This is a genomic window from Salipiger sp. PrR007, from assembly GCF_010499845.1.
Taxonomy (GTDB): domain Bacteria; phylum Pseudomonadota; class Alphaproteobacteria; order Rhodobacterales; family Rhodobacteraceae; genus Salipiger; species Salipiger pacificus_A.
This window is the reverse complement of the sequence record NZ_JAAGOZ010000018.1, coordinates 56,825-110,985: the sequence shown is the minus strand read 5'-3', so window position 1 is coordinate 110,985 and position 54,161 is coordinate 56,825. Positions and strand designations below refer to the sequence as shown.

General features: G+C 63.6%; 58 protein-coding genes and 1 pseudogene (2 of these 59 running past the window's edge). 37 read left to right on the top strand and 22 right to left on the bottom strand.

Going from position 1 to position 54,161, the window contains the following annotated elements:
* From dctP to G0Q01_RS09030, 4 genes are all read left to right on the top strand, one after another.
* Window positions 1-868 carry the 3' portion of a TRAP transporter substrate-binding protein DctP gene (gene dctP / locus G0Q01_RS09045; RefSeq protein WP_018065881.1) on the top strand. It extends 134 nt beyond the left edge of the window, so the window shows 868 of its 1,002 coding nt (coding positions 135-1,002); the start codon falls outside the window, past its left edge; the stop codon is at window positions 866-868.
* A 114-nt stretch (window positions 869-982) separates the two neighbouring features.
* Window positions 983-1,492 (top strand): TRAP transporter small permease, encoded by a 510-nt coding sequence (locus G0Q01_RS09040; RefSeq protein WP_018065880.1) that lies wholly within the window; start codon window positions 983-985, stop codon window positions 1,490-1,492.
* Window positions 1,485-2,795, top strand: coding sequence for a TRAP transporter large permease subunit (locus G0Q01_RS09035; RefSeq protein ID WP_089849677.1), 1,311 nt, complete (start codon window positions 1,485-1,487; stop codon window positions 2,793-2,795). The genes G0Q01_RS09040 and G0Q01_RS09035 overlap by 8 nt, the downstream gene beginning before the upstream one ends.
* Before the next feature lie 56 nt (window positions 2,796-2,851).
* Window positions 2,852-4,312 carry an aldehyde dehydrogenase family protein gene (locus G0Q01_RS09030; RefSeq protein WP_089849679.1) on the top strand — a complete coding sequence of 487 codons (1,461 nt, stop codon included), beginning with the start codon at window positions 2,852-2,854 and terminating at the stop codon, window positions 4,310-4,312.
* A 61-nt stretch (window positions 4,313-4,373) separates the two neighbouring features.
* Here the strand turns inward: G0Q01_RS09030 and G0Q01_RS09025 are convergent, their stop codons facing one another.
* Window positions 4,374-5,360: a 3-hydroxyacyl-CoA dehydrogenase family protein gene (locus G0Q01_RS09025; RefSeq protein WP_089849681.1), complete on the bottom strand. Its 987-nt coding sequence runs from the start codon at window positions 5,358-5,360 to the stop codon at window positions 4,374-4,376.
* Window positions 5,361-5,699: 339 nt separating this feature from the next.
* On the opposite strand from G0Q01_RS09025, the gene G0Q01_RS09020 reads away from it, so the two are divergent.
* Window positions 5,700-6,491 carry a helix-turn-helix domain-containing protein gene (locus tag G0Q01_RS09020; RefSeq protein ID WP_089849683.1) on the top strand — a complete coding sequence of 264 codons (792 nt, stop codon included), beginning with the start codon at window positions 5,700-5,702 and terminating at the stop codon, window positions 6,489-6,491.
* Window positions 6,492-6,591: 100 nt separating this feature from the next.
* Here the strand turns inward: G0Q01_RS09020 and G0Q01_RS09015 are convergent, their stop codons facing one another.
* Window positions 6,592-7,869: a Rieske 2Fe-2S domain-containing protein gene (locus G0Q01_RS09015; protein WP_018065875.1), complete on the bottom strand. Its 1,278-nt coding sequence runs from the start codon at window positions 7,867-7,869 to the stop codon at window positions 6,592-6,594.
* Window positions 7,870-7,981: 112 nt separating this feature from the next.
* Here G0Q01_RS09015 and G0Q01_RS09010 point away from each other — a divergent pair, with 112 nt between their 5' ends.
* The 7 genes from G0Q01_RS09010 to G0Q01_RS08980 all read left to right on the top strand — a co-directional run bounded on the left by G0Q01_RS09010 (window position 7,982) and on the right by G0Q01_RS08980 (window position 14,999).
* Window positions 7,982-8,923 (top strand): PDR/VanB family oxidoreductase, encoded by a 942-nt coding sequence (locus G0Q01_RS09010; RefSeq protein WP_018065874.1) that lies wholly within the window; start codon window positions 7,982-7,984, stop codon window positions 8,921-8,923.
* 10 nt (window positions 8,924-8,933) lie between these two features.
* Window positions 8,934-10,097, top strand: coding sequence for a Gfo/Idh/MocA family protein (locus G0Q01_RS09005; RefSeq protein ID WP_018065873.1), 1,164 nt, complete (start codon window positions 8,934-8,936; stop codon window positions 10,095-10,097).
* A gap of 11 nt (window positions 10,098-10,108) precedes the next feature.
* Entirely contained in the window at window positions 10,109-11,101 is a 993-nt protein-coding gene (locus G0Q01_RS09000; RefSeq protein WP_018065872.1) for an ABC transporter substrate-binding protein, read from the top strand.
* 13 nt (window positions 11,102-11,114) lie between these two features.
* The gene (locus G0Q01_RS08995; protein WP_018065871.1) at window positions 11,115-11,558 is read left to right on the top strand and encodes a hypothetical protein; all 444 of its coding nucleotides are present in this window, start codon (window positions 11,115-11,117) and stop codon (window positions 11,556-11,558) included.
* Window positions 11,559-11,580: 22 nt separating this feature from the next.
* Window positions 11,581-12,510, top strand: a complete 930-nt coding sequence (locus tag G0Q01_RS08990; RefSeq protein WP_018065870.1) for a DMT family transporter — start codon at window positions 11,581-11,583, stop codon at window positions 12,508-12,510.
* 35 nt (window positions 12,511-12,545) lie between these two features.
* Window positions 12,546-14,306 (top strand): thiamine pyrophosphate-binding protein, encoded by a 1,761-nt coding sequence (locus G0Q01_RS08985; protein WP_018065869.1) that lies wholly within the window; start codon window positions 12,546-12,548, stop codon window positions 14,304-14,306.
* Window positions 14,307-14,477: 171 nt separating this feature from the next.
* The gene (locus G0Q01_RS08980; protein WP_089849685.1) at window positions 14,478-14,999 is read left to right on the top strand and encodes a MarR family winged helix-turn-helix transcriptional regulator; all 522 of its coding nucleotides are present in this window, start codon (window positions 14,478-14,480) and stop codon (window positions 14,997-14,999) included.
* A 36-nt stretch (window positions 15,000-15,035) separates the two neighbouring features.
* Here the strand turns inward: G0Q01_RS08980 and G0Q01_RS08975 are convergent, their stop codons facing one another.
* The gene (locus tag G0Q01_RS08975) at window positions 15,036-15,659 is read right to left on the bottom strand and encodes an isochorismatase family protein (protein WP_018065867.1); all 624 of its coding nucleotides are present in this window, start codon (window positions 15,657-15,659) and stop codon (window positions 15,036-15,038) included.
* Window positions 15,660-15,669: 10 nt separating this feature from the next.
* Window positions 15,670-16,497 (bottom strand): IclR family transcriptional regulator, encoded by an 828-nt coding sequence (locus G0Q01_RS08970; protein WP_089849687.1) that lies wholly within the window; start codon window positions 16,495-16,497, stop codon window positions 15,670-15,672.
* 91 nt (window positions 16,498-16,588) lie between these two features.
* Here G0Q01_RS08970 and G0Q01_RS08965 point away from each other — a divergent pair, with 91 nt between their 5' ends.
* Window positions 16,589-17,086 (top strand): hypothetical protein, encoded by a 498-nt coding sequence (locus G0Q01_RS08965; RefSeq protein ID WP_089849690.1) that lies wholly within the window; start codon window positions 16,589-16,591, stop codon window positions 17,084-17,086.
* Window positions 17,087-17,125: 39 nt separating this feature from the next.
* Here the strand turns inward: G0Q01_RS08965 and G0Q01_RS08960 are convergent.
* From G0Q01_RS08960 to G0Q01_RS08940, 5 genes and pseudogenes are all read right to left on the bottom strand, one after another.
* Window positions 17,126-17,581, bottom strand: a pseudogene (locus G0Q01_RS08960) (IS5 family transposase); the annotation flags it as partial.
* Window positions 17,475-17,690 carry a hypothetical protein gene (locus tag G0Q01_RS27310; RefSeq protein WP_199672162.1) on the bottom strand — a complete coding sequence of 72 codons (216 nt, stop codon included), beginning with the start codon at window positions 17,688-17,690 and terminating at the stop codon, window positions 17,475-17,477. The pseudogene G0Q01_RS08960 and the gene G0Q01_RS27310, both read right to left, overlap by 107 nt.
* Window positions 17,691-18,049: 359 nt before the next feature.
* Entirely contained in the window at window positions 18,050-18,361 is a 312-nt protein-coding gene (locus G0Q01_RS08950; protein WP_089849693.1) for a type II toxin-antitoxin system RelE/ParE family toxin, read from the bottom strand.
* Between the two features lie 4 nt (window positions 18,362-18,365).
* Complete coding sequence (locus G0Q01_RS08945; RefSeq protein WP_089849696.1) at window positions 18,366-18,620, bottom strand: addiction module antitoxin; 255 nt, start codon at window positions 18,618-18,620, stop codon at window positions 18,366-18,368.
* A gap of 112 nt (window positions 18,621-18,732) precedes the next feature.
* A complete protein-coding gene (locus tag G0Q01_RS08940; RefSeq protein ID WP_089849698.1) occupies window positions 18,733-19,035 on the bottom strand; it encodes a helix-turn-helix transcriptional regulator in 303 nt (100 codons plus the stop codon).
* Window positions 19,036-19,138: 103 nt separating this feature from the next.
* Here G0Q01_RS08940 and G0Q01_RS08935 point away from each other — a divergent pair, with 103 nt between their 5' ends.
* The 3 genes from G0Q01_RS08935 to G0Q01_RS08925 are packed head-to-tail and all read left to right on the top strand — an operon-like array spanning window position 19,139 to window position 22,556.
* Entirely contained in the window at window positions 19,139-20,737 is a 1,599-nt protein-coding gene (locus tag G0Q01_RS08935; protein WP_226562356.1) for a recombinase family protein, read from the top strand.
* Window positions 20,731-21,624 carry a ParB/RepB/Spo0J family partition protein gene (locus G0Q01_RS08930; RefSeq protein ID WP_089849702.1) on the top strand — a complete coding sequence of 298 codons (894 nt, stop codon included), beginning with the start codon at window positions 20,731-20,733 and terminating at the stop codon, window positions 21,622-21,624. The genes G0Q01_RS08935 and G0Q01_RS08930 overlap by 7 nt, the downstream gene beginning before the upstream one ends.
* On the top strand, window positions 21,621-22,556 hold the full coding sequence (locus tag G0Q01_RS08925; RefSeq protein WP_089849704.1) for a plasmid partitioning protein RepB C-terminal domain-containing protein: 936 nt from the start codon (window positions 21,621-21,623) through the stop codon (window positions 22,554-22,556). Before G0Q01_RS08930 ends, G0Q01_RS08925 begins: the two co-directional genes overlap by 4 nt.
* 341 nt (window positions 22,557-22,897) lie before the next feature.
* Here G0Q01_RS08925 and G0Q01_RS08920 read toward each other — a convergent pair whose 3' ends face one another.
* Window positions 22,898-23,740: a hypothetical protein gene (locus G0Q01_RS08920; RefSeq protein ID WP_089849706.1), complete on the bottom strand. Its 843-nt coding sequence runs from the start codon at window positions 23,738-23,740 to the stop codon at window positions 22,898-22,900.
* 232 nt (window positions 23,741-23,972) lie between these two features.
* Complete coding sequence (locus tag G0Q01_RS08915) at window positions 23,973-24,626, bottom strand: hypothetical protein (protein WP_226562355.1); 654 nt, start codon at window positions 24,624-24,626, stop codon at window positions 23,973-23,975.
* Between the two features lie 461 nt (window positions 24,627-25,087).
* Between G0Q01_RS08915 and G0Q01_RS08910 the strand changes: the two genes are divergently transcribed.
* Both G0Q01_RS08910 and G0Q01_RS08905 read left to right on the top strand, forming a co-directional pair.
* A complete protein-coding gene (locus G0Q01_RS08910) occupies window positions 25,088-25,330 on the top strand; it encodes a type II toxin-antitoxin system ParD family antitoxin (RefSeq protein ID WP_089849711.1) in 243 nt (80 codons plus the stop codon).
* 5 nt (window positions 25,331-25,335) lie between these two features.
* On the top strand, window positions 25,336-25,656 hold the full coding sequence (locus G0Q01_RS08905; protein ID WP_089849714.1) for a type II toxin-antitoxin system RelE/ParE family toxin: 321 nt from the start codon (window positions 25,336-25,338) through the stop codon (window positions 25,654-25,656).
* A gap of 14 nt (window positions 25,657-25,670) precedes the next feature.
* Here G0Q01_RS08905 and G0Q01_RS08900 read toward each other — a convergent pair whose 3' ends face one another.
* Entirely contained in the window at window positions 25,671-25,898 is a 228-nt protein-coding gene (locus G0Q01_RS08900) for a hypothetical protein (protein WP_057796709.1), read from the bottom strand.
* 245 nt (window positions 25,899-26,143) lie between these two features.
* Here G0Q01_RS08900 and G0Q01_RS08895 point away from each other — a divergent pair, with 245 nt between their 5' ends.
* The 14 genes from G0Q01_RS08895 to G0Q01_RS08830 are packed head-to-tail and all read left to right on the top strand — an operon-like array spanning window position 26,144 to window position 37,414.
* Entirely contained in the window at window positions 26,144-26,470 is a 327-nt protein-coding gene (locus G0Q01_RS08895; protein ID WP_010138156.1) for a hypothetical protein, read from the top strand.
* On the top strand, window positions 26,427-27,110 hold the full coding sequence (locus G0Q01_RS08890) for a lytic transglycosylase domain-containing protein (protein ID WP_089849717.1): 684 nt from the start codon (window positions 26,427-26,429) through the stop codon (window positions 27,108-27,110). The genes G0Q01_RS08895 and G0Q01_RS08890 overlap by 44 nt, the downstream gene beginning before the upstream one ends.
* Window positions 27,107-27,397, top strand: coding sequence for a TrbC/VirB2 family protein (locus tag G0Q01_RS08885; RefSeq protein ID WP_054540759.1), 291 nt, complete (start codon window positions 27,107-27,109; stop codon window positions 27,395-27,397). The genes G0Q01_RS08890 and G0Q01_RS08885 overlap by 4 nt, the downstream gene beginning before the upstream one ends.
* Before the next feature lie 9 nt (window positions 27,398-27,406).
* Window positions 27,407-27,685 carry a type IV secretion system protein VirB3 gene (locus tag G0Q01_RS08880; RefSeq protein ID WP_009574151.1) on the top strand — a complete coding sequence of 93 codons (279 nt, stop codon included), beginning with the start codon at window positions 27,407-27,409 and terminating at the stop codon, window positions 27,683-27,685.
* Window positions 27,675-30,059, top strand: coding sequence for a type IV secretion system protein B4 (locus tag G0Q01_RS08875; RefSeq protein ID WP_089849720.1), 2,385 nt, complete (start codon window positions 27,675-27,677; stop codon window positions 30,057-30,059). Before G0Q01_RS08880 ends, G0Q01_RS08875 begins: the two co-directional genes overlap by 11 nt.
* Window positions 30,056-30,271 carry a hypothetical protein gene (locus G0Q01_RS08870; protein WP_089849723.1) on the top strand — a complete coding sequence of 72 codons (216 nt, stop codon included), beginning with the start codon at window positions 30,056-30,058 and terminating at the stop codon, window positions 30,269-30,271. The genes G0Q01_RS08875 and G0Q01_RS08870 overlap by 4 nt, the downstream gene beginning before the upstream one ends.
* A gap of 4 nt (window positions 30,272-30,275) precedes the next feature.
* Window positions 30,276-31,442, top strand: a complete 1,167-nt coding sequence (locus tag G0Q01_RS08865; RefSeq protein WP_089849725.1) for a lytic transglycosylase domain-containing protein — start codon at window positions 30,276-30,278, stop codon at window positions 31,440-31,442.
* On the top strand, window positions 31,439-32,236 hold the full coding sequence (locus G0Q01_RS08860) for a type IV secretion system protein (protein ID WP_028095516.1): 798 nt from the start codon (window positions 31,439-31,441) through the stop codon (window positions 32,234-32,236). Before G0Q01_RS08865 ends, G0Q01_RS08860 begins: the two co-directional genes overlap by 4 nt.
* A gap of 14 nt (window positions 32,237-32,250) precedes the next feature.
* Window positions 32,251-32,898, top strand: a complete 648-nt coding sequence (locus tag G0Q01_RS08855; RefSeq protein WP_089849825.1) for a virB8 family protein — start codon at window positions 32,251-32,253, stop codon at window positions 32,896-32,898.
* On the top strand, window positions 32,895-33,596 hold the full coding sequence (locus G0Q01_RS08850) for a TrbG/VirB9 family P-type conjugative transfer protein (protein ID WP_164213297.1): 702 nt from the start codon (window positions 32,895-32,897) through the stop codon (window positions 33,594-33,596). Before G0Q01_RS08855 ends, G0Q01_RS08850 begins: the two co-directional genes overlap by 4 nt.
* Window positions 33,593-34,918 (top strand): TrbI/VirB10 family protein, encoded by a 1,326-nt coding sequence (locus tag G0Q01_RS08845; RefSeq protein WP_089849727.1) that lies wholly within the window; start codon window positions 33,593-33,595, stop codon window positions 34,916-34,918. The genes G0Q01_RS08850 and G0Q01_RS08845 overlap by 4 nt, the downstream gene beginning before the upstream one ends.
* Window position 34,919: 1 nt before the next feature.
* Complete coding sequence (locus G0Q01_RS08840; RefSeq protein WP_089849730.1) at window positions 34,920-35,954, top strand: ATPase, T2SS/T4P/T4SS family; 1,035 nt, start codon at window positions 34,920-34,922, stop codon at window positions 35,952-35,954.
* 15 nt (window positions 35,955-35,969) lie between these two features.
* Window positions 35,970-36,389, top strand: coding sequence for a hypothetical protein (locus tag G0Q01_RS08835; protein WP_089849732.1), 420 nt, complete (start codon window positions 35,970-35,972; stop codon window positions 36,387-36,389).
* Complete coding sequence (locus tag G0Q01_RS08830; RefSeq protein WP_089849735.1) at window positions 36,389-37,414, top strand: type IV secretion system protein; 1,026 nt, start codon at window positions 36,389-36,391, stop codon at window positions 37,412-37,414. Before G0Q01_RS08835 ends, G0Q01_RS08830 begins: the two co-directional genes overlap by 1 nt.
* Before the next feature lie 35 nt (window positions 37,415-37,449).
* Here G0Q01_RS08830 and G0Q01_RS08825 read toward each other — a convergent pair whose 3' ends face one another.
* The 6 genes from G0Q01_RS08825 to G0Q01_RS08805 all read right to left on the bottom strand — a co-directional run bounded on the left by G0Q01_RS08825 (window position 37,450) and on the right by G0Q01_RS08805 (window position 43,975).
* Window positions 37,450-37,935, bottom strand: a complete 486-nt coding sequence (locus G0Q01_RS08825) for a DUF411 domain-containing protein (RefSeq protein WP_036745186.1) — start codon at window positions 37,933-37,935, stop codon at window positions 37,450-37,452.
* 31 nt (window positions 37,936-37,966) lie between these two features.
* Window positions 37,967-40,300, bottom strand: a complete 2,334-nt coding sequence (locus tag G0Q01_RS08820) for a heavy metal translocating P-type ATPase (protein WP_066707454.1) — start codon at window positions 40,298-40,300, stop codon at window positions 37,967-37,969.
* 49 nt (window positions 40,301-40,349) lie between these two features.
* Complete coding sequence (locus G0Q01_RS08815; protein WP_010139851.1) at window positions 40,350-41,702, bottom strand: APC family permease; 1,353 nt, start codon at window positions 41,700-41,702, stop codon at window positions 40,350-40,352.
* A complete protein-coding gene (locus tag G0Q01_RS26570) occupies window positions 41,702-41,839 on the bottom strand; it encodes a hypothetical protein (RefSeq protein WP_165616879.1) in 138 nt (45 codons plus the stop codon). Before G0Q01_RS26570 ends, G0Q01_RS08815 begins: the two co-directional genes overlap by 1 nt.
* Window positions 41,840-41,960: 121 nt before the next feature.
* Window positions 41,961-43,505, bottom strand: coding sequence for a multicopper oxidase family protein (locus G0Q01_RS08810; protein ID WP_089849739.1), 1,545 nt, complete (start codon window positions 43,503-43,505; stop codon window positions 41,961-41,963).
* A gap of 74 nt (window positions 43,506-43,579) precedes the next feature.
* Window positions 43,580-43,975, bottom strand: coding sequence for a hypothetical protein (locus tag G0Q01_RS08805; protein ID WP_010141886.1), 396 nt, complete (start codon window positions 43,973-43,975; stop codon window positions 43,580-43,582).
* Between the two features lie 172 nt (window positions 43,976-44,147).
* Between G0Q01_RS08805 and G0Q01_RS08800 the strand changes: the two genes are divergently transcribed.
* Window positions 44,148-44,504, top strand: a complete 357-nt coding sequence (locus tag G0Q01_RS08800) for a cytochrome c (protein WP_224953406.1) — start codon at window positions 44,148-44,150, stop codon at window positions 44,502-44,504.
* Window positions 44,505-44,780: 276 nt separating this feature from the next.
* Here the strand turns inward: G0Q01_RS08800 and G0Q01_RS08795 are convergent, their stop codons facing one another.
* Genes G0Q01_RS08795 through mobC form a run of 3 tightly spaced genes read right to left on the bottom strand, consistent with a single transcriptional unit; the run spans window position 44,781 to window position 49,615 of the window.
* A complete protein-coding gene (locus G0Q01_RS08795; RefSeq protein WP_089849742.1) occupies window positions 44,781-46,736 on the bottom strand; it encodes a type IV secretory system conjugative DNA transfer family protein in 1,956 nt (651 codons plus the stop codon).
* Complete coding sequence (locus G0Q01_RS08790) at window positions 46,729-49,077, bottom strand: relaxase/mobilization nuclease domain-containing protein (RefSeq protein ID WP_089849745.1); 2,349 nt, start codon at window positions 49,075-49,077, stop codon at window positions 46,729-46,731. The genes G0Q01_RS08795 and G0Q01_RS08790 overlap by 8 nt, the downstream gene beginning before the upstream one ends.
* On the bottom strand, window positions 49,064-49,615 hold the full coding sequence (gene mobC / locus G0Q01_RS08785; protein ID WP_235939880.1) for a plasmid mobilization relaxosome protein MobC: 552 nt from the start codon (window positions 49,613-49,615) through the stop codon (window positions 49,064-49,066). Before mobC ends, G0Q01_RS08790 begins: the two co-directional genes overlap by 14 nt.
* Window positions 49,616-50,203: 588 nt before the next feature.
* Between mobC and G0Q01_RS08780 the strand changes: the two genes are divergently transcribed.
* The 4 genes from G0Q01_RS08780 (at window position 50,204) to G0Q01_RS08765 (ending at window position 53,236) form a co-directional block, all read left to right on the top strand.
* On the top strand, window positions 50,204-50,923 hold the full coding sequence (locus G0Q01_RS08780) for a ParA family protein (RefSeq protein ID WP_089849752.1): 720 nt from the start codon (window positions 50,204-50,206) through the stop codon (window positions 50,921-50,923).
* Window positions 50,924-50,933: 10 nt separating this feature from the next.
* Complete coding sequence (locus tag G0Q01_RS08775; protein WP_089849754.1) at window positions 50,934-51,575, top strand: hypothetical protein; 642 nt, start codon at window positions 50,934-50,936, stop codon at window positions 51,573-51,575.
* 161 nt (window positions 51,576-51,736) lie between these two features.
* On the top strand, window positions 51,737-51,976 hold the full coding sequence (locus tag G0Q01_RS08770; RefSeq protein WP_089849756.1) for a hypothetical protein: 240 nt from the start codon (window positions 51,737-51,739) through the stop codon (window positions 51,974-51,976).
* Between the two features lie 120 nt (window positions 51,977-52,096).
* Window positions 52,097-53,236, top strand: a complete 1,140-nt coding sequence (locus tag G0Q01_RS08765) for a Fic family protein (RefSeq protein ID WP_089849758.1) — start codon at window positions 52,097-52,099, stop codon at window positions 53,234-53,236.
* Here the strand turns inward: G0Q01_RS08765 and G0Q01_RS08760 are convergent.
* On the bottom strand, window positions 53,208-54,161 hold the end of the coding sequence (locus G0Q01_RS08760; protein ID WP_089849760.1) for a type III restriction-modification system endonuclease. 2,181 nt of this gene lie beyond the right edge of the window; only the last 954 of its 3,135 coding nucleotides appear in the window; its start codon lies off the right edge, out of view; the stop codon is at window positions 53,208-53,210. The two genes, G0Q01_RS08765 and G0Q01_RS08760, sit on opposite strands and share 29 nt — an antisense overlap.

Here is a 54,161-nt window from a genome sequence, read left to right as displayed (position 1 = left end):
CTATGTTGCGGTCGACGTGCTGACGTCGTTCATCGAGACGCTCGACGAAGCCGTAACCGAGGGCTTCGGCGTCAACGTCATGGGCCCCGAGACCGTGCCCCCGTTCGAGCAGTTCGACCCGGTGTCGCGCGGCCTGTTCGACCTGCTGTTCACCAATGGTGCCTATCACTTCAACCAGACTTCGGTGGGAATGGCGCTGGACGGCCTGTCGGGCGATACCGAGGCCTTGCGCGAAGCCGGAATTTGGGACGCGGTGGATGCCGATTACCAGGAGCAGGGGTTGAAGCTGATCGCTGTGCTTTACGACCTGAATGGCTACCACATCATGCTGAACGAGCCGGTCGGCGAGAACGGCCTCGAAGGACGTCGCGTGCGCGGCACGCCGATCTACCACCCGGCGATCAACGTGCTGGGTGGCTCGCCCGTGGTGCTGCCGGGCGGCGAGATCTACCCGGCGCTGGAACGCGGTGTGATCGACGGTGCGGCCTGGCCGACCATCGGCGCTCTGTCCTACCGCTGGTTCGAGGTCGCCGACTACATGATGCGCCCGACCTTCGGCCAGGTCGGCCATCTGGTGTTGATGAACCTTGACACCTGGAACGACCTGTCCGAGGAAACCCGGGCCGAGATCGAGACCGCCGCGCGCGAGTTCGAGATCGAGGCCAATGGCCTGTTCGACACGCTAGTCGCCGAAGAGAGCGCCGCCCTGGAAGCAGAGGGCATGAGCGTGACCGAGCTGTCCGAGGAACTGGCGGGCACGCTCAGCTCGGCCTGGTTCTCGGGCGTGATGGACCTCGCGGCCACGCAATCGGGCGAGGCGATCGAGGAAATTCGCCGTCTGGCAACCGAAGCCGATCTCGACGGCTGATCGGGGCCCGGCCCCTTCCGACGCGCGGCCGCTTGGTGCCGCGCGTCTTTCCGTCCCCCGGTCGTCCTTCTCGGCCCATTCTCTTCGGCCTTTCCGTTCCAGGAGCTTCCCTCCATGCGACCGATCCTGACGCTTCAGGACGTGCTGACCCGGCTGATGTTCTTCATCGGCGTCGGTGCGCTGGCAGCCATCGTGCTCATCTACGCCTTCGAGGTCGTCTCGCGCTATGCCTTCGGCGCGCCGACCCTCTGGGCGAGCGATTTCGTTTCCTTCCTGCTGCTGATCACGGTGTTCAGCACCGCGCCCTGGCTGACCCGCGAAGGCGGGCACGTGGCCGTGACTATCCTGCCCGACCTGGTCGGCCGGCTGCGCCAGGTGATCCTGCGCGCGGGCTTCCTGGTGGCGGCGGCGACCTGTCTCTGGGCTGCCTGGCTTTGCATCGGCGAGGTGCAGCACCTGGCCTCGCGCGGGACGGCGACCCTGACCACCGTGCGCATTCCGAAATGGATCCTGGTGGCCTTCATCACCTATGGCGTGGCCAATTCCGGCCTGTATTTTCTGCGCCTCGCCTTCGGCCAGGCGCTTTCCGAGACCGACTCCCAACCCGAGGTGACCCATGGTTGAAGGTATCGCCGCCGTCGCGACCGGCGTGGGGCTGCTTCTGGGCTTCATGGCCGTAGGCCTGCCCGTCTTCGCGGCCTTCCTGCTGGTCAACCTGCTGGCCGTCGCGGTCATCATGGGACCGATGGGCTACGGCATGTTCGTCAACTCGCTCTACGAGACGACGACCACGCAATCGCTGGTCACCATCCCGCTGTTCATCCTGATGGGCGAGATCCTGTTCCGCTCGAACTCGGTCGAGGTGCTGTTCCGGTCCATCGACACGCTGGTCGGTCGGGTGAAGGGGCGCCAGTACGTGCTGTCGATCCTGCTGGCCACGGTGTTCAGCACCCTGTCGGGTGCTGCGATGGGCGTGGCGGCCATGCTGGGCCGCTCGCTGCTGCCGGGTATGATCGCGCGCGGGTACGACGCGCGGCTGTCGGCCGGCACGATCCTGGCCGGCGCCAGCCTGGCGCCGCTGATCCCGCCTAGCGTCCTGGTCATCATCATTGGCACGCTGGCCGGCGTGTCGATCGCCGGGCTGCTGATCGCGGGGATCATCCCGGGGCTGATGTTCGCGGGCATCTTCCTGGGCTATTGCTTCATCCGGGTCTGGCTCAACCCCTCGCTGGCGCCCGACGAGCCCGACGACGGCACCCGTGCCACGCTGGCCGACAAGGGCTGGGCGCTGCTGCGGGTGGTGCCGTTCTCGATCATCATCCTGATGGTGATGGGTCTGATCCTGGCCGGGATCGCCACGCCGACCGAGGCGGGCGCGATGGGGGTCATCGGCTCGCTCATCACCGCCGCGATCTATCGCAACCTGTCCCTGAAGATGATCGGCGAGTCGCTGGTCTCCTCGGCCAAGGTGGCGGCGATGATCCTGTTCATCATGGCCAGCTCGAAGCTGTTCAGCCAGCTGCTGGCCTTTACCGGCGGCGCCTCGGCGATGACCGAATGGGTCGTGGGGCTGGAACAGTCACGCTGGGTGATGCTGATCCTGCTGATGCTGCTGCCCTTCGTGCTGTGCATGTTCATCGACCAGATCGCGCTGATGCTGATCGTCATCCCGATCTACCTGCCGATCATCGAGGAGCTGCAATTCGATCCGATCTGGTTCTGGCTGCTGTTCTTGGTGAACATCACCGTGGGGGGCATGACCCCGCCCTTCGGCTACACGCTGTTCGCGCTGAAAAGCGCGTGGGAGGATGCCAGCCTCGGCAAGGTCTTCTCCTCGGCCTGGCCCTTCGTGCTGCTGTACCTGCTGGGCATGATCGTGCTGGCGCTGGTTCCCGGGCTGACGACGCTGCTGCCGTCGATGCTGTGACAACCCTCGGCGCGGCGGCCCCGGTCGCCCGCCCCCTGCAAGACAAGGAGGGCTCCATGCTCGAACCGATCCTGCCCGACAACCTGGGCCTCTACTACGGCAATGCTTGGCACGCGCCGCAATCCGGGCGCACCGATCCGACCTTCGACCCGGCAACCGGCAAGGTGCTGGCCCAGGTGGCCACGGCGGGCGAGGCGGATGTCGACGCGGCCGTGGCAAGCGCCCGCGCGGGGTTCCGCGAATGGCGCGACGTGGCGCCCCTGGAGCGCGCGCGCGTGCTCAAGGAGATCGCCGCCATCATCCGCAAGCACGGCGACGAGCTGGCGCTGCTGGATTCCGCCAATTGCGGCAACCCCTATACCGAAATGCGCGGCGACGCGGGCGTCGCCGCGGCGCAGATGGAATTCTTTGCCGGCCTCGTCACCGAGATGAAGGGCGACACCATCCCGATGGGCCCCGAGCGCATCAACATGACCCTGCGCGAGCCGTTGGGCGTGGTGGCGCGGATCCTGGCGTTCAACCACCCGCTGATGTTCTGCGGCGGCAAGATGGGCGCACCGCTGGCTGCGGGCAACGCGGTCATCATCAAGCCTCCGGTGCAGGCGCCGCTCTCGGCGCTGAGGCTGGCCGAGCTGATCGACGGCCTGCTGCCCAAGGGTGTCTTCACCGTGCTCCCCGGCGGGACGGAGGCGGGCGCGGCGCTGGCCTCGCACAAGGGTATCGACAAGGTCACGCTGATCGGTTCGGTGGGGGCCGGGCGCGCGGTGATGCGCGCGGCCAGCGACACGCTGAAGCCGGTGCTGCTGGAACTGGGCGGCAAGAACGCCCTGATCGCCTATCCGGACAGCGACCCCGACAAGGTGGCCAACGCCATCGTCGCGGGCATGAACTTCAGCTGGTGCGGGCAGAGCTGCGGCTCGACCAGCCGCGCCTTCCTGCATGACGACCTGCACGACGCGGTCGTCGAGCGGCTGGAGGCGGATGTGTCGCGCTTCAAGCCGGGCATGCCGACCGATCCCGCGACGACGATGGGCGCGCTGGTCGGGCGCGAGCATTTCGACCGGGTGATGGGCTACATCGCCTCGGGCAAGGCAGAGGGCGCGCGCGTCGTCACCGGCGGCAACGCGGTGACCGAGGGCGCGATGGCGGACGGCTGCTTCGTCGAACCGACGATCTTTGCCGATGTCACGCCCGACATGCGCGTCGCCCGGGAAGAGATCTTCGGCCCGGTTCTGGTGCTGCGCCGCTGGTCGGAAGAGGGGGCGATGATGGACGAGGTGAACGGCCTCGACGTGGGCCTGACCTGCTCGATCTGGTCGAAGGACCTGGCCACGGCGCATCGCGCGGCGGCCCGCGCGGAGGCCGGCTTCGTCTGGATCAACGAGGTCGGGCGGCACTTCCTGGGTGCGCCCTTCGGCGGCTACAAGCAGTCGGGCTTGGGGCGCGAGGAGGGGATCGGCGAGCTGATCTCGTTCACGCAGGAGAAGAACATCCACATCAACCTGGGCGGCCAGTAAGCCTTTATCCGGACTGTGGGAAAAGGAAAGGGGGCGGATCATCCGCCCCCTTTTTCGTGTCTCAGCGGGGCGCCAGCCGGCCCACCGGGTCGCGCTCCCGCAGCCAGTCCAGGAGGTCTGTCAGCTGGCGGTCGCGCTCCTCGACGATCTCGGCATAGGGCGCGTCGTACTCGTACCAGCCGCGTCCGGTGATCGCGCCCATGTGCCCGGCCTCGGCCAGGTCGCGCAGCGCCTTGCGGCCCTTGTAGTTCTCGTCCCCGGTCTGGTGGTACAGCGAGTCCGTGACCGCCAGCGCCGTCGCCTTCGACACGATCAGATCTTCGGTCAGCAGCGGCCCCCACAGCGCGAGGCGCGGCCCGATGCTCAGCCGCACGGCCGCGTCGATATCGTCGCGGCTGGCGATGCCCTCGTCCATCAGGCGATAGATCTCGGTCAGCATGGCGAACTGGATCTTGTTGATCAGGAAGCCCGGCCGCTCACCGCAGGCGACGCCCACGTGATCGATGGATTCGACGAAGGCCCGGCCCCATTCCACCAGCGACGCCGGGGTGAAATCGGCGTGGATCACCTCGATCGAGCGGATGATGTGCCCGGGCGTGATATAGTGCAGGCCCAGTATCCGCTCCTTGCCGTTCACCCTGGCGCCGATGTCCGACAGCAACAGCGACGAGGTGTTGGTGGCCAGAACCACCTCCGACGGGCAGAGCGCGTCCAACTCGGCGAACAGCGCCTGCTTGGTCTCGAGCTTCTCCTGCACCGCCTCATGCACCATGAAGGCGCCCTTCACGGCCTCGGCCAGCGAGGGCTCGGTGCGCACGCGTGCCAGCATCGCGTCGACGGCGGCCGAGTCGTCTGCGAAGGTCGCGGCGATCGGGCGCGCGCGCTCGGCAAAGCTGGCCAGCAACTCGGTATTCATGTCGCACAGCGCGACATCATGGCCGTGGTGGGCATAGAGCGTGGCGATCACGCAGCCCATGAAGCCCGCGCCGACGACGCAGATCGTGCCGGACGACGGCGGGAGGGGGATGGAGGGGGCGGTGTCGGGCATGGAACCTCGTCTGGTGTCAGGGCGCGGTCGGGGCGTGCCCGCCGCCTGCCGAAAGGGATGAACGGGGAGGGCCGTGCCACTGCGCAATCGCGCGCGCATCCTGCCGTCTCCCTTGCCGACAGCCTTGCGAAATCGGGCCCCCGGTCAACGCGAACCGCCCCGCATGGCGGATATTTCGAGGATGTGAATTCTGCCCGAAGGCCCGCGCGCCGGCTGCGGGACATCCGCCGGGGCCGCGTCGCGAACCCTTTCCGCAGCGCCCCGATTCGCCTAGATTGTGACAGGGCGGAGCGGGCCGGTACGGGTCGCCGAGCCGTGTGAATCGGAAGGGCAGGGGAGATGACCGCAGACAAGGTGAAATCCGCTGCGCGGGTGTTTGAGATCCTCGAGTTCTTCGCCAGTCACCGACAGCCTGCCCGGCTGCACGAACTGGGCGCCGCGCTCGGCTATCCGGTTTCCAGCCTGACCGCGCTTTTGCGTACCATGCTGGACATGGGTTACATGACGCTCGATCCCGCGACCCATGCCTATCTCCCCGCGCCCCGGCTGCAGACGTTGACGGGCTGGATGCAGGTCGACGATTATGAGCAGACCGTGCTGTTCGATGCCCTGTGCCGTCTGCGCGAGGCTGCGGGCGAGCCGGTGGTGCTGGCCGCGCCCGCCGACCTGCATGTCGATTACGTCACCTCGCTGCACCGGCAGGAGGGGCGCAACACCCATATCCGCGCGGGCGACCGGCGGCTGATGGTGCAGAACGGCACCGGCTGGCTGATGCTGGCGCGCGCGCCGCGGCCGGTGGCGCTGCAGATCTACCGTCGCACCGTGGCCGAGGGGCTGATCTCGCCGCGCGACTACCCCCAGGCGGCCTTCGAGGCGGTGCTCGACGCCAATCGTGATACCGACGTGTCGATCCTGCACGCGCGCGACCTGCTGGACATTCCGACGCACCGCACGGTGCATTGGGATGCGTCTATGATGTCGACGCTGATCCCGGTGCCGCCGGGGCACGCACGCCCGCTGGGCATCGGGATTCATGGGCCGACGGAGCGCATATCACGCCGCGCGGATGAACTCTCCGAGCTGCTGCGCCGGACGTCGGCGGAGCTGGCGGCGCGCCTCGAAACCGTCTGAAGAGGCGCGCGCAACTCTGAACAAGACCATGAAAAAAGGCCCGCACGATTGCTCGTGCGGGCCTTCCCTGCGTGCGCCTTGGGAGGAAAGCGCCAGCGCGTCACTCGGCCGCTTCGGCCGGGTCATGGGCGACCAGCGTGCGCCAGTCGACATCCTTGGGATAGACCCCCTCGTGCGAGGCGATGCGCGACTGCAGCGCGAAGCTCGCGGTGCCGATCGCCGGGCCGCCCTCGGCCACCTTCTGCGCGGCGTCGGTCATCAGTCGGCGGAACTCGACGATGGCGAGGTCCGAGGCGCCCAGCACGTCGGTATGGCGCTGCACGCGGCTGCCCATCGACACCCACATGATGATGTCCTCGTTCGGGATGCCCGGAACGCCGGTGAAGTGGCCTTCCTTCATCAGCTCGCGGTCCTGCTTGAAGTCGTTGTCCAGCGTCCGAAGCGTGCGCCACTTCTCATCCAGGTCCTTGCCCGGAACAGCGTGGTTGAAGGCGCGCCATTCCTCGGTCGAGGGCACTTTCGGGCCGCCGAAGGCGAGGAAGTGGAACGCAGTCTCGTCGTCGTTGATCGGCACGATGACGCTGGCGACCTTGTAGGCGTTGTTGGGCGGGATCAGCGAGTAGTATGGCGCCACGAACTCGGTGATGCGCAGGTAATGATGCGTTGCTGCGTTCTTGATCGGCTTGCGGATCGCTGCGTAGTGGAAGCCGTAGCTGGTGGTCTCGGTCTGCATGCGCGGCGATTTGTCGGTCGACGGGCGGTACCACGATTTGTCATCGGCTGCGGCACTTTCCACGCGGGCCGGTTTCATCGTTGATGAATGCAGCGACGAGGAATGCGCGCTGTCGATCTGTCCTTCGTGGATCTGCGCCCAGTTGGCGGGGACACGGATCTTCAGGATGGCGACCGGGGTGTCTTCGGTTGGGGCGAAGGCGGGGGGCTGGAACTCCGGCATGTCGGTCTTGTCGCCGAGCCACGCCCAGACGAAACCGCCCCATTCGCGCACCGGGTAGGAACGGGCCTTGACCTTGTCCATCAGCGGGCTTCCCTCGGGCTCGGACGACATGGCGACGACGTTGCCGTCCACATCCATCTTCCATCCGTGGTACAGGCAGCGCAGGCCGCAATCCTCGTTGCGACCGTAGACCAGCGAGGCTTTGCGGTGCGGGCAGAGCTCGTCGAGCATGCCGAGACGGCCCTTGGTATCACGGAACGCGACGTAGGATTCGCCAAGCACTTCGACGCGCAGCGGCTTGCCGTCGTTCTCCGCCACTTCTTCCATCAGGCAGACCGGCGTCCAGTGCTGACGCATCAGTTTCGCCATCGGCGCGTCACCCGTCACGCGGGTCAGGACTTCGTTCTCTTCGGGGGTCAGCATCTCGTACTCCTCCTGCGGCCCGGGCCCGTGAAGGCCAATCTCGAATGCTTGACAACATATACTTAGCTATCTAAACGAGCAAGGGCAGATACACGTTTTTTGGGAGGGGCGAATGGAGCTCATCAGGATGCGCGTCGGTGCAAGACGCGCGCTGACCCCGCAGATCACCGAATTCACGCTGGTTCCGATGGAAGAGGGCGCGCTGCCCGGATTCACGCCCGGCGCGCATGTCACGGTCGAGACGCCCTCGGGGGCAATGCGGCGCTATTCGCTGGTCAACGACGGCACCGCGCCGGACCATTACAAGATCGCCGTGAAGCGCGAGCCGGCCAGCCGGGGCGGCTCGGCCTCGATGCATGACGAGGCGGTCGAGGGGTTCGAGCTGAACGTCGAGGCGCCGGAAAACGACTTCCCCATGGCCGACGCGCCGCGCTACCTGCTTATCGCGGGCGGCATCGGGGTCACGCCGATCTCGGCCATGGCCGCGCATCTTGAGCGCGAAGGCAAGGATTTCAACATCATCTACCTCAGCCGCAGCGCGGAAGAGGCGGCCTACCTGGAAGACCTGACCACCGCTTACGGCGACCGTGTCCTGGCCCATCACGACGAGGGCGACCCCGAGAAGATCTACGATTTCTGGGACCATTTTGCCGAGCCGCAGAAGCTGAATGTCTATTGCTGCGGGCCAAAGCCCCTGATGGACGAGATCGAGGCGATCTCGGGCCATTGGCCGGAAGGCCGCGTCAACTTCGAGGATTTCAAGCCCGTCGACGTTGTGCGCGCCGATGACGAGGCCTTCGAGGTCGAGCTGAAGAAGACCGGCATCACGCTGACCGTGCCCGCCGACCGTTCGATCCTCGAGGCTATGCGCGATGCCGGGTTCCCGACCGTCAGCTCGTGCGAGAGCGGCACCTGCGGCACCTGCAAGACGCGACTCCTGGAGGGCGAGGCCGATCACCGCGACATGGTGCTGATGGACGAGGAAAAGGCCGACAAGATCATGATCTGCGTCTCGCGCGCCTGTTCGGGCGGGAGGCTGGTCCTTGACCTCTGAGCCCGCGCAAATGCCCGTCAGGCTAGGCGTCGTCGGGCTGGGTCGCGGCTTCATGCTGATGATCCCGACCTTCACCGCCGATCCGCGCGTGAAACTGGTCGCCGCCGCCGCCCCCCGCGCCGAAAGCCGCGCGGCGTTCGAGGCCGAGTTCGGCGGTCGGACCTATGACGACATCGTGCCGCTTTGCGCCGATCCTGAGGTGGAGGCGGTCTATATCGCCACGCCGCACCAGATGCACGCCGACCACGTCTGCACCGCGCTGGCCGCCGGCAAGCATGTGCTGGTCGACAAGCCGATCGCCATCTCGATGGCGGATGCCGACCGCATGGTCGCGGCCGCCGAGGCCTCGAGCAAGCATCTGATCGTAGGCCCCAGCCACAGCTTCGACCCGCCAGTCGAGGCCGCGGCGCGCCTGATCGAGAGCGGTGAGGTGGGATCCCTGCGGATGATCCAGGCGTTCAACTACACCGATTTCCTCTACCGCCCCCGGCGCCCCGAGGAACTGCGCACCGAAGAGGGCGGCGGCATCCTGTTCAGCCAGGCGATCCACCAGATCGACGTGGTGCGCCGGCTGGCCGGTGGCCTTGCCACCCGAGTCACCGCGATGACCGGCGCCTGGGATCCCGCGCGCCCGACGGAAGGCGCGTTCAGCGCGCTCATCGCCTTTGCCAATGGATCCTTCGCCAGCCTGACCTATTCCGGCTACGCGCATTTCGACAGCGACGTCTGGATGGATAATGTGGGCGAGCTGGGCCAGCGCAAGGACCCCGCCGCCTATGGCAAGGCGCGTCGCGCCTTGCAGGGGCTCGACGCCGAGGCCGAAGCCGCGCTCAAGCAGACCCGCACCTACGGCAGCGGGGCCGGGCTTATCGAGGCGGAAAACAACGAGCATTTCGGCCCGGTGATCGCGCTGTGCGACCGCGCCGACCTGCGGCTGACGCCTGCCGGGCTGGATGTCTTCGGCGACATCGAGCGCCGCTTCGTCGAGGTGCCCTTCGGCCCCGCCCCGCGCGGACCTGTCATCGACGCGCTGGTCGGCGCCGTGCGCGAGGATCGCGCGCCCGCCCAGACCGGCGCCTGGGGCCGCGCGAGCCTCGAAATCTGTCACGCGATCCTGGAATCGGCGGCCTCGGGCCAGCCGGTGGATCTGCAGCGCCAATGCGGCATCACGTAAAGGAGGAACACGTGTCCGATCTGAAACTCTCCCTCGCCATGGGGAATTACGACCGCACGCGGGCCATCGTCGACGGCCGGGTCAAGATCGACGGCGTCGATCCCGTGCCGATGCTGCTGTCGCCCGAAGAGATGTTCTTCCGCGCCTTCCGGCACGAGGCCTTCGACATCTCGGAGCTGTCGCTGTCGTCCTATTCGATCTCGGTCGCGCGCGGGAACCCGCATTACGTCGCGATCCCGGTGTTCCTGAGCCGCGCGTTCCGTCATACCTCGGTCTATATCCGCACCGACCGCGGCATCGACCGGCCCGAGGATCTGAAGGGCAAGCGCATCGGCATCGCCGAGTACCAGCTGTCGGCCAACGTCTGGGTGCGCGGCATCCTGGAAGAGCATTTCGGCGTGAAACCCTCGGACGTGACCTGGGTGCGCGGCGGCATGGACACGCCGGGCCGCCCGGAAAAGATCGCGCTGACGCTGCCCGACGACATCACCATCGAGCAGGCGCCCGAGGGTGCCACGCTGAACGGCATGCTGGCGGCGGGCGAGATCGACGGCTTCATCGGCCCGCGCTGGCCGCGCTGCTTTGCCGAGGGCCATCCCCATGTCGGCCGCCTGTTCCGCGACAGCATCGGCGCGGCCGAGGAGTATTTCCGCCAGACCCGCATCTTCCCGGTGATGCACGTTCTGGGCGTGCGCCGGACCTTGGTCGAGGAATACCCCTTTCTGCCCGCAGCGCTGCTCAAGGCGTTCTCGGAGTCGAAGAAGCTGGCCGAAGAGGCCTTGAACGACACCTCGGCCACCAAGGTGACGATGCCCTTCGTCGAGGACACGCTGAACCGTGCCCGCGCGCTGATGGGCCCCGATCCCTGGAGCTATGGCGTCGGCGCCAATGCGCATGTGCTCGACAAATTCCTCGACTACCATTTCGCGCAGGGCCTCTCGCCGCGCCGGGTGCAGGTCGACGAGCTGTTCCACCCCTCGACCCTCGAAGCCTACAGCCTGTGAGCAAGGAGGCCCCATGAGCCGTTACCAACCCGGCGATATCGTCGAGATCCGGCTGGAGCAGGGCCTCGCCTATGCCCAGCTGACCCATGAGCACGAAAGCTACCCGCCCGTCGTGCGCCTGTTCCGGGGGCTGAGCGACAGCCGCCCCTCCGATCTGGAGGCGCATGTCGCGCAGGCTCCGCGCCTGACGGCGATGATCCCGCTGGAACAGGCGCTGGACCGGCTGGGGCTGGCGCATGAAAAGGCGGGCAGCGCCGCGCTGCCCGAGGACGAGCGCAAGTTCCCCACCTTCCGCATGCCGATCCGCGACAAGCAGGGCGAGATTGTCTATTGGTGGTTCTGGGACGGGCAAGGGCTGAGCTATTCGGTCGAGCTGGACGCGATCCAGGACAGCCTGCCGCTGCGCGAGGTGATGTCCTCAGCCAGGTTGCTGCAGGAATTGCAGGCCCCGGCCTGAGCACGAAACACGACAGGTCCCCATGATCCCCTTTATCGGCGAGATCTTCGCCATCCTCGCCGCCTTTTGCTATGCCTTCGGCTCGGTCGCCGCGACCAAGAACGCGCGCGAAAAGGGCGGGCGGGGCAATGCCGTGCTGCTGTCGATCGTGTTGACGGCGCTGTTCTCGGGCGGGTTGTGGCTGATCATGGGGCCGTCGCTGCCGCCGATTGACACAGGCTTCTGGATCGGCGTGGCGATCTTCGTCGTCGCCGGCATGCTGGCCACGGTGCTGGGGCGGATCTTCTTCTTCCGCTCCATCGAGCTGGCCGGCGCCATCGAGACCGGGCTCATCCGCCGGCTGATCCCGGTGTTCGCCGCCGTGCTGGCGATCCTGTTCCTGGGCGAGAGCCTGACCATCGCCAGCGCGCTGGCCTTCGTGCTGGTCTTCGCCGCCGTGGCGCTGGTGGTGTTGTCGAACAGGGGCCAGATCGTCGCCGATGACGAGGACGCCCGGCGAGCGGCCGGCGAGCGCAACACCGGCCGTGTCCTGGCGCTGATGTCGGCGGCGAGCTATGGCGGATCCTACGTGGCGCGCAAGTTCGCCATGCGCTGGCTGCCCGATCCGCTGATCGGCGCCTTCATTGGCGCGGTAGCCGCCTTCGTGTGGTTCGCCGTCGCAGCCCTGTTCAGCGCCGCCTATCGCCGCCACCTGAGCGAACTGTTCCGCCGCCCGACCGGCTGGCAGCTGGTGGCGGCCGCCTTCGTATCGCTGGGCCAGACCGCGCAATTCGTGGCGCTCAGTTTCACCACCGTCACCGCCGTGGCGATCATCGGCACGATCGAGATGTTCCTCGCGGCCTGGCTGGCCGCCTGGGTCCTGCGCACCGAGGATCGCCCCGGCCCGATCTTCGCGCTGGCTTCGCTGATGGCGATGGCAGGCGTGATCGTGCTGGCGCTGGTGCGCACCTGAAATAACACAAGAATTCCGAAACGGGAGAGAGACAGATGACCAGGGAAACCGACCGCCCCACACCCTGCGAGGTGAAGACGCTCTACGGCAGCGACGCCATCGCCGAGATGCTGCGCCGGCTCGACACGCCCTACGTCGCGCTCAACCCCGGCTCGAGCTTCCGGGGCCTTCATGACAGCATGGTCAACTACCTCGGCAACCAGGATCCGCACATGCTGCTGTGCCTGCATGAGGAACACGCGGTTTCCATCGCCCATGGCTGGGCCAAGATCACCGGCAAGCCGATGACCGTGGTGCTGCACGCGAATGTGGGCCTGATGCACGCCGCGATGGCCATCTACAACGCCTGGTGCGACCGCGTGCCGATGCTGATCCTCGGCGCGACCGGCCCGGTCGACGCGGCCAAGCGTCGGCCCTGGATCGACTGGCTGCATACCTCGCGCGATCAGGCGGCGGTGGTGCGGCCCTATGTGAAATGGGATGATCAACCGGCGTCGCTGGCCGCCTCGCTGTCGTCGCTGATGCGGGCGATGCAGATTACCACCTCGGCCCCGATGGCGCCCACCTATGTCTGCTTCGACGTGACGGTGCAGGAAACCGCCATCGAAGCCATGCCCGCGCTGCCCGATCCCGCGCGTTTCGCAGCCCCTCAGGCCCCGGGTGCGAGTGCCGCGCAGGTCTCGGCCCTGGCCGACATGCTGGCCGAGGCGCAATCGCCGGTGATCCTGATGGGCCGCGTCTCGCGCGATGAAGGGGACTGGGCGCGGCGCGTGGCGCTGGCCGAGTATTTCGGCGCCCGCGTCATCACCGACATCAAGACCGGCGCCGCCTTCCCGACGCGCCACAAACTGCACGCGGGCGCGCCCGGGTTCTTCCTGTCGGCTGAATCGGTCGAGGCGCTGTCGGGCGCGGATCTGGTGCTGTGCCTCGATTGGGTGGACCCGGCCGGCACGCTGGCGCAGGGCAAGCTGGGCGCCGGGGCCAAGGTGGTCAACGCCACGCTCGAGCCGATGCTGACGAACGGCTGGTCGATGGATCATCAGGACGTGGTGGCGAGCGATCTCACCATCCTGACCGAGGCCGATGCGCTGGTCGCGGCGCTGTGCGAACGGCTGGGGCTGGAACCCGCCGCACCCGCGCCCCGCACGGCACCCGCGCCGCACGGGCAGGAGCCCGATGCCGTGCTGTCGCTCGACGCGCTCTCGCATGTGCTGCGCGCGGGGCTGGCCGAGGATCCGCACACGCTGGTGCGTCTGCCCCTGGGTTGGGACGGTCGCCATTGCGATTTCACCGGGCCGCTCGATTATCTGGGCTATGACGGCGGCGCAGGCATCAGCTCGGGCCCCGGCATGGTCGTGGGCGCGGCGCTGGCACTGAAGGACACGGGCCGCATGCCGGTCGCGGTTTTGGGCGACGGCGATTTCATCATGGGCGCGACCGCGCTGTGGACCGGGACGCATCAGAGCGTGCCGATGCTGATCGTGGTGGCCAACAACCGCTCGTTCTTCAACGACGAGATCCACCAGGAACGCGTCGCCCGCGACCGCGACCGCCCGGTCGAGAACAAGCATATCGGCCAGGCGATCGACGAGCCGGATATCGACATCGCCGGCCTCGCGCGGGCGCAGGGCGCGGTGGGCATCGGCCCGGTCGCGACGGTGGCCGCCTTCGAGGCCGCGCTGGCCGATGCCGTGGCGCAGGTGCGCGCGGGCAAGTCGGTGGTGATCGACGCCCGCATCCTGCGCGGCTACGTCAAGGAGATGGCCGAAGGCATGACCGCGGAACAGGACGGCTGAACAGAATGGCTATGCGGGGCGTCGTGGATGGGCAACGGGTGACACGAAACGGTTGAAAAGACATCTAACCCTTGTGTCCTGCACGGGAAATCAGCACAAATGGAAGCGACCCGTCGCCGGCATCGCGCTGGCGACGGGGCTTTCGTTTCTGGCCGATTGAGACCGTTCCACATGGATGAAACCGCGCCCTCGGGGCATGAAGACTTCGATCCCAAGCTGACCGAAGAACGCCTCGCGCGTCTCGTTCGTCTCGCCGCCAGGGCTTTCAACCGCTCGCTGCAGATGCGCCTTCAGGACGAGGGGATCACCTTCGGCCAATGGATCTTCCTGCGCATCCTTTGGTACAATGACGGGTTGTCGCAGCGCGAGCTGAGCCAGCGCGCGCATCTGACCGAACCCACCGCGCACGCCGCGCTGACCAAGCTGGAGAAGCAGGGCGTGATCACGCGGCAGAAGATGGACGGCAACAAGCGGACTTTGCAGATCTTCCTGACGCCCAAGGGCTGGGAATTGCGCGACCGGCTGGAGCCGATGGCGCATGACGTCAACCTGATTTCGCTGAAGGGGCTGGAGGAGGACGAGGTGCGCGTGCTGCGCAAGGGTCTCCTGGCGATCATCACCAATCTCGAGGCGGATGAGAACGCCGCCGCCGAGCAGGGGATCAAGGTGCCCGCGACCCGGTCGAGCTTCTGACCGGGGCGCAGGCGGGTTGGTGGGGCAGGGCGCCGTTCAGGCGCCCGCCATCTCGCGCATCAGCGCCGCGTCGAGCGAGACCACGTCGGCATATTTTGCCTGCAGGTCCAGCAGGCTCTGCTCATGTGCGGGCTGGCTGCGGTCGCCCACCGCCTCGCGCACCACGATCGGACGGAAGCCGTTCTGCAGCGAGTCCACCGCCGTCGCGCGCACGCAGCCCGAGGTCGTGCAGCCGGTGATCACCAGCGTGTCGACACCCTCGGCTACCAGGCGGCTCGACAGATCGGTGCCGAAGAAGGACGAGGCGTATTTCTTCACCAGCGTGCGTTCTCCGGCCGCGAGGCTCAGCCTCGGGTCCAGCTCGGCCCCGTCGCCGCTGGCGGCCAGCGTCTTCAATCCGCCCTGTTTCAGCGGCCAGATCCCGGCGTCCGACAGATCCGGCTCGTCGTAGCGCACGGTGGTAAAGAACACCGGCTCGCGGCGGGCCGCGAAATCGGCGATCAGTGCGTTGATCGCCACGATCTGCGACGACAGGTCCGCGCCCAGCGGCAGGTCGGGATTGGTGAAACCCTTGATGACATCGATCACCACCAGCGCCGAGCGGCGGCCGAAACCGATGGTCTGCCCGAAGCCACGGGCCTTGAAGGCTTGTTCGTCCATGAAGTTTCTCTCAGTTTGGATCCCGGAAGCCCAGGGATCGGGATATGGAATGGGCATAGAGGCGGTTGAGCCGCCCGGTATCCTCGCGCCGGCCGTCGCGGCTGCCGTCGCGGTCGTAGATCGTGCTGAGCACGCCCACCGGCGCGCCGGTCTCGTCGCGGAAGGCGCAGGCAGTGCCCTCGATGTTCTCCAGCCCGCTGCCGAGGTTCTCGGCGTAACCCAGGTCGCGGGCGGCGGTGACGCGCTCGGCCAGACCCTCGTAGGTCAGGCCGCTGTCTTCCAGGTGGCGGCTGATCTCATCGCGGCGCGAGGTCAGCTCGACCTCGGGCTTGGCGGCGATATAGGCGATCTGGAAGGCCACGAAATCGGACCAGCCGTAGATGATTCGCCAGATCGGCACGCGGGTGCCCGTGGGCCAAAGCCTGCGCATGGGATGGGCGATCGGCGTACCGATCCGATCATAGAGGGTCAGTTCCTGGCGTTCCTCGGCTGCCAAAGTGATGTGCACGAGGCAGTTCGCCTTGAGCGCGAGCCCGTCCGCGTCATTCAGCGCAAGTTGTCCTGCGCGCGAGTGCAGCCATACCTCGTAGCCCATCTCCCAGTAGCGCAGCGAAGGGCTGTAGCGGGACTTGGTGTTCTTGTGGACGAATCCATACGCCGCAAGGGTTTGCAACAGGCGGTGCACGTTGCTCTTGGTCATGCCGAGAGCCGCCGACAGGTCGCTGATGCCCGCCGGCGCCTCGCAGGTTGCTAGGTGCCGCAACAGGATCAGCCCCTTCGAGAAGGACTTGTCGAGACCTGCCTTATTGTTGGGCAGATCGGGGCTTTCGTCGGTCATGCCGCACGCCTTACTTGACGGAAAGAAATGTGAAAAATTAGTCGCAAATTACGGTACAAGCTTTCTACAATATAGAACAAGGGAGGTCAATATGATCCGCCATACCGGAAAGCCCCTTATCACCACCGCGCTTTCGTCCGTGCTGTTCGCAGGTGCCTTCACCGGCCCCGCGCTGGCGCAGGAGCTGATCGAAGGGCATCTCAACATCATCGGCTCGGCCAGCTTCATGCCCCTCTATGCCGAGCGGGAGATGCCGTTCTGGACCCAGACCCTGGCCGAGGAATCCGACGGGCTCATCACCGCCGACGTGCGCCCGTTCAACGCGTTCAACGAGGCCGGCCTCAACGGCACCGAGCTGTTGCGCCTGCTGCAGCAAGGCGTGGCTGATGCAGCGACGCCGATCCTGAGCTACCTGGCTGCCGACGACCCGATGAGCGAAGCCATCGACCTGGCCGGCATCGCCCCCGACTTGGCCAGCGCCCGCGCCGTGTCCGAAGCCTGGGCGCCGGTTCTCGACGCGCATTTCGCCGAGCGCAACGACGCGCGCGTGCTGGGCGTTCTGGCCTATCCGTCGGGCGCTGTTGGATAAATCAGCTGGCGAGCGCAATCCCCCTTTCCCCGGGCACACTTACCCTGCGGCCACGGTCATCGGGATGCCGAGTGCCGTGAAGCGGTTGAGGACCGCCACCCGGATCTGGACCTCCGCCACCTGGCGGTCGAATTCCCGGGACATCAGCCGCTGGCCGAGCAGCTTCACGCAGTTCATTCTCGTCTCGACCCTGCTGCGCCGGCGGTACCCGCTCCAGTTCCGCCAGAGTGCCCGGCCCAGGTGCTTCGATGCTCGCAGGATCTCGTTGCGTGCGCGAGCTCCTGCCGTGTCCGGCTTCCAAGGCCGGGCGTTTCGACGGGGTGGAATGATCGCTGTTGCTCCACGGGCCGCAATGGCATCGTGGCAGGCGCGTGTGGCGCAGGCACCGTCAGCCGAGACAGTGGCGATGTCCTCGTTCGCCGAGATCTGGGCGAGAAGGTTCGGCAGCATCGGGGCGTCGCCGACATTGCTTGAGATGACCTCGACCGCCCGGATCGCTCTGGACGCTCATTCGGTAGAAGCGCCGCATGTTGACGGCCGGGTCGATCCGCTTGAGACCGATCACGGTCGGGAACACCTCGAGCTCGTGCAGTAGGTCGAGCATTGAGCAGCCACCTCTTCAGCGGCCAGTTTTTCAGCCGGCGCTCGGCGTCTCCACTCAATTGGAACCAAGGGCCGGGATTGGGGGCTCGCGCCCCCACCTCGAACTTCATGACCGGGATCGGACGCCTCGATGTGTTGAACTTGGATCTGGCGCCCATGCCAAGCGTGATCCACGCCGTACATCTGGGGCGGCATGGCATGCGCCCGGCAGTGGCGCAATTGCTGGATTGGCTGAAAGTCTCTGCGAAACGCCTTGTATGACGGACCCGTGCGGCACGAGGCGAACAGATATCTTCCGCAAACAAAGGAAACCGATCAGGCTGATCTATGTGGGCGTCGCCGACGCAGATACCTGCGCGTTCAGCCGTGAAAATCTTCCTTGAATCTGTCGATCTGATGCATGCGCTCATGCAGGATCGCGACGATACCGATATCGCCGTCGGACAGTCGGCGCCAATAGACGATGTGGTGTTCGTACCGAAAGAAGAACCCTTCGACGCCGAACTCTGCCGGGATCAGCTTTGAGGCGACGCCATGGGCCTCGATCCGTTCGAACGCTTCGAACATGCCGGTGATGTAGCGGTCCGCCTGGACCTCGCCCCATCGGTCGCGCGTATAGCGGTAGATGTCATCGAGGCGGAGTGATGCCGCCTCCTGAACCCGGATCGCCATCTGGTCAGGCCCGGTTGCGAGCGATGACTTCGGCGGCCGTCAGCGGCCTGTAGCTGGTCTCGGGCGCTGCGAAGGCGCGGGTCAGCTCGGCCTTCAGCCGGTCGAAAGCCTCCTGCTCGGCCCGCTCCTTGTCTCGCCGGATCAGGTCGCGCACGTATTCGCTGATGTTCTCGTAGGAGCCGTTCTCGCCGACATTGGCCGCGACGAAATCGCTGAGCGCACCGCTCAGACGGACGGTCATGGTCGTGGTGCGGGACATGGAAGGCTCCTCATGCTTGGCGCGTATTCAATATAACCAAAAAACACTACACATCAAGTCTGGCGGCGGTGGAGCAATTTGGCCTCCCCGCCGCCTCAGTGGCGGCTTGACCTTATTCGGCATCCGCGCCGTCGTGCCGATCGGCCAGCAGCAAGACCATGTGGAACACGATATCCGAGTGCCTGGCCAGTGCGATCAGATGCTCGCCGCTGGGTCCACGCTCGCCCGCAATCCAGTATTTCACGGTTCGCTCGCTGGCGCCCGTCCACCGCATCGCCGTCTTGACTGCTCGATGCGTCAAGCCGAGTTCGTCCCGAAGCGCCGCGGCAATGGCGGTCCGGTAGTCGGCGGCATCGGCTTCAAGGTGCACATTTGTGCCCGTTTTCGGCACAAATGTGCCCGTCTTGGTCCGCATCTCTGCGTCCTCCTTCGATAATACTCTGGGAAGGACATGAAAAGCGGCAGTTCGTATTTGCGCCCAATCTGCGGTAGAGGGCCATCAGCTCGAAGCAGCCCACATGATTTCTTGGGAGGCGGGCGTGGCTCGGGGAAAAGCACCATTATCCGAAGGAGAAACCGAGCCGTCCGCGCAGCTGCTGGCTGCGGAGTACGTCCGGATGTCGACCGAGCATCAACAGTATTCAACCCAGAACCAGGCGCAGACGATCCGCGAATACGCCGAACGCCGCGGCATCAGGATTGTCAAAACCTATTCGGATGATGCGAAAAGCGGCCTGATCATCGGCGGCAGGATGGCATTGCAGCAGATGATCGCCGATGTCGAATCCGGCGTGGCCGACTTCAGCGTGATTCTGGTCTATGACGTCACCCGCTGGGGACGTTTTCAGGACACCGACGAATCTGCCTATTACGAATATCGCTGCCGAAAGGCGGGAATGCAGGTCGCCTATTGCGCCGAGCAATTCGAGAACGATGGTTCTCCGACCTCTACCATCGTCAAAAGCGTCAAGCGGGCAATGGCGGGCGAATACAGCCGTGAGCTTTCAGTGAAGGTCTTCGCGGGCCAATGCCGTCTGATTGAGCTCGGCTATCGTCAGGGCGGCCCGGCGGGCTTCGGGTTGCGTCGCGCCCTGCTCAATGAGCGGGGCGAAGTAAAAACCGAACTGAAGCGCGGTGAGCACAAGAGCCTTCAGACGGATCGCGTCGTCCTGGTTCCCGGACCAGACGATGAGGTCCGGACGGTGCGCTGGATCTACAGCCAGTTTCTGAAGAAGGGCCTGTCGGAAACCGAAATTGCGACAGAACTGAACGCGCGCGGCATCCTCACCGATCTCGGGCGGGCCTGGACCCGCGCGACCGTCCATCAGATCCTGACCAATGAGAAATACATCGGCAACAACGTCTACAACCGGCGCTCGTTCAAGCTGAAGCGAAAGCGGGTCGCAAACGGCCCGGAGATGTGGATCCGCTCGGACGGCGCCTTCGATGCCATCGTCGAGCCGAAACAGTTTCAGAAGGCCCAGGCCATCATCGCGGCACGCAACCGTCGCTTCTCGGATGAGGTGATGCTGGAGCGCCTTGCCCGGCTCTTCCAGCGTCATGGTTACATTTCCGGGCTGGTGATCGACGAAGCAGATGGCATGCCGTCCAGCGGCGCCTATGCCCATCGCTTCGGCAGCCTGCTCAGGGCCTATTCCCTTGTCGGGTTCACCCCGGATCGCGACTATCGCTACATCGAAGCCAACCGCCTGTTGCGGCAATTTCACGGCGACGAGATTGAGCGCGTGATCCACGAAATCACCCTGCTTGGCGGTGCTGTGATCAGGAACCCTGCGACGGACCTGCTGACCATCAACGGCGAATTCACGGCATCCGTCGTCGTCGCCCGCTGCCGCGAAACCTCCTCAGGCGGCCTGCGCTGGAAGATCCGCTTCGACACCGGACTCGCGCCCGACATCACCATCGCCATCAGGATGAACCGCACGAACACTGACGCGCTCGATTACTACCTGCTGCCCCAATTCGAGATGCGGAGCAAACCTCTGGGGCTTGCAGAGGAGAATGGCCTGATGCTGGACGCCTTCCGCTTTGAAACGTTGAACTTTTTCTTCGACATGGCCCGGCGCGTTTCCGTTTCCGAGGTGACACCATGGTGAGCGATATCGAAACCCACGCCGAGGTTCAGATTATCCCCATTGCGGCCATCACCGTGGAAAATCCGCGAGAACGATCTGAAAAGACCTTTCGTGCGCTGGTGGACAGTATCGGCAAGGTCGGGCTGAAGAAGCCGATCACCGTCGCGCAGGATGACACGGCGTCAGGGGATGCCTATCGGCTGGTCTGCGGTCAGGGGCGGATGGAGGCCTATGTTGCACTGGGCGAAACCCACATCCCGGCCATCGTCGTGGACGCGAACGAGGTCGAACGACTTCTGCGTAGCGTGATCGAGAATATCGCCCGCCGTCAGCAGCGACCGCTCGAGCTGCTGCAGGACATCGCCATCCTGCGCGACCGAGGATACTCGGACCACGACATCACCGAGAAAACCGGATTGTCATGGTCGTACGTTCACGAAATCGGCGAGTTGATCGCCAACGGCGAGGAACGACTGCTGATCGCGGTCGAGACCGGTCAGATGCCCCTCAGCGTCGCACTGTATATCACGAGGGCGGAAGAGAAGGATGTGCAGAAGGCGCTGGAAGCGGCCTATGCCTCGGGTGAATTGCGCGGCAAGAAGCTGCTTGAAGCACGGCGGCTGGTGGAACTGCGCCACCGGCACGGCAAGAAAAAGGGTGCCACACGCACAAAACGATCTGGGGTGCGGATGACATCGGCGGCGCTGGTCCGGGCCTATCGTATCGAGGCAGAACGCCAGCAGGACATGATCCGCAGGGCCCAGTCGACGCGCGGCAACCTGCTGTTCCTCGACGCAGCGTTCCAGTCCCTGCTCAAGGATGAGAATTTCCTCACTTTGCTCCGTGCCGAGGGGTTGGATTCCCTGCCGAGCATGGTGGTCGACGGTCTCAAGGAACCTCGGGCATGACACATATGGGCAAAACGCCCCCGCCCAAGGGGCCAGGATTTGAGCCGACCCTGCGTCAGATCCCGATCGCCACCATCCTGCCGGTGAAGCAACTGCCGATCACGGTTCCCAAGGGCCAGAAGTATGCACAGATCGCCGCATCGATCCGCGAGGCCGGCTTGATCGAACCGCTCGTGGTTGCGCGCGCTCCTGGTCAGGACGGCACGTTCATCCTGCTCGATGGTCATGTCCGTCTGCATGTCTTGAAGGAAATGGGCGAGGAAACCGTCACCTCCCTGGTCGCCACAGACGACGAGTCTTTCACCTACAACAAGCGCATCAGCCGTCTCGCGACAATTCAGGAACACAAGATGATCTTGCGGGCCATTGAGCGTGGCGTGCCAGAGGCCCGTATTGCTGCTGCACTGAATGTGGATGTGGCGTTGATCCGGCGAAAGCGGACATTGCTGAACGGCATCTGCCCCGAGGCTGCTGAACTCCTGAAGGACAAGCATTGCCCGGTCAACAGTTTCAGGTCCCTGCGCAAGATGAAGCCCTTGCGGCAGATTCAAGCGGCGGAACTTATGATCGCCGCGAACAACTACACGGTGGCCTATACCGAGGCCATCCTTACCGCGACCGATGCCGAAGACCTTGTCGATCCGGAAATGAAAAAAGAAACCTCTGGCATTACGCGCGAACAGGCGGAGCGGATGAAGGCCGAAATGGCCAGCCTGCAGAAGAACATCAAGTTGATCGAGGGGACGCTTGGCCCCGATCATTTACGCCTTGTGGTAGCGGGTCGCTACGTCGAACGGCTGCTCACGAATGAACGGATCAATCGCTATCTCGAAAAGAACCATGGAGAGATCCTCGGCGAGTTAGGTCGAATCGTGGCGGGCCTGTCTCGACCGGAACCGTCTTCGGAAGGGCCCGACGAGGCGGACGATTAAGGGATTCTGGAACAATCTGACGATGGGGACCCGGACCCAGTTCAAGCGCGGGGACCGCGGGAGACGCCGGACTGTGGGCCGGATCAAGCGCGGAGGTGGGGATGGCGGCGAACCCGTTCGGAGCCCACCAAGGTCGGCGGACATATCGCCGACCACGCAGGTATTCTTTTGCGATGACTATCTGCGATGTTTGACGGGCGCGCTGCATTCGACCGGATATTGGGTGCCAGTTGGGTTGGCGGCGCGCCCGCGAGTGACCACGTTTTGGTTGGCCAACACTTCGGTACTCAATGCCTGTCTGCCGCGATGCAGGGCAGGCCAGAATGGATTGGGCCCGCAAGTCATCTCGATATCTCGCCGGCCAGCACCGCGAGTCCGTGCACCGCCAAGGTCGCTGAAAACCTCTGGCACTCAAACTTGCGGATCACATCGAGGACCCGCGCTTCGTAGGCAGCGTGTCCAATCAAGCGACACAAGTCGGACGCGTGGAACTGGCGGTTCGCCGTTGGTGCGGCTTGCATCTGTCTCAGCAATTCGCGCTCTTTGGGGTCCGTTGTTGGTCTCGCGGGCGGCTTGACCGCGGGACGAGTTGGAGTTCCCGACGAATTTCGCCACCGGCGCATGAAGCCAAGCAGGAAGCCGGCCGGCACCCTGCCGTTGCCTCGCGACCGGTTGAAGGCGAGGAAGCGATCCCAGATGACCTGGGTGTCGATGTTCCAGCAGGGCAACGTGGCCTTCACTGCTTTGATGAGCTCTGCCCAACTGGTCTGAAAAACGTTCGAACTCGCGGTGATATCGATCAGCCCTGAGAAGATAGTTTTGTTATTATTATCTCTAGATAGTGATGTGTCGCCTTCACCTGACACGAGATCATGGGTTTCACGCTCCTCGTCGAAGGCGGAAAACCGAAAGATCCAGGGCGCGAACTTGCCATTCGGCTTCGCCCGCTCGAGCTGCAACTGCGAAGCCTCAAGTTCGTTCAGAAGAACCGTAAGATACTGCCGTGAGACACCCATCTTCTCCGCCAGGGCCGAGAGGGTGAAGGCTGCCGTTCCGCGCGACAAACCGTTGTAGCCATCCTTCCAGGCGATGGCGTCGAGGATGAGGGTGGCAAGCTTGTGCGCTGCGACAGAGAGATTTGTCTGTGTAATCCGTCGCAGGATCAGGCCGGTCGTAGGTTCCATAGTCGAGGTCTCCTTGGAGATCCGACGCCATGTCGTGAGACAACAACATTCTTGCCAGCAAAACAACTTTGCTGGTTGCAGGTGTTTTAGCGGTGCGCTAGGAAACTCTTGTTCACGGAGTTTTCTAGCGCGGCGTCAGGCTTCACGGTCTGGCGTCGTATCCTTTTCTTGGGGGTTAAGGGGTGCCACGCTTGGTCGTCAGGGCAAGAACGACGAAGCGCGGGCCGGTTTGTCAGTAGTGAACTTCTTCGAATCCGTAGCTGCCTGCGTTATCTCGCCAGTCGACGAAGACGGATCGGTATAAATAGCTGCCACACCGATCAGGGATGCTCAGGCCAGCTGCGGCCGGCACTTGGCCAACGTTGGATCTTGTCCATCGGTAATCGCCCTGCACGCCGTAGGACCCCAATCGCGTGAGATCGCTATGATGACATGTGCCATCTCGGTTCTCGTACTGGCTATACTCGATGTGATAGACGCGAATGCTGCGCACGAAATCAAAGGCGTCGCCCGAAATGTCGATGTCGGCTTGCTCATCCGCTTGGACGCGGACTAGGGGAATTGGATTCGAGGCCTGCGGTTCGGGCGGATTGCGGAACGTGATGTCATAAAGGCGTTCCATAGGCGACATTGGACTGGGGTCTTTGAACGACACACCCATTGGGCACCGCCAGATTTGTAAGGGCGGCTCGATCGGCCATGGCGTGATCCGCCGAATGAAGACCGCTCTGGCATGCGCGCAGGGCGCAGAGGCAGGCCAACCGCCCGCAAGGCAGAGGAGGATCGCACAATCCACCTGATAGGCCTGAGCCGGAGCTGACGAGGCCATTAGTCCGGATATGCTTATTGCCGTGGCTGTTGCCACGCCGTGGATCACGTGCTTCATGATGCCGACTCCATCTATAATGGTGCAGCGATACGAAACAACATTAATGATAGCAAGGAGATTTGATTGATGGTTGCGTGCGATTGTTCGCTTGTCTAGCTTGATGGCTTCCAAGAACTGACGTCGGTTCTGGCTGCTTCGGCGTCTTGAAAGTGGCCAAAATTGCGGACCTCTTTCATGTTAACTTTCACTCAAATATCTGTAAAAAAATACAAATATAGCATTTCAATGCGGCCACGAAAGCGGTCATGGAAGAACAGGCCGCATGAGCCCGTCACACGGAGAGTCGCAGCGCTCATGGTCTCAGGAATGGCAGAACGGAAAACTGTCTCGCCTGGTTCCCCGGCGGGAATCCGGGCGCAGAAGGACGGGGTGGAGCAACGAGCCTATGTTGGGACCGAACATGACCTTGAAGATTTATGTCAGTATCTGATACGATTGAGCATGGATAGGAGAGTCTGATGCCAAACGTCCACCTGACCGAACCGATGCAGAAATATGTGCAGGCGCAGATCGAGTCCGGCGCCTACGCCAATTTGAGCGAAGTCGTGCGCGCCGGCGTCAGGATGCTGATGGAGCGGGATGGCGCCCGGCAGTTCTATTCCCTCAAGGCCGACCTAGAGGAAGCAGCCTCCCTGGCCGAAAATGGGGATTTCGCCGAGTTCGATGCTCATGCCTTCGAACCGGATGCGTTTGATCGCTGACCCACATGACAATTCGGCTTTCCGGTCGGGCCAGGGCCGACCTTGAAGAGATCCGTGCCTACACCGTCGAAACTTGGGGTAGGGACCGATGGCTCGTCTATTACCGCCAGTTGGTCAACGCCTTCGAGCAGATCACCGGGGATCCCGACCGGGGTCGGGACAGGAGTCTCTTCGTTCCGGGGATGCGGTCCGTCAACTGCCAACGTCACGTGATCTTCTACAAGCGGCTAGATGCGGCGGACGGGGCGGCAGTCATCCTGCGCATCGTGCACCTGCGCCGCAACATGCCCGCGCTCGTCTACTACGAGGATCTCGACGGCGGTTAAGCCCTTGCGTTTCCTCATTCCAATAGCTCGACCAGTTTCCCATAGTCTTCACTGACCTCGCGTGCCTCCTGAAACGCGCGTTGACGCTCGGCATCAAGGCAACGGAAGTATTCCTGGATGTCGGCGATGTAGCCCTCGAAATCAGAACGCAGCAGATCGGCATAGGCACGCATGTCTTCTTGCGACTGGGGCAAGAACGGTCGCTCGGGTGGTATGCAATCCGCAGCTGCGGCTACCGGCATGCTTCTAAGCAGGAACGCGAACAGCAACGGTGCGTTGCGCGCAATAAACAAGCGCAGGGCAAAACTCCTTTGCCGCCTTTAAGATTATCATTCTGTCGGATATCACCCTTATCGGAGCAAGGCGAACTTCGTCAACACGTTATTATTGTCTTGCTATCATTAATGTTGTTTTGTATCGCTCGCGGTGTTGCGACCCCGTGGGCCTGATACTGCACCCAGGCAGAACAAGGACCCAAGGGAAGGCCATGATAGAAGAAGCCCCGAATGTGGTTACAGAAGACGGACTGCGCGGCTTGCTCGCCGAGGGCTACCTCATTGAGGTGGTCTGCAAGGAGAGAGCAGAGAAGCGCCATAACAGCTGGTACGGCTCGTGGGTCATCCGCGCCGTCGCCACTGATGGGCGTGACGATAAGATGCTCGTCACCAGCCGAAGCGTCCTCAAGCTCCGCGACTTCAAAACCATCGTTGGCCTTGTCAGTTTCCTGGCCGACATGGGCTGTACGACCGCTAGCATCCCACTTGAAGAAGGTGGCCGCGAACGCCACGCCGCGCCTCCGGTCAAAGGCAGCTGACTGCGCGACTGCGCTCGTCGTTGCTTTGGGTACAGGCGTTTGTTCCGCGCCCCCGGCCCTGGCCGACGGTTTCATCTTTTCGGTTGGCCCAGACGGCCAATTGATTTCCACTTCTCAAGAGGCAAACGGGCGCCTTTTTCTCTTCGCAGAACCTCGCGTTCCTGACGCAACGAGCGAGACAGCGATCCCGGCTCGATCCGCCGCCCGCGCCACCCCAGAAATCCTCCATGCGATCGAGAGCACGGCTCTGCGGTATGCCGGGCATGGTGCGCTGCGTCGCGCGGGGCTTTCAGTCACTGATTGGGCGCTCCTTTACCGGGCCAATATCGAAGTCGAGAGCGCATACAATCCGGCTGCACGTAGCCCTGTCGGTGCGATAGGCCTTGGCCAGCTTATGCCGGATACCGCCCGCGACCTCGGCGTGGACCCACATGACATTGCGCAGAACCTCGACGGATCAGCCCGCTACTTGCTGATGATGCTCGACCAGTTCGGTGAGGGCTCTCTGGCCCTTGCGGCGTACAACGCTGGCCCTGAGGCGGTCACACGCCACGGCGGCATCCCCCCTTTTCGAGAAACCCAAGGGCATGTGGCCCGTGTGACTGCCGTGTTTGAGCGGCTCAGAGGAGATCTTTCATGACATCGAGACCTTCGATCGTCGCGCTCGGCGCGATGGCCCTTATCGTGCTGGCGGGTCCAGCGCTTGCACAGAGCATCGACCTCTCGCCGGTACAGACCCTGCTTCAAGGAATTGTCGATGCGATCACCGGCCCCTTGGGAATCGTGATCGGAACGCTTGCGCTGATCGGGGTGTTCCTTTCCTGGCTCTTTGGCATCCTCGACTTCCGTCAGGCGCTCTGGGTCGTGGTTGCAATCGCGGGCATCGCCGCAGCACCCACCATCGTCGCCGCCATCTGGACCACCTGAGCTCCGTCCATGGCTGACCAGTCCCGCGTGTTCATCGGCCTTCTCAGGCCACCCAAGCTGATGGGCTTGCCGATCATGTACGCCATGGTCTGGCTCTTCGGCTCGACGCTTCTGTTCCTCTGGGTGCAGAGCTGGGTGGTCGCTGTGTTCGCGGGGCTGGCCTGGCCGGCGCTCTGGAAGGCCGCAGACTGGGATCCGAACTTCCTCGATGTCCTGGTGATCACCCTGCAGGAAACCCCGCCCACGACGAACCGCAAGCTGCACGGAGGCGACAGCTATGCCCCGTGATGGACTTGCCGATGAGGTTGAGAACGCCAGCGATCCGCTGACCGCGCTACCCGCATGGGTCAAGGGCGAGAAGCGGCTCTCAATGATGCTGCCTTATGTGAGCCTCGTGAACGACCGAACGATCCGGACACGCGGCAACGAACTGATGCAGTGCATCCGCCTCGAAGGGGTGAACAGCACCACGAGCGAGGACGGGCATCTCGACCGTATCGGAGGGTTGCTGGCTGGCATCGTGGCGCAGGTCGGGACCGAGTTCTCATTCTACCTGCACAAGGTGTCGAAAGCGGTCGATGTGACCCTGCCGCCCGTTCCGGGCGAAGGGTTTGCGGCTGCCGTCGACGAACGATGGCACGCGCATCTCGGCCGCGCGGGTTTGCGCGACAAGACGCTGACCCTGACGGTGCTGAAGCGACCCGAGACCGGCAGCCGCTTGCCCTTCGGTCTGGGCGCGTCCCGCGCCCGGCATGCGGCGGACACGACCCGACGCTTGCGCAAGCTCGACGAGGTGGTGGGGTTTCTGCTGTCGTCCTTCGATGAGCTGAAGCCCCGCCTGCTGGCCGCCAGCGGCGGCGAGCTTCTGGGCTTCCTCGGCTCCCTCAACACCGGCGAAGAACATCCGCTCTTCCCCCGGTCGCGCCTCGGTGTGATCGCCGAGGACGTAGCCAATACCCGCGTCACCTTCCGCGGCACGACCATCGCGCTCTCCGACGGTGCCGTGGGCGACAAGCTCGGCGCGATCTTCGCGGTGAAGAACTACCCCGCCAAGACCGACAGCCTGATGCTCGACGAGCTGAACCTGCCCGTCGACATGGTGGTCACCCATTCTTTCGTGCCGATCAACGCCAACATCATGGCCGGCAGGATCAAGCGGCAGCTGCGCCTCATGCAGGCCGCCAATGACGGGGCCGTCAGCCTCGCGCAGGAGTTGGAACTGGCCCAAGACGATCTGGAATCGAAACGCCTGATCTTCGGCGAACATCATATGACGGTGGCGGTCTATGCGCGGACCCAAGCGGCACTCGACGACATCGCGGCCGAGATCCGCAATATCTCGGCCACCTCCGGCATCAACCTGATCTCGGAAGCCTTCGGGGGGCGGGCGCATTTCATGGCGCAGCATCCCGGGAACACCGGGGCGCGCAGCCGAAAGGCCGCGATCACGAACCACAACTTCGCCGATCTCGCCACCTTCCACCGCACGCCGCTCGGCAAGACCGGTAGGGAAGTGCCATGGGGCGTGCCGATCACGCTTTTCCCGACACCGGAGCGCAGCGGGTTTCGCTTCAGCTTCCACGAACAGGGCGCGCCGGATCGCGAACCCACGGGAGGCCACACGCTAATCCTCGGCCGTCCCGGCTCCGGCAAATCCGTCCTGGCGGCCTTCCTGATGACCATGGCACGGCGGGCAGGTGCGCGGGTCTTCGTCTTCGACTATCGCGCGGGGATGGAGATGGCCGTCCGCGCGCTCGGAGGCAGCTATTCGACCGTGCGGGCGGGGCGCCCCACGGGCCTCAATCCGCTCCAGACCGAGATCGACGTGCGGGGCCAGGCATGGCTTGCTGATTGGCTCGCGAGCCTCTTGGAGCGGCGCGATCGACCGCTAACCCCGGTTCAGACCAACCGATTGCAAGAAGTCGTGCGCCAGAACGCAAGCGCAGGACATGCGGGCCTACGAAACTGGTCGGATTTCGCCTCGCTGCTGGTCTCGACCGATGACGAGGGCGATCTCTTCGAGCGTATGCAGGAATGGACGGCCGAGGGTCGCTACGGCTGGATCTTCGGGGCCAATGCCGAGGACAGTTTCAGCATCGATGGCGACGTCGCGGGCTTTGACCTCACTGGCATTCTCGATTCCGAGAGTGAGCGGGAACGCATGGCCGTCCTGTCCTACCTCTTTCGCCGGGTCGAGCGGGTGATCGAGGACCGCAAGCCCACCATCATCGTCATCGACGAGGCATGGAAAGCCCTCGACAACGCCTACTTTGCGGAGCGACTCAGCAACTGGCTGGTGACCGCCCGCAAGCAGAACGCCGTCGTCGTGATGATGACGCAATATGCCAGCCAGCTCGAGCGCACGCGCACCGGCAAGACCATCGTGGAAGCTGTGCCAACCCAGGTGCTCTTGCCCAACATTCGTGCTTCCGCCGCTGACTACGCGATGCTCGGCCTGACCGAGAAAGAGCTCGACGTGCTTCTAGGCGTCGGCTCGGCCTCGCGGCTCGCGCTTGTACGCGACGACCGTGGTTCCGTCGTGATCGATGCCGATCTCAGCGCGCTCGGCCCGCTCGTGACCATCCTTGGCGGAATGGAGAAGGGCGAAGCGCTTGTCGGCGCCGATTATCGCGAACGTCCTGATTTCTGGAGAGTGACATGACCCGTACCATCATTCGCAGCGTCGTGCTGCTCGGGCTCGGCCTGACGTTGACAGCCTGTGCGCAGCATAACGCCCCGCAAGCCAACTGCTTCAGTTTTCGCGAGGCTCCTGTGCAGGCAGGAACCGCCACCGCCACGATCTCGACCATGGGGGCGGAGGTCACGCGCCGCGACACGGCCTGCGATTTTGTCCTCTTGGGGGCGAGCGGCTAAGCCAATGCGGACCTGGCTTCCTCTCTCGATGATCGGTTTTGCGCTGGCAGGTCCCACGGCGGGGCCAGCGATCGCCCAGGGCGTGCCGACCTTCGACCTGCGCCTCTTCGCGGAGCGGCAGGCCATCCTTGAGCAGACCGATCGTGACCTGGCACTGCAGCAGGACCGGCTAAGCCGCGAGGAGGAACTGGCCGAAATCGAGCGCCAGCAACTCGCCTCCCTCGAAGGGCTGATGGATGCCATGTCGCTTGGCGCTGGAGACGTGGCCGGAACCGTGGCGGGGCTCGAGGCGGGGCAGGGGGCGGTAGACAACGTCGAAAGCGCGGCCGCCAGTCTTTATGCGCCCGAGGACGCCAATCCAGCGGCAGCGCGGATGTTCGGCGATGCCCGGGAGGGGATCGAGGAGCTGATCATCCGCGCAGCACGCGACACCCATAGTCTGTCCGGGGTCGGCCGCGCAGGTCTTTCGCTCGTGCAATGGCGCTGTCTCTTGCAGGCGCTGATCTGGCAGGAAAGCCGTTTCCAGATCGGGGCACGCTCACCCGTGGGGGCCTTCGGACTTACCCAGATCATGCCCGGTACCGCGGGGGATCTCGGGATCTACCCGGCCTATTACGACGATCCCTATCTGCAGGTCACCGGCGGTGCGCGATACCTCGCACAAATGCTGAACATGTTCGATGGCAACATTATCCATGCGCTCGCCGCCTATAACGCCGGGCCGGGCAATGTGCAGGATTATGGCGGTGTGCCGCCTTTCGCGGAAACCCAGCATTATGTCGTGGTGATCCCGCAGCAGTACAACAGCTACCTCGCGGCCGTAGGCGGCATCGATGCCCTCGGCACCATCGACCCTGTGCTCCTCGCCAACGCGAGTTTCAGCCTCTCGGCCCACGGCGCAGGGGTCTATGGCGACTATTCGCTGGTCTCGGTCCGTGCCGCCGCCCTGCGGGTTCAGGACATCATCACCCGCATTGGTGAGACCGAGGATCTCCACGAGGCCATCGCGCTCAACACCTATGCCCGGGCCGAACTGGCCCGGCTGGTCGCAATCCGGACCCGGATCAAGGCCGCACGAACCGAGCCACTCAGCGCCGAGCAGTTCGCCTTGGCGGCAGCGCAGGCTGCCGAACGGCAATACATGGATTTTAGTCAGGAGGATTTGCGTTGAACCTGCGCCTGCCCCGTTCCCTTTTCGCCGGTAGCATCGCTCTCGCGCTTGCCCTCAATGTCACCGGACCTGTCGCGGCACAGGGTGTGCCCACGGTGGACACTCAGAACATTGCTCAGGAAATCCGCCAGCTTCAACAGATGCTGCAGGATTTCGGGATCCAGACCGATCTTCTGGACAATGCGTTGGAGCAACTGGACATGCTGCAAAGCCAACTCGATCAGCTGAACGAGATGTATGCCTCGCTCACCGGGCCGCGCAGCATCCTCGGACTTGCCATGGGCGGGGACCTCGACACCTTGCTTGAGGCCAACTTCGAAGACATCCCCGGCCTGATCCGAGGCATCCAGGCGGGCGATTGGAGCGCGCTCATCGGGCCCAATGCCGGGCCCATGCGCACGCAGATGGAACAGGCGCTGGCAAGCGCCGGGTTCGACGAGGATTCACTCCGCGAGATCGCCACCAGCGGCAATCCGGGCGCCGAAGGCGTTGCTACGCGGGCAACCACAGGTGCTGTGATGTCGGCGGCGGCGCAGAACAGCCACGCAGAGGCGGAACAGTCGCTCGAACGGGTGGAACGTCTGGTCGAGATGATCCCGGACATGGAAGATCTCAAAGCCTCGATGGATCATAACACACGCGTCACGGCGGAACTCGCCATCGCCATGACCCGGATGTGGGAGCTGGAAGCGATCCAGACCCTCGGCGCAGGCAATGCAGGCGTGGTTGATGCCGCCACCGTCGCCGAAGAGCGCCGCTACATGGACTTCACCTTGCCGGATCTTGAGCCATGAGTGGGGCAGGCGTGATGACTGCGCGCGAACTCGTGGAAGAGGAACTTGTTTACGGTGCCCTGCGCCGTGAACAGCTTTGGCGAGTGATCGGCCTTTCCGGGGCGGGCTTTGGCGTATTCGGCTGTTTGACGGCTGCGGCTGTCGCGCTGATGATCGAAACGCCGCCTCCCGTGGTTGTGCCCTACGATCCCGCGACCGGGATGGCGCTCCCCAATGCCACGGTTGAAACCGTGTCGCTCTCCGAACGGCCTGCCGTGATCGAAGCGCAAATCTACCGCTACATTCTCGACCGCGAAACCTACAACCAGCTCGACAACGATCTTCGTGTCCGCCGTGTCCTGGCACAGTCTTCCGGGTCGGCCGAGGCCAGCATGCGCGCGATGTGGACATCGGGTCAGGAGAACTATCCGCCGACGCGATACGGGGCTGCGGCCGAGATGGCCGTTGAGATCGCATCGATCAACCTTATTGGCGAGAACCGCGCACAGGTGCGGCTCAGAAAGCGCCTGACAAGTCCGCAGGGGGTACAGGATGGATCGTTCACTGCCACGTTGATGTTCGAATTCCGGCCCGAGCGGACCCGCGCGATCGACGATGTCTGGCAAAACCCTTTCGGTTTCACCGTCACCCAATATGCCATCCGATCGGACCGTTCCGAATGACTAGCACTCCAATCTTTACCTTGTTGGCCGCCAGTTTTCTCACGTTCGCGGGATCGACTGCCTTGGCCGAGACCACGCCCCGCCCAGGTTCTCATGACAACCGCGTGCGCGTCGCGACTTGGACTGAAGGCCAGGTTTACCGTGTCGTTACGACTCTGACCCGCGTCACCACAGTCGAATTCGGTGAGGGTGAAACCATCCGCTCGATCATCGCCGGCGATACGGTCGGGTTTCAATTCGACGGTGTCCCGGGTGGCCGTGCCTTCGCCATCAAGCCGACAGCATCTGGCGTCGCCACCAACATCACCGTCTACACCAACCGCCGCTCCTACTACTTCCATGTCGTCGAAGCCCGGGAGACGCCGCATTATGTCGTGCAGTTCCGCTATCCTGAAAACCGCGTGCAACCCACTAGGGCGGTTGCGGCCGATGCGCCGAATGCGAACTATGCGGTCAGCGCCCGAGAAGAGTTCACGCCGACGGCCATCTGGGATGATGGTACCTTCACGTATTTCCGGTTTGCACGGAACGCGCCGGTGCCCGCCATCTTCCGATATTCGAACGGAAGGGAACGCGCGGTGAACAGCCACACCTCGAGTGACGGCGTCATTCGCGTGTCTGGCGTCAACCGACAATGGGTCCTTCGCCTTGGCGAAGATGTGGTTTGCGTCCAGGACGCAGGGCAGGCCACATCATGACCGAAGGTACGGAAGACCTCGCCGCGCGCCTCGCGGCTCTCGAAGGCTCGACAGGCAAAGCGAAGGCAAGCAAGCGGCCTGCGCCGCTTGCCGCGATCCTTGGGGTCGTCGGCATCGCGGCAGCAGGCGGTCTGGCATGGGCTGCCCTGCAGCCATCAGCAGAAGCACCAATGGCGACCGCCGCGCCGGAGGAGTTCCAGAGCAGCGGCCCCGGATTCGGAGATCTGGCGCCGATTTCTGCCCCGCAGCCCAGCCAAGCCCCGCCTGCGGACACAGGTCCGAGCGAGTCGGAACTCGCGCTGATGGAAAGTCTTGCGACATTGAGAGCGGAACTCGAGGACCTGCGCGCAAGACCGGCCGAGGCCGCAGATAGCGGGGCGGAGCAGGCGATTGCAGACCTGACGGCGCAAATTGCCAACTTACATGAAGCATCCGCCGAGGCGCAGCGTGCCCTCGAGCGTCAGCTGACCGAGCGGGATCGCGAATTGGATCAGCTCCGCATGGACTTGGAACTTGCACGGCTTGCACCACCAGAGCCGACCTCATTGGGACCAAGTGAAGAAGAATTGCGGCTGGCCGAACTCGAAAGGCGGCGCGCAGCCGAAGCTGAGGCCCGCGCAGAGCGCATCGCGTCTCCTATGATCGCGTTCTCCGGGATGGGCGCGGGTGCGGATAGGGAGAATACGCTGGAAGCCGCGCGTCTGAATGCAGATGAAGCCTTTGTTCGTTCGGGCGCGCAACCAGCACAGGTGACACGTGCCGAAGTGATCGCGAACCCATCGAACACGGTTGTTCAAGGCACCATGATTCAGGCTGTGACAGAGACGGCCCTCGACAGCACACTGCCCGGCGCGATCCGCGCCATCGTCTCGGAAGACGTCCATTCTTTCGATGGAACGCGTATCCTGATCCCGCGCGGCGCGCGGCTGATCGGGCGCTACCGCTCCGATGTCGCACTTGCCCAATCGCGCGTCATGGTGGCATGGGACCGGATCATCTTGCCCGATAATCAGACCGTGCAGATCAGCGCCTTCGGTGGAGACGAACTCGGCCGTACTGGCACCACCGGGTTTGTCGACACCCGTTTCGCGCAACGCTTCGGCTCCGCCGCGCTGATCTCCTTGATCGGCGCCTTGCCTGCGGCTGCGGCGGGTCAAATCGACAGCGAGGCGGCGGCCGATGTTGCGAGCGATGTCGGCACGGATCTGCGCGATAGCACGCAAAGCGTGATGCAGGACTATCTGGCGATCCGGCCAGTGATACATGTCGATCAGGGTACACGGATCACGGTCATGGTCGATCGTGACCTGGAGATCTTCTGACATGGCTGCAAGTTATCTGGAGGCGTCGCTCGACCGTTTCGGTCCCAAAGTCCTGCACGACGACACGATCGAGATCTGCATCAATCCCGACGGACAAGTCTGGGGCGAATTCCAGGGCGATCACTTCATGCGAGGTCTCGGCAGCCCGTTGAGCCAGACCGAGATCAAGGACCTCGGCAACCAGATCGCCTCCGCCGCCTCGACCACGCTCAGCACGAAGAAGCCCATCGTCTCTGTCTCGATCCTATATCGAGATCGCCCGATCCGTGCGCAGGTGATCCAACCCCCGGCAGTGGAAGGCGGGTTCTCCATATCGTTGCGGTTCTTCTCCTCCCTGCCGCTAGAGGCAATCCGGCTCGGCTTCCTCTTTGGAAAGGAGCGCAGCCTCGAAGGTCTGCGGCGCGAACGAAACGCCGCGCTGCGCGATGTGGTGACATCCGGCGACATCGGCGCCGCGCTGCGGTTTTGCGTCGAGAACAAGCTCAACATGATCGTCTCGGGTGGCACGTCGACCGGCAAGACGGTTGCGGCGCGCAAGATCCTTTCGCTGATTCCGCCCGAAGAGCGGATCATCACCATCGAGGAGGCGGCCGAGCTGCGCCCCGAGCAGCCCAATGCCGTGACGTTGATCGCGGACCGGGACACGGATGCCCGCAGTGCCGATGTGCTCTTGGCCTCAACGCTTCGCATGCGACCTGACCGGATCGTCCTAGGCGAAGTCCGCGGGCGCGAGGCGATGACGTTTCTCGAGGCAATCAATACCGGCCACGGTGGATCGCTGACTACGCTCCATGCCGAGACCCCACAACTTGCTGTTCGTCGCCTCGCCTTCGCCGCCCTCAAAACGGATGTGCCGATGACCTATGCCGACATGATCGATTACATTGAGGGCTCGATCGACGTGATCATTCAGGCAGGCCGCCATGAAGGCGCGCGTGGAATCACCGAGTTCTTCCTGCCGGGTCAAACCACAGATTTGAACCTCGACACGGTCGACGGCAGAGTCAACAAGAGCCCCTCCGTTGCCGCTGAGTAAAAAAGGACCCCCCAGATGCGAAAACTAATTCTCGCACTCATGCTTGCCGCCTTGGCGGGCCCTCTTGTGGCGCAGACTTCGCCGCAGGTCTCAAACGATCTCACAGTCAATATGTCGCCGCAACAATACCGGATCTGCAACGAACGTCCGGCGCGCCCGACCTGGATGGACGAAATCAATCCGCGTGAAGCTTACAAGGCAGCAGCTTTGATGGAGTTGTACGAAATTCGTGCCTGGGAGGAGATTGCAGAATCTGGCGACTGCAGCTGTGAAACCCGCTTTCCCGCTTGGGATAGCTCCGATGGCGAATATTATGAAAGGTATGCAGGCCTTAGCCAAGCCGAGCATTCAGCGTTTCGCCGCGACTGGATTGAAGTAAGGAAGCAACTCGAGCCGAGCGTGCGTACAATCTGCGAAGCTCAAGGCAACTGGTAATGGGCGTCGTCAGCTGGATGGTCGGAACGGCAGACGCGTTCCTTGTCGATGCGGCTGAGTCCCAGTTCGGGGCCGTGGCAAGCAATACCGGCACGATCGTCCTGCTGATGGTCACGCTTTCGCTAATCGGCGTCTGCATCAACATGGCATTCCAGTTCCGCAGCATGGATGGGGCCAGCTTCTTCTGGTACCTGATCAAGCTGACCCTTATCGGTCTGTTCGCCTTCAATTGGGCAAACTTCAATGCAGTAGCAAACGCAGTCATTGGAGGCTTGGACTACGTCGCTGGCGCACTGGTGTCTTCGGTTGGCGGCGGAGGAGCCGGAGCCACACACTTTGCCGGCGAATTCGACATCCTGATCGAAAAATTCAGCCAGTACCTGAATGCCATCGGCAGCAACCTGAACTGGATGACGGGCGCGATCCTAGGCGGAATCGGGCTTATTCTTTTGAGCTTCCTTGGCTTCATGACCGGCATCGTCCTCATATTCGCCAAGATGATGCTGACCCTCATGCTCGGCCTTGCTCCGATCATGATTGCATTGTCGCTCTTCGACGCGACCAAAGATTTCTTCCACAGATGGGTCTCGACGACGATTAGCTACGCCTTCTACCCCATCGTCATCGCCGCCATGTTCTCGACCGTGGTCGGTATGGCGAATTCGCTGTTAGCGCAGCTCGGTGACCCAAACTCCGCAACCAATATCGGCTCGCTGGTGCCGTTCTTCGTGATGGTGTTCCTGGCGAAGGGCTTCGTCGCGGCCACGCCCCTGATCGTGCGGGGGATCTCGGGGAACCTGATGGTGGCCGCGGCACCCGCTGTGGTCGCGGGATCGACCGGGATCCTGCGGGGGATCTTCAATACCGACGGCGTGAAGGGCAGGGCGCGGATCGGTGCGCTCACGACGGGTGAGGCGATCGGGCGGGGGACTGTCCAGGCCCCCGCTGCTGTGCGGAGTGCAGCGGCGACGGCGAGCGCGCAGGTGGTCAGGATGGCCGAGAGGGCGAAAAGGCTGGGGCGGTGAAGCACAGCGCGACTGAGCAACGGCTGATGATCCAGCTAGAGACCTGCTGCCTCGTAGCGCGTGTACACCTCGGTGCTGCCGTCATGAAGGATGAGGAACACGTCGTAAGCCTCGCGTTCGCTCTCCGGCCCCATGCCGGGGGAACCGTAGGGCATGCCCGGAACGGCCAGACCCACGGCGCTGGGACGCTCGGCCAGCAGCCGCCGGATATCAGCGGCCGGCACATGGCCCTCGATCATGTAGCCCTCGACTTGGCCGGTGTGACAGGAGACCATCTCTTGCGGGATGCCATTGTCGGACTTGTAGCGCATCAGCATCGTGCCCATGCTCGCCTCGGTCGTGACGGTGAAGCCATCACCCTCCAGGATCTCGATCCAGGCCGAGCAGCAGCCGCAATTCGGGTCCTTCAGGACGTGTATCGACGGTCCTCCGGATTGCGCCAGCGACAGTTGGGGGAGCCCTGCAAGAAGGGCCGCGCTGCCGATCAGCAGGCCGCGTCGGGTGAGGGTGTCTTGTGTCATGTCGTTCTCCATGGGTTGAAGTCAGGTGCGCTCAGAGGTCGATCCGCCTGAGCCGCAGCGCATTGGTGATGACCGAGACCGACGAGAGGCTCATCGCCGCCGCCGCGATCATCGGCGAGAGCAGGAGGCCGGTCAGGGGATAGAGCACCCCCGCGGCGACGGGCACGCCTGCGGCGTTGTAGACGAAGGCGAAGAACAGGTTCTGCTTGATGTTCCTGAGCGTCGCGACGGCCAGTTTCCGCGCGCGGACAAGCCCCACGAGATCGCCGCGCATGAGCGTGATCCCGGCACTTTCCACGGCCACGTCGGCGCCGGTGCTCATGGCGATGCCGACGTCCGCGGCCGCGAGCGCAGGAGCGTCGTTCACGCCATCACCGGCCATGGCGACCGACTTGCCCTTGGCGCGCAGTTCCTCGACCAGCTTCTGCTTGTCCTCCGGCAGGACGCCGGCGCGGACCTCGTCGATGCCGAGCTTTGAGGCCACCGCCTCGGCCGTTCGCCGGTTGTCGCCGGTGGCCATGATGACGGTGAGACCCAGCGCGTGCAGATCGCGGATCGCCGCTTCGGTCGTCTCCTTGATCGGGTCCGCCACGGCGACGATCCCGGCGAGCGTGCCATCCACGGCGACGAACATCGCTGTCTTGCCGTCCGCGCGCAGCGTGTCGGCCTCTGCCTCGGCCTCGTCCGTCGACAGCCCGAGATCGGTCATCATCGCCGCATTGCCGAGCGCGACCCTGCGTCCCCCGACAGTGCCGTGGACCCCTTTGCCGGTGACCGCCTCGAAGTCCTCCGCAGTCTCGAGCGACAGGCTGCGGTCCTTCGCCCCGGCCACGATCGCTTCGGCGAGCGGATGCTCCGACCCGCGCTCGAGCGCAGCGGCAAGGCCGAGTACCTCCGCCTCGTCGCCATGAAGCGCCACCACATCGGTCAGTCGCGGCTTGCCCTCGGTCAACGTGCCGGTCTTGTCGACGATCACCGTATCGACCCGCGCCATGCGTTCCAGCGCCTCGGCATCCTTGATCAAGACGCCCGCCTGCGCGCCCCGGCCGGCGGCCGTGGTGATGGAGATCGGCGTGGCGAGCCCCAGTGCGCAGGGGCAGGCGATGATCAGGACCGAAACGGCCGAGGCGATCGCGAAGGCCAGCGCCGGTTCGGGCCCGGCCCAGAGCCAGACGCCGAAGGCGATGATGGCTATCACAACGACGGTCGGCACGAAAACCGAGGAGACCTTGTCCGCGAGTCCCTGGATCGGCGCCCGCGACCGCCGCGCCCCGGCGACCATCTCTACGATCTGCGACAGCACCGTGTCAGCGCCCACCTGCGTCGCGCGCACCGCCAGCGTGCCGTTCTTGTTGATCGTGCCGCCGGTGACGCGGTCGCCCTCGACTTTCTCCACCGGGACCGGTTCGCCCGTGATCATGCTCTCGTCGACCGACGACCGGCCCTCGACCACCTCGCCGTCCACCGGCACGCTGTCTCCGGGCCGGACCCTCAGAAGGTCGCCCTCGACGATGTTCTCGAGCGGTGCGTCGTATTCCGACCCGTCTGCCAAAATGCGCCGCGCGGTCTTGGGCGCGAGGTCCAGAAGCGCGCGGATCGCGTCGCCCGTCCGCTCCCGCGCGCGTAGCTCCAGCACCTGACCGACGAAGATAAGCGCCACGATGACAACGGCCGCCTCGTAGTACGTACCGACGCCGTGGCCCATCCGGTATTCGGCCGGGAACACGCCCGGCGCGAAGGTCGCGACCAGCGAGTAGAGATAGGCCGCGCCGACGCCGAGCGAGATCAGCGTCCACATGTTCGGCGAGACATTGCGGATCGAGTCGATCCCGCGCCGGAAGAACGGCAGCGCGGCCCAGAGGATCACCGGGGTCGCCAGCACGAACTCAGCATAGACCGAGAGGCGGTGCCCCATCCACCCACGCACGTCTAGCCCGACGAGTTCGCCCATGGTGATGATGATGAGCGGCACCGCCGCCGCCGCCGAGATCCACATGCGTCGCGTGAAATCGACGAGCTCGTGACTCGGTTCGTCCGAAGGCACCATGGGTTCCAGCGCCATGCCGCAGATCGGGCAGCTCCCCGGCTCGTCACGCACGATCTCGGGGTGCATCGGGCAGGTGTATTGCGTGCCGGGCTGGGCCTTCTGTCCGGCCTTCTTCGCGTTGCCGGAGGCGTAGAAGTACGGATCGGCGTCGAACTTCTCCTGGCACCCGGCGGAGCAGAAGTGGAACGTCTCGCCGCCGTAGTCGCGCGTCCGCGCGCCCTCCTTGATCTCGACCTGCATCCCGCAGACTGGGTCGGTCGCGGTCTTTGCGCCGGTTTTGGTGTCGGAGGTAGCGTGATGGTGATGATGGTTGGCCATGGATTGATGTCCTTTCTGTCCCGGTGTGCGGCCTCCAGTCGTTGGAAGGTCAAGAGGTGGGCTCGTGTCTTTCTTCTTGTGCGGAATGGTGGCTGCCATGCGCCGGTTCGTGCGATGGCGGGTTGAGCGCGAGGAAGATGCGCTCGAACAGGAAAACGGCGGTCATGCCGGCGATCGCGATGACGACGATCAGCGGGTCGCTCTGCCATTTGAGCGCGGCGAAGGCCGCAAGGACCACCGCGTCCAGTCCGATCGCCGTCAGCAGGACCCATCCATGCGCGCCGATCTCCTCCCGCAGAGTCCGCCAGACACCCCAGTGGATCAGGATGTCCATCACGAGGTAGAAAAAGGCGCCAAGCGAGGCGATCCGGCTGAGGTCGAAGAAGATCGTCAGCGCGCTGGCGATCACCACCGTATAGACGAGCGTATGGTCGCGGATCGTGCCCGGCATACCGAAATGGCTGTGCGGGATCAGCTTCATGTCGGTCAGCATGGCCAGCATCCGCGACACAGCGAAGATGCTGGCGATCACGCCCGAGGCGGTCGCGACCAGTGCGAGCGCGACTGTCAGGTAGAAGCCGATCCGCCCGAGGGCGGGCTCGGCCGCTTCGGCGAGCGCGTAGTCCTTTGCCGCCACGATCCGATCGAGCGGCAGGCTGGCGCCGACGGCGAAGGCGACGAGAAGGTAGACGACGACACAGATCGCGATGGATATGATGATCGCTCGCCCGACGTTGCGGTGCGGGTCGGTGACCTCGGCGCCGCTGTTGGTGATCGTCGTGAAGCCCTTGAAGGCCAGGATCGCGAGCGCCACCGAGGCAAGGAAGCCCGCAACCGCACCGCCATCCGCGCCTTCCGCCGCCTCGAAAGAGAAGCCGCCGGCCCAGAGCGCGGCAATGCCGAAGGCCGCGATGCCGCCCACCTTGAGGACCGCCATGAGCTGCGACAGAAGACCCACGGAGCGGTTGCCTGCCGCATTCACGAGGTAGGCGAAGACGATGAGGCCCACGCCGATGGCAGGGACCAGCCAGCCCTCGGGCTTCAGATCGAGCCCCCGCAGGAGGTAGGTCGCAAATGTCCGCGCCACGAGGCTTTCGTTGATGACCATCGACAGCGCCATCAGCAGCGCGGCACCGGCCGCGACCGTCGTCGGACCGTAGGCCTTGGTCAGGATCATCCCGATCCCGCCCGCAGACGGCCAGGCGTTGGACATCTTGACGTAGGTATAGGCGCTGAATCCCGTCACCACGGCGCCAGCGACGAAGGCAAGGGGGAACAAGGGACCCGCAAGTTCTGCAATCTGCCCGGTCAGTGCGAGAATGCCCGCTCCGATCATCACGCCGGTTCCCATTGCCACTGTGTCGAAGAGCGACAGGCTGTTCTTCTGATACTGCTGGGCCATCACTTCTTCCTTTCTGCCTTCCCTCGCGTCGCGGCCCAGATCAGCGCTGCTATGGCCAAAACCAGCAGCACAAGGATCAGCAGGCCGAACAGCCAGCCAAACCCCATACCGGTGCCCATGTCGTTCCAGTTCATCATGTCGTCCTCCTGTTTTCCGGGCTGCGAGAGGCCCGTCTCTGCGGATCTCGCGAGAAGGTGGTGGAGCGAAACCGCAGCGATCGGGACGTCGGGGCGCTCGAAGCGAACGCCCCGCCTGCGGTCAGACCGAAGCCGATACCGCGAACTCGGTCATCATGCCGGTCGCCAGGTGCGGCATGTGATGGCAATGGAGCATCCAGCGCGCGGCTTCGCCCGCGTCCAGCGCCACGTCCACCATCGACATCGGCGGCACGTAGACCGTGTCGCGCAAGGCGCCTGCCACGCGGCGTCCGTTCAACCCGACGACCTGGAACACGTGGCCGTGCAGATGCATCGGGTGCCCCATCATCGACATGTTGTGAAAGGAGAGCACAACCCGCTCGCCTCTGCGCGCCGTGACCGGCTGGTGCTGGCCCCAGACGGCGCCGTTGATCGTCCAGACATAGGGCTGCATCGAGCCGCCCAGCATCAGCATCTGGCTGCGATCCACGGGGCGCTCCGGCAGGGCGTCCACCGCGATCAGCCGTGCTTCCTGCGCAAGATCGGTGTCGAACGCGGGCGCTTCAGCCTCCGCCACGGCATCGACGCGCCGCACCTCGGCACCGGGCGTGGCGAGGATCAGACCGGTGCGCTCCCTCGCCCCCTCGCGCAGCGCGAGGATCGGCCAGGCTCCGTTTTCGTTCGGCAGGTCGATCTCGAGATCGAGCCTCTGTCCCATGGCGAGCCCGAAACGGTTGCCGGAAAGCGGCTGCACCGCGTGACCGTCCGCCGCGACGAGGCGCGCCCCGGCCGCCCCGGTATCGATCCAGAACACCGTGGCCGCCGCGGCGTTGATGACGCGGAGCCGGATGCGACCGCCGCGCTCGACCTGCACCACGTCGGGGTCAGATAGCGTGCGATCGTTGGCGAGATAGGCGTCCCAGTCGTAGTCGTTCAGGTCCATGGCCATGCCGCCCATCTGGCCGCCCATGCCCATCATCCCGCCCATACCCGGCATCTGGTCCATTGGCATGCCGCCCATCGCGCCGTGATCCATGCCCGGCATGGCGCCCATGCCGCCCATGGGCGTCCCCTGCATGGGTTGAGCACCGCCGTGATGCGCGTGTGCGCCGTGGCCGCCGCCCGCGTGACCGCCGCTTATCTCGGCCAGAACCTCTTCCGGGGACTTGAACGAGAAGTCGTGCAGGAACATCACGACCTCCTGCCGGTCGGCGGCGACATCCTCGGCCGAGCGCACGATCAGCGGCGCGGCGAGCAGCTGCATCTCCTGGGTTGGCACATGGCTGTGCATCCAGTGCGTGCCGGGCCGCGCCTCGAAGTCGTAGGATCGGGTCTCGCCCGGCGCGAGCAGGGGCATCGGCATGTCGGGCACGCCGTCCTGCGCGTTGGGCGGGATCTGCCCATGCCAGTGTATGATCGTGCCGATGTCGAGATCGTTGGTCAGATCGACCCGGAACCGCTGTCCGGGATCGAGCACCAGTCCCTGGCCGCCGGAACCGGCAAGGCCGAAGACTGAAGCCGCGCGTCCGTCGATGTCGAGCGTGCGCGTGGCCGCGGCTAGGCGAAGTGAGTCAGGGGTTTGCGCAAGGGCAAACCGGGGCATGTGCGCAACTGCAACGGCGGCCGCGCTTGCGGCAAGAAAACCGCGTCGTGAAAGGGTGTTCATGGTCGTCTCCTCGGGACATTCCGTCCCGTACAAAAATGCCTATGGGGACGCCGCGGGCGTCGGCCCGGGCGCTATCAGAGGAGACGGAGCTTGGGAGGTCGTTCGTTCAGTCCTGGCATATGGCTGACGTGGACGGCCCCGGCGGGAGAGTCGTGGTCCGCGGGCTCGAAGGCGTGTCCGGTCTCCACCCCCGGCATCGCCAGGAAAACCGACAGACCTGTACAAACAAACTCGCAAATGGAGGCGTCGGTCGCTCCACAATGCTGGTTGCCGTCACAGGATGGATGAGCGTCGCCGGACGCGTGCATCATCGCACCAAGATGATCCGTATGGTCCAGCTGCATACCGCCCATTCGCGTAGCATGGGCTGCGCCGATCGTCGTAACCACGGCGATCGAGATTATGGCAAGTATGGAGAGGACTCGGGCGAACATGCCAGAAAGATAGACATTGCTCGCAAAAATGTCCATTGCCGCCGGCGATAGATCTCTGGCTGATTCGGCCTCAGCGTGAAGGCGATAAATTACTAAAGCGATCGGGACCGAACACTTGAGAAGAGGCGTCCGAATAGCGGTGGCAGGTGTGACCGCTGGCGGCATTGTGATTGCGGGCTGGCACTATCGCAGTGCTTCAACCAGCGGTATCGCCTCGGTAGAGGTCGTCTCGCAAGGACGGCAGATCTATTCCGATCAATGCGCCGCATGCCACGGAACGGATCTCGAAGGCCAACCTGATTGGCGCTCGCCGCTTCCCTCGGGCCGGTTGCCGCCGCCTCCCCATGACGCCAGCGGTCACACCTGGCACCATCCCGACGATGTGTTGTTCCGCATCGTAAAGGAAGGCACGGCCGCGATCGTCGGCGGCGGCTACGAGAGCGACATGCCGGGGTTCGGAGGCGTTCTGAGCGACGCGGAAATCCGCGCGGTGCTAGCCTACATCAAGAGCACATGGCCAGAGGGCGAGCGGAACTATCAAGAAAGCATGTCACAGGGAAACTAGATGCTCCAAGTAGAGCTGATGCGGGGCATGGTCACAACGTCAGTGGTGGGCGGAGCGTTTTGGGAAGCGATTCAGAAACAATAGTTTAACGTGGAGTTGGTTGGATATCGGGTCCATCCCGTCCTGCGGTCGCCAAGCAAATCGTTGTTGCAGGGAAACCTCGGATTTTTCGGGCAGATTGGACCGACTTCGCAACGCCCTGTGACGGCGATGTGCGATCCGTGTGCACGTCTCTGGGAGCCAGCATAATACCGCCAGAGAGGCGGCGGCCATTAGTCATCCATGCGCTTCAATGATCGCCCGCGTCGTTTGCACTGCCGCTGCCAGTTCTGATCTGCCTGCATGGTTGAGACCCATTCCTGCGAGATCGAGCGACAGCTGTCCCTGGCCACCTCCGCTTCCAGCAGCACGAGCCGCGCGGCCTCGAACCTTCGCTGCGCTGACAGGGTCAGTTTTCGCCGCGTTAGGCGCATTCGGGTCGACTTCCCGCGGTCCCGCAGCCGCCCGAACCTCCTGCAATTCCTGCTTCAGCTTCTCGACCGTCTCGCGAGTCTCGGACATCTGTCGGTCCCGCCGAAGGCCTTCCTCATCCGGATACGGGAAGCTTCCCGATTGACCGGCGTGCAGAACCTTCAACACCGGGTCCTCGAAATACTTCACCCTTCTTGCCCGGATCGGCATCTGCGCGTCGATCACGAGGATGACCTCGTCTAGGTCCATGCGCCGGGCCTCATCCTCGGTCAGGAGCGGGGTATCTTCTGTCCTCTCCGAGACGCTGCGCCCTTCGAATGGATTGCGTCCAACAGCACGGGAGCGGGTCACCACACGCTTGGTGGTCTTGCCGACAGCCTGGCTCAATTCCTCGATGGTCTTCTGCTCGGACGGGGTGAGGTAGAGCTTTACCCCGGCGCCGCCCTGCAGCGACCGGCGGGTGTTTTCGCCATAGATCTCATCGAGCGCGGGGATGGTCTGGGTCACGATCGCGAGGTTGCCGCCGAACGAGCGCAGCGTCTTGATGCTCTCGGCGACGATCGGCATCTTCCCGAGCCGGTCGAACTCGTCGAGTATGATCATGACCGGCCAAGGTTCGTCATCGCCAGGTTCCTGTGCTTGCAGCGAAGCGATCAGGTCCGAGAAAAAGAGACGGATCAGCGGGGCAAGCGGTCGGATCATCTCGGATTCGACCACAAGATAGATCGCATGTGGGCGGCGGCGGATATCCCGGAATGAGAAGTCAGAGGTCGCGGTGGCCGCGTCGATCGCGCGGTTGTCCCAAGTGTCGAGACCCGATGTCATCAGGAGGGAGAGGTAGGAAGTGAGGGTGTCGTTGTTGGTCGATGCCATACGCTCGAAGATCAGTTTGGCCGACTTGTTCTTCACCTCCTGCGAACGCTTCAGGTATTCCTTCTGCTTGTCGCCCCCCGAGGCTGTGATGCGATAGATCTCGCCGATGGTCGGCACGCCGCGCTCGAAGGCCAGAAGACCGGCCGCCACGAACAAGTCGATGCCCCCGGCCAGAAGCCCGCTCAGCTTTTCATTGTCGGTCTGCAGGAAGAGCTTCGCGGTGAGTTTCAACTCCATCTGCTGCCGGTCGGGGTTGGTCATGGCAGCAATGCGCGCCAGCGGATTATAGCGATGTGTCGGTCGGTCCCAGTCGGTCGGCGCGAAGCGGAAAACCTTGTCCCCCATGCTGGCTCGGAAGCGCGAGGTCTCGCGGAAGTTCTCGCCTTTCACGTCGAGCACCACGGCGGAGCCCTTGTAGGTCAGCAGGTTCGGGATCACGAACCCCACGCCCTTGCCCCGGCCCGTAGGCGCCACGATCAGCGCGTGGGGGAAGGTTTTTGAAACTAGGAACGGGCGCTTGGATTTCGGGGAGCCGAGCTTGCCCAGAAGGAAGCCGCCGCCGGGCTTGGCAAAGAAGCCGTTCCTCTTCATCTCGCTGCGAGTCTGCCAATGCGTCGTCCCGAAGCGGGTCAATGCATCCCCCAGAAGCGTGACGCTCAGCATCAGCGATGCCAGGCCGAAGCCGCCAAGGATAAGGTTCACCCAGAGGAAGTCTTTTGGCGCGGACTGAGACAGACCCCGATATTCGCGGGCAAGCAGGGTGACGTCGAAACGGGTGGGAGAAAGCCCATAGCGGAACATGACAAAGCCGGTCGCCACGACATAGCCCATGGCGAGACCGACCAGCACGAGGCTCAAAACTCCTAGGGCAATCTTGCCTTTATCCATGGGTGATCCCCTTCTCACCATGTGCCGCGGCGTGGCGCGCACGCTGCGCCTCGATCTGCTCTTCGGCCAGAGCATCGAGAACGCGCTCCATGGCCGGGCCATGCGCGGTGACCTCGCTGCTTTGAAGATAGGTCTTGGCGAGTTCCAGTTGGCGCAGCGGATCCTCGGTGAACTTGTCCAGGACGTCCGCATTTCCCGCCCGCAGCGCGTCGATTGCGTCAGGGCTTAGTCGCTCGTTTATCTGCTGCACGATGTCCTGCTGCTCTGACTCGGAGAGTGGGCCCTCGACGTCGGCGTTTCGCACAAAGGCCATGACGGTTGGCGCTGTCTCCTCCAGATACCGGCGCTCGGCGTAGTCCTGTCGCGCCTGGTCCTCGATCTCGAAACTGCGTTCGCTGATATAGGCACGCGACGCGCCGAGCGAACGAAGGTGATTGATTTCGTCCTGGACGGCCTGCCCGAACTCGTCATCCGGCATCTCCGTGCGATAACGGGCGAGGATGCGGAGCTCTTCGGTGATCGGACCGAGATGATCCGAAGGATCCCGCAAGGCGAGGTCCATGTCGCCAGCATGAAGCGTGCGGTCCTGCTCCGATACCGCATATTGCGGCGGCATTCGACTGTCAGTCATCTGTTCCCAAGCCATCGAGGCCAATTCGGCATGTTGCGGAGATCTCTGCGCATAGGCGTCGAACGCGACGCGGGCCTCTTCAACCTCCACGGCGCCGGCCCGCCTTACAGACGGGTCGTCGGAGAACGGATGATCGAAATCCGTCCGACGGAACTGCGCCACCAGCGCCCTGAACGCCTGCCGCTCCGATGGGGCAAAGATTTCGGGCCCGTCCTTCTCGAGATCACCCCCTGATGCCGCCAACCGCTCGCCGAGCGCTGGCTCAGCGTTGTCCACCTCGTCGATCTCGGTTGGCGCGCGAAGGACGCGTACGTCGGTCAGGACATCGCCCAACCGAACATGCACGGCTTCCAGCCGGTCGAGCGCTTCTTCCCGGTCCGCAGATTTCTCCAGATCGAGATCGCTTGCTTTGGCAATCCCCTGCAGATCCTGTGCCAGCCACTGGCGCTCCAATGCGGCATTGCCTGCCCCCTCCCGCAGGCGCGCGGCCACAGCCTCGGCATCGATGCCCGTGCCTTGCAACGCCTCGGCCAGCTTTGGTGCCACCTCTCCATCGTCAAGACGCGCGAGGTGTTCTTCACTTAAGTTCGGCCTTGCATAGATGCCGTCCCTGGATGGGGCATCGACCAGGGCGGCGGAGCGATCCCCGAGCGGGTTCAAATGCGCGACCGAGGCCAGAACGTCGGTCAGCTTGCGCTCGATCACCGGCCTCTCGGCCGCCGGCGCCCTGTCGATCGCCGCCTCGATCTGGCGAATGTTCTGAGAAAACTCGGTGATCAGCGTGTCGAACGCTGCTTCGTCTTGGGACATGTAGATGGCTCCGTCAGATTGAATCTGACCGCCTCTGGCAAGGATGGTGCTGGCCCTCTCGAGCGCTTCGGCCACGTCTTCGAAATTCGAACGGGACGCCTCCGCCGCGAGCCCGCGATAGATCAAAGCGTTGTGCCGGACGGTTTCCAGAGCGGCCGCCAGGTCAGCACCGGTTCTCCGGCGCTCGACCGGGGGACGACCTTCGTCGCGAGCCTTGTAGATTTCATCGATCTCGGCGCGGTAGGTAGTGACGCCGCGATCCAGACGGCGCGTCGCCTCAAGGCGGATCCCATGAACTTGGGCCGCCTCGACCATCGCCTCGCGAAAGGCGTCGTAGTTGAAGTGATGATCCTTCCCGAGAAAGAACATTTCGCCATCCTTGCTGCGGCGGTTCAGAACGATATGCGCATGTGGATGCGCGCGATCTTGGTGTATTGCAGCAATATAGTCGAATTGCGACCCCTCACCTTGAAAGAACTTCTCGCAGACCGCCTGGGTGATATCGCGCACCTCCTCGCCGCTGGTTCCAACCGGGAATGCCATCAGCAGATGCGACGTATGGCCAAGCTTGGGGCTGTAGCGCTCGTTCCACTGGTTCTCGAACCGCCGCGCCACTCGGTTGATCTCGGCTTCCGAGAGCTGCTTCTTCCCGTCATGGGTGCCGCGACTGTCGAGGATATGGGTCGACTTCGTCGTGAGATATGTGAGCTGCGCCCGTAGCTGCGCCCCGGTGTGGCAGCCCCCTTTCGAGATAGCCTTGAAGATCGCTGGCGAATAGCCGCGCGCGGCCCGAACCATCTGCGCGCCCATGGAAAGCCCCTGCCAGGATCCCGAAACCCGGCTCCAGCCTCGTTCAAATAGCGCCGGGTCGATGCCACGGACCCGGTCACTCCGCGCCATTCTCATCCCTCTCGGCGAGGCCCGCCAGGGCAGAGCTGATCTCAAGGTCCAGCAGGCTGCGCCGCGCACGCGACATCTCCTGGACCTGGTCGGCCAGATCGAAGACCAGACCCGCAAGGGCGCGGACGTCACGGTGACTTGAGGCCGGGTAGGACAGTCTCTCGCCCCGCACCTTGGCCTCGTTCAGACGTCGCGCGATCTGGTTCACGTTGTTGCCGACCCGGTTGAGCGCGGCGCCGAGGCAGCGCAACTCGTCACACATCTCGTCGTCGGGCAGGAAGACACCTGCGGCCGCCAGCATCAGGCGGCGCATGGCATCCGAGCGGTGCGCAATCCCGCGCCGCGACAGCGCCGCGTCGAACCGGCGCAGGTCGTCGTCCGAGACCCGGATCCCCACAACCCGCGATCGGCTGCCGTTCGCTGTCTGACGCTCATCCCGGTGGTTCACCACGTTGTAGATCGTCTTCAGGCTGACATCGTAGCGCGCGGCCAATGACGCCGCGGAGACGCCGTTCCGGCGCTCCTGGGCGATGGTCAATCGCTCGATCTCTGACAGTCTGCGGCGGCGGGGCATTTTGAAGTTAACGTTCCTATTTCTTGCCAACTTCGTACAAGCCCGCCGACTCCCAACGCAAGTGGAGTCGGCTATAAGGGCTTGTACTCAATGTAGAAAATCTCCTTGCAGGGGCGATTTCCCGTCCTTTGTCAAATGGATCGCGCTTCGCGCTCATGGCACCACGCGATGCGGTCCCCGCATCGCGCATCGCGTCTTTCGCGCCCCGTCTCTTGCACCCCGCAAGACGGGTTTTGCCGCGTGCTAACCGTCTCGCGTCACCCGCAGAACGACATACGCGAGACTGCCTCCCGTCGTCTGGAGCGCGCTATCCGTCACCTGCATTCCGTCCGCAGCACATCGCCAAACGCATCCCGACATTTGGAGGGTGTGTGGTGCCCCGCGACGAATGCTGAAGGCACCACGGCAGACGTCGCACGGTCATCGCAAAACGCCGCCCGCAGCATGCCAGGCGCGGGTCGCATCCCGACTTCTGCTTGACCCCTCCGCCTCATGCGTTTAGCGACACTTTAGCATTATCGTTGCGATTCACTATTTTTGCGGAGGATCAGAATGCCGAACGAAAATCTTGTGGTGATCGCAGCGATGGCCCGGAAAGGGGGCAGTGGAAAAACGACGCTTTCGCGCGCCTTGATCAGCGCCGCGATCGCCGCCGGACGCAGAGTGATGTTGATCGACACGGACAGCACGAGAGTACTCGGGGCATGGCATGCTCGGGCGGAAGCCGGTGGGCTGAGTTCGTCGCTTCTCTGCTCGGCCACCGTCGAAAGCGTGGCGGGTGTCGAGGGTCAGATCGATCAGGTCTACATGGCAGGCACAGCAGACTTCATCTTCATCGATACCGCGGGGGTCGGTGCCGAATGGTCAGACGGCATCGCGGTGCTTGCGGACCACATTGTGACGCCCGTCATGCTGTCGACATCTGATTTCGATGTCGGAGCGCAGACGGCTGATTGGTTTGAGAAGCTGAAATCCCGTGTTGACGACCCCTCCGGCCTGCCGCGCCACCACGTCGTCCTCAACATGGTTGACCCGAAAACGACCCGTGCTGACGCCGCCCTAATTGAAGAAGCGCTCACCCGTTTTCCGGTGATTGAGACCGTCATGATGCGGCGGAACACTTACAAGGAGATGGACCAGAAGGGGCTTCTCCACGCCTTGGCGCTGGAAAAGCAAACCGATCCAAACCCTCTGATGCGTCCACATGTACGTCATGTCGTCGAGGCGCTCGAGGAGGCGACGGACATCCTCAACAATATTCTTGCTGCGTGAGGACAGTCGATTGCGCAAGAAGATCCCGACCATCACTAGGCCCGACCCAGCCTACGCCGCCACCCTGCAACAGGGTGACCGCGAGGTTCCCGGGAAGGAGGAAGAGGCACAGGTCACAGCAACAAAGACTGGGACCCCAGCCGCTGACGTTGACGCTGATCCGCACGAGTCAGAGCGTGTCCCGGAAGGTGCCGTGGCGCCGCACCAAGTCACCGCGGAAAGCTCTGACCCGCATACCAGCCTGAGAGCTCCCGTATCGGCGCGCGCTTTGAGCCCGACCCGGAAGATCGACATCAGGGTCAACGCACTCGAACGACAGGAAGCAGCGCTGGAGACTTGTGGTGTTGAGCCAGCACATGTGGTGCGTGCCGCCCTGCGCCGTGCAGTCAAAGGCTGGCAACTATCGCCGGTCTTCGCCCCAGTCGCGGAGGAGCGACGCACTCGAAACACGCAGTGGCAGGCCCGTACATCTCTGGCAGTCGATGCGGCCAGCCTGGGTGTCCTCCTCCGGGACCACGACCCCCTCGACGTCTTGAGTAAATGGGCTCTGATCCGCGGCCAAGTGGAACCACGCATATGGGGCGAGATCGACAAAATCTTGGAAGAAATTGCTGTTCCCGCTGCATCGCCGCATGAGCAGCACACACCGTAAGAGACCTATCTGAAAAGATAACTTGCATTTCGCCGGTGGATTTTCGCCCAACGGCGGAAGCTCGCCTTGCAGTTGCGGAGAGCGTGGCGCTAATGAGCGTCATATAGAATTTCAGACCTCAGTGGTGATGAGTTACGAGGTCCATTTTGGAGGAACGCATTATGAACACGAAGCCCCGCCTGACTGGCGAACCGATCATGCGCATCCTCTGCGAGACATCTGAAAATCTGGTTGGCTACCTGTACCAATGGAACAATGGTGACGTGCAGCCTGCCTGGTTCGACGGCGCCATGGCGGACGTTCGCTATGAACCATTCTTTCAAGCGCCGGAACAAAACCCCGCCGATCCGAAGGCCCCCAGACCGCGTCAGCAAGGTCTGACGCACCTTGAAAAGGCATAGCTCAAGGCCTCGCGTCGGTTTGTGGGTCACCCCATCGCGCAGGTCCTTTGAGCGATAGAGTTGACTTCTATGCCTCAGAAGTGGTCTAGATGTGAGTTATAGAAAGGATGTCTATAACTCATGGCTTGGAACTGGACGCTGCCTGATTGGCCGGATTTCCGGTATGACGCCTCCGCTCTGGAGCCGTTTGAGCAGACGTTCCTGCTGTCGTCCGGAGAAATCCTCGGCGCGGTCCATCATGTCAGCCAGCCGGAACGCGAGCAACTCCGCATCGAACTGCTCAGCGAGGAAGCGATGCAGACGAGCGCCATCGAGGGTGAAATCCTCGATCGGCTCAGTGTGCAATCTTCGCTGCGCCGCCATCTGGGCCTCGATCCGGACAGCTACCCTGCCAAACCGCGCGAACAGGGCGTCGCGGAAATGATGGTCGACGTCTATTCCAGTTTTGCAGAGCCGCTAACCCATGAGACACTGTACCGCTGGCATCGGATGCTCCTGTCCCATGACCGTCGGTTGGAAACCATTGGGGCCTACCGACAACACGCCGAGGCGATGCAAATCGTTTCCGGCCGCCTTGACCGGCCCACGATCCATTTCGAAGCGCCGGCCTCGGAGCGGGTCATGCCTGAGATGGAGCGATACGCGGATTGGTTCAACAAGACCGGGCCGGGGGGAGCAGAGCCGCTTCCAGCGCTGACGCGCGCAGGGCTAAGCCACCTCTATTTCGAGAGCATCCATCCCTTCGAAGACGGCAACGGCCGCTTGGGTCGCGCCCTCGCTGAAAAGTCGCTGGCGCAGAACATTGGCCAGCCGACCCTCATCTCGCTCGCCTTCACCATCGAGAAGGAGCGCAAGGGATACTACGATCAGCTTGAGCAGCATCAAAAAACGCTCGACGTGACCGATTGGCTCGTCTGGTTCGCAGAAGTTGTCTTGAAGGCCCAACAGGCAACACTCGACCGCGTCGGCTTCTTCATCAGCAAGGCACACTTCTACGATCGTCACAGAGACCACTTGAACGAACGCCAAGCCAAGGCCATCGCTCGAATATTTCGGGAAGGCCCTGGCGGTTTCAAAGGCGGCCTCAGCGCCGACAACTATCTCAAGATCACCGGAACCTCACGCGCAACCGCAACCCGCGATCTGCAGGACCTGGTCGAGAAAGGTGCGCTCAGCCGAACTGGAGATCGACGCCATACGAGGTACTGGTTGAACCTGAATCCGAAAATCATCACACAGGTCGCCCGACAATATCCATGAGTTTCGAATAGTCCGTAACCACATCATACTTAACCCTGTCAGGAGCAACACGCTCGCTGATCTCGTCGAAGAACTTTCGGGCGCACTCGATTTTCGTCTTCTCGATTTCGCGCAACTTCATCGATGACATCGTGCCCTTGGTCTCAGCAACGAAATAGATGTGCCGCACACTGCCAGCTTTGAAGGAAATTGCCCAATCTGGGTTATAGTCGCCGACCGGAGTTGGGATCAGGAAGCCACGCGGCAGCTTCGCGTAAACTACGACTTCGCTGCTTGTATCCAGCTCCTGCACGAACGCTTTTTCCACGTCGGAATCCGTGATCGCGTAGTCATAGACATGGTTCTTGAGCTTTGCCGTTGCCCGCGAGAAATCTTGGCCGGTCTGGTTGGCAGTGAAAATGTCTACGTCGTACCGCTCGTCGACTTCATCATAGGCTAGTCGCTCGATCACCATCGCCGCCTTCTGTTCAGCAAAGATACGCGACGCTTCGGCGATGAAGTGTTCGGGGTTCTTGGTGAATTGCTCGAAAACCGCTGGTTCGATTTGGCCTAGGATGGAAGCTGCCGTGTCTCGGGTTAGCTGGGCATTCTCGGCTACTTTGCCCACGAGGTCATACTTCACCAAGGAGTGGACCGAACCACCATGGCTGGTGGTCGTGTTCGTGACCTTGAAACCGTCACCGCTTCGCAGTTGGCCGTCGGTCAATCCGTCGTTTTGCACGCCGATTTGAACCGTGTACTGCAACGGGGTAACCCGCAACTGGCTGTCCAGCGCGCTGACGCATTTGCGGATCAACTCAACCGAGTCGAACTCGACCCGGTAGACCGCCTTCCGGTTGATACGCGCCCAAAGCTCCTGGAACTCCTTCTTCTCGAAGTTCGCATTCAGAGGATTGGTCTTTGGCTTACGACCATCATCGACCTT

What these genes read in the sequence shown, in the direction of transcription:
- G0Q01_RS08995 (WP_018065871.1), top strand. Translation starts at nt 11,115, where the DNA reads ATGAGCCGTTACCAACCCGGCGATATCGTCGAGATCCGGCTGGAGCAG.
- G0Q01_RS08930 (WP_089849702.1), top strand. Translation starts at nt 20,731, where the DNA reads ATGGTGAGCGATATCGAAACCCACGCCGAGGTTCAGATTATCCCCATT.
- G0Q01_RS08920 (WP_089849706.1), bottom strand. Translation starts at nt 23,740, where the DNA reads ATGGAACCTACGACCGGCCTGATCCTGCGACGGATTACACAGACAAAT.
- G0Q01_RS08855 (WP_089849825.1), top strand. Translation starts at nt 32,251, where the DNA reads ATGACTGCGCGCGAACTCGTGGAAGAGGAACTTGTTTACGGTGCCCTG.
- G0Q01_RS08790 (WP_089849745.1), bottom strand. Translation starts at nt 49,077, where the DNA reads ATGGCGCGGAGTGACCGGGTCCGTGGCATCGACCCGGCGCTATTTGAA.
- G0Q01_RS09015 (WP_018065875.1), bottom strand. Translation starts at nt 7,869, where the DNA reads ATGCTGACCCCCGAAGAGAACGAAGTCCTGACCCGCGTGACGGGTGAC.
- G0Q01_RS08830 (WP_089849735.1), top strand. Translation starts at nt 36,389, where the DNA reads ATGGGCGTCGTCAGCTGGATGGTCGGAACGGCAGACGCGTTCCTTGTC.
- G0Q01_RS26570 (WP_165616879.1), bottom strand. Translation starts at nt 41,839, where the DNA reads ATGATGAACTGGAACGACATGGGCACCGGTATGGGGTTTGGCTGGCTG.
- G0Q01_RS08870 (WP_089849723.1), top strand. Translation starts at nt 30,056, where the DNA reads ATGACCCGTACCATCATTCGCAGCGTCGTGCTGCTCGGGCTCGGCCTG.
- G0Q01_RS08765 (WP_089849758.1), top strand. Translation starts at nt 52,097, where the DNA reads ATGGCTTGGAACTGGACGCTGCCTGATTGGCCGGATTTCCGGTATGAC.
- G0Q01_RS08805 (WP_010141886.1), bottom strand. Translation starts at nt 43,975, where the DNA reads ATGGACATTTTTGCGAGCAATGTCTATCTTTCTGGCATGTTCGCCCGA.
- G0Q01_RS08840 (WP_089849730.1), top strand. Translation starts at nt 34,920, where the DNA reads ATGGCTGCAAGTTATCTGGAGGCGTCGCTCGACCGTTTCGGTCCCAAA.
- G0Q01_RS08795 (WP_089849742.1), bottom strand. Translation starts at nt 46,736, where the DNA reads ATGGATAAAGGCAAGATTGCCCTAGGAGTTTTGAGCCTCGTGCTGGTC.
- G0Q01_RS08900 (WP_057796709.1), bottom strand. Translation starts at nt 25,898, where the DNA reads ATGCCGGTAGCCGCAGCTGCGGATTGCATACCACCCGAGCGACCGTTC.
- G0Q01_RS09035 (WP_089849677.1), top strand. Translation starts at nt 1,485, where the DNA reads ATGGTTGAAGGTATCGCCGCCGTCGCGACCGGCGTGGGGCTGCTTCTG.
- G0Q01_RS08770 (WP_089849756.1), top strand. Translation starts at nt 51,737, where the DNA reads ATGAACACGAAGCCCCGCCTGACTGGCGAACCGATCATGCGCATCCTC.
- G0Q01_RS08865 (WP_089849725.1), top strand. Translation starts at nt 30,276, where the DNA reads ATGCGGACCTGGCTTCCTCTCTCGATGATCGGTTTTGCGCTGGCAGGT.
- G0Q01_RS08895 (WP_010138156.1), top strand. Translation starts at nt 26,144, where the DNA reads ATGATAGAAGAAGCCCCGAATGTGGTTACAGAAGACGGACTGCGCGGC.
- G0Q01_RS08815 (WP_010139851.1), bottom strand. Translation starts at nt 41,702, where the DNA reads ATGGCCCAGCAGTATCAGAAGAACAGCCTGTCGCTCTTCGACACAGTG.
- G0Q01_RS08925 (WP_089849704.1), top strand. Translation starts at nt 21,621, where the DNA reads ATGACACATATGGGCAAAACGCCCCCGCCCAAGGGGCCAGGATTTGAG.
- G0Q01_RS08835 (WP_089849732.1), top strand. Translation starts at nt 35,970, where the DNA reads ATGCGAAAACTAATTCTCGCACTCATGCTTGCCGCCTTGGCGGGCCCT.
- G0Q01_RS09040 (WP_018065880.1), top strand. Translation starts at nt 983, where the DNA reads ATGCGACCGATCCTGACGCTTCAGGACGTGCTGACCCGGCTGATGTTC.
- G0Q01_RS08905 (WP_089849714.1), top strand. Translation starts at nt 25,336, where the DNA reads ATGACAATTCGGCTTTCCGGTCGGGCCAGGGCCGACCTTGAAGAGATC.
- G0Q01_RS09005 (WP_018065873.1), top strand. Translation starts at nt 8,934, where the DNA reads ATGCCCGTCAGGCTAGGCGTCGTCGGGCTGGGTCGCGGCTTCATGCTG.
- G0Q01_RS08880 (WP_009574151.1), top strand. Translation starts at nt 27,407, where the DNA reads ATGGCTGACCAGTCCCGCGTGTTCATCGGCCTTCTCAGGCCACCCAAG.
- G0Q01_RS08780 (WP_089849752.1), top strand. Translation starts at nt 50,204, where the DNA reads ATGCCGAACGAAAATCTTGTGGTGATCGCAGCGATGGCCCGGAAAGGG.
- G0Q01_RS08825 (WP_036745186.1), bottom strand. Translation starts at nt 37,935, where the DNA reads ATGACACAAGACACCCTCACCCGACGCGGCCTGCTGATCGGCAGCGCG.
- G0Q01_RS08965 (WP_089849690.1), top strand. Translation starts at nt 16,589, where the DNA reads ATGATCCGCCATACCGGAAAGCCCCTTATCACCACCGCGCTTTCGTCC.
- G0Q01_RS08915 (WP_226562355.1), bottom strand. Translation starts at nt 24,626, where the DNA reads ATGAAGCACGTGATCCACGGCGTGGCAACAGCCACGGCAATAAGCATA.
- G0Q01_RS08950 (WP_089849693.1), bottom strand. Translation starts at nt 18,361, where the DNA reads ATGGCGATCCGGGTTCAGGAGGCGGCATCACTCCGCCTCGATGACATC.
- G0Q01_RS08935 (WP_226562356.1), top strand. Translation starts at nt 19,139, where the DNA reads ATGATTTCTTGGGAGGCGGGCGTGGCTCGGGGAAAAGCACCATTATCC.
- G0Q01_RS08990 (WP_018065870.1), top strand. Translation starts at nt 11,581, where the DNA reads ATGATCCCCTTTATCGGCGAGATCTTCGCCATCCTCGCCGCCTTTTGC.
- G0Q01_RS09020 (WP_089849683.1), top strand. Translation starts at nt 5,700, where the DNA reads ATGACCGCAGACAAGGTGAAATCCGCTGCGCGGGTGTTTGAGATCCTC.
- G0Q01_RS08885 (WP_054540759.1), top strand. Translation starts at nt 27,107, where the DNA reads ATGACATCGAGACCTTCGATCGTCGCGCTCGGCGCGATGGCCCTTATC.
- G0Q01_RS08970 (WP_089849687.1), bottom strand. Translation starts at nt 16,497, where the DNA reads ATGACCGACGAAAGCCCCGATCTGCCCAACAATAAGGCAGGTCTCGAC.
- G0Q01_RS08945 (WP_089849696.1), bottom strand. Translation starts at nt 18,620, where the DNA reads ATGTCCCGCACCACGACCATGACCGTCCGTCTGAGCGGTGCGCTCAGC.
- G0Q01_RS08975 (WP_018065867.1), bottom strand. Translation starts at nt 15,659, where the DNA reads ATGGACGAACAAGCCTTCAAGGCCCGTGGCTTCGGGCAGACCATCGGT.
- G0Q01_RS08985 (WP_018065869.1), top strand. Translation starts at nt 12,546, where the DNA reads ATGACCAGGGAAACCGACCGCCCCACACCCTGCGAGGTGAAGACGCTC.
- G0Q01_RS08850 (WP_164213297.1), top strand. Translation starts at nt 32,895, where the DNA reads ATGACTAGCACTCCAATCTTTACCTTGTTGGCCGCCAGTTTTCTCACG.
- G0Q01_RS08845 (WP_089849727.1), top strand. Translation starts at nt 33,593, where the DNA reads ATGACCGAAGGTACGGAAGACCTCGCCGCGCGCCTCGCGGCTCTCGAA.
- G0Q01_RS08820 (WP_066707454.1), bottom strand. Translation starts at nt 40,300, where the DNA reads ATGGCCAACCATCATCACCATCACGCTACCTCCGACACCAAAACCGGC.
- G0Q01_RS08810 (WP_089849739.1), bottom strand. Translation starts at nt 43,505, where the DNA reads ATGAACACCCTTTCACGACGCGGTTTTCTTGCCGCAAGCGCGGCCGCC.
- G0Q01_RS09010 (WP_018065874.1), top strand. Translation starts at nt 7,982, where the DNA reads ATGGAGCTCATCAGGATGCGCGTCGGTGCAAGACGCGCGCTGACCCCG.
- G0Q01_RS09030 (WP_089849679.1), top strand. Translation starts at nt 2,852, where the DNA reads ATGCTCGAACCGATCCTGCCCGACAACCTGGGCCTCTACTACGGCAAT.
- G0Q01_RS09025 (WP_089849681.1), bottom strand. Translation starts at nt 5,360, where the DNA reads ATGCCCGACACCGCCCCCTCCATCCCCCTCCCGCCGTCGTCCGGCACG.
- G0Q01_RS08910 (WP_089849711.1), top strand. Translation starts at nt 25,088, where the DNA reads ATGCCAAACGTCCACCTGACCGAACCGATGCAGAAATATGTGCAGGCG.
- G0Q01_RS08875 (WP_089849720.1), top strand. Translation starts at nt 27,675, where the DNA reads ATGCCCCGTGATGGACTTGCCGATGAGGTTGAGAACGCCAGCGATCCG.
- G0Q01_RS27310 (WP_199672162.1), bottom strand. Translation starts at nt 17,690, where the DNA reads ATGCTCGACCTACTGCACGAGCTCGAGGTGTTCCCGACCGTGATCGGT.
- G0Q01_RS08940 (WP_089849698.1), bottom strand. Translation starts at nt 19,035, where the DNA reads ATGCGGACCAAGACGGGCACATTTGTGCCGAAAACGGGCACAAATGTG.
- G0Q01_RS08980 (WP_089849685.1), top strand. Translation starts at nt 14,478, where the DNA reads ATGGATGAAACCGCGCCCTCGGGGCATGAAGACTTCGATCCCAAGCTG.